Annotated in this window: 56 protein-coding genes, 1 pseudogene, 1 riboswitch and 1 other annotated feature (1 of these 59 running past the window's edge); of the genes and pseudogenes, 45 read left to right on the forward strand and 12 right to left on the reverse strand. The window is 31.1% G+C overall.

Annotated elements, in window-relative coordinates; genetic code table 11:
* Positions 1-44: 44 nt before the first annotated feature.
* The 3 genes from T473_RS0100005 (at position 45) to T473_RS0100015 (ending at position 4,503) form a co-directional block, all read left to right on the forward strand.
* Positions 45-875 (forward strand): MetQ/NlpA family ABC transporter substrate-binding protein, encoded by an 831-nt coding sequence (locus T473_RS0100005; RefSeq protein WP_024620043.1) that lies wholly within the window; start codon positions 45-47, stop codon positions 873-875.
* A 160-nt stretch (positions 876-1,035) separates the two neighbouring features.
* Entirely contained in the window at positions 1,036-3,774 is a 2,739-nt protein-coding gene (locus T473_RS0100010) for a sensor histidine kinase (RefSeq protein ID WP_024620044.1), read from the forward strand.
* Positions 3,775-3,921: 147 nt separating this feature from the next.
* Entirely contained in the window at positions 3,922-4,503 is a 582-nt protein-coding gene (locus T473_RS0100015; RefSeq protein WP_333782934.1) for a helix-turn-helix domain-containing protein, read from the forward strand.
* 127 nt (positions 4,504-4,630) lie between these two features.
* On the opposite strand, the gene T473_RS0100020 is transcribed toward T473_RS0100015, so the two are convergent.
* Entirely contained in the window at positions 4,631-5,755 is a 1,125-nt protein-coding gene (locus tag T473_RS0100020) for a DUF1002 domain-containing protein (protein WP_024620046.1), read from the reverse strand.
* A 296-nt stretch (positions 5,756-6,051) separates the two neighbouring features.
* Between T473_RS0100020 and T473_RS0100025 the strand changes: the two genes are divergently transcribed.
* From T473_RS0100025 to deoC, 4 genes are all read left to right on the forward strand, one after another.
* Positions 6,052-6,531 (forward strand): type I restriction enzyme HsdR N-terminal domain-containing protein, encoded by a 480-nt coding sequence (locus T473_RS0100025; RefSeq protein ID WP_024620047.1) that lies wholly within the window; start codon positions 6,052-6,054, stop codon positions 6,529-6,531.
* A gap of 341 nt (positions 6,532-6,872) precedes the next feature.
* The gene (locus T473_RS18945) at positions 6,873-7,118 is read left to right on the forward strand and encodes a sigma-70 factor domain-containing protein (protein ID WP_242825817.1); all 246 of its coding nucleotides are present in this window, start codon (positions 6,873-6,875) and stop codon (positions 7,116-7,118) included.
* Complete coding sequence (locus tag T473_RS15825; RefSeq protein ID WP_242825818.1) at positions 7,100-7,747, forward strand: sigma-70 family RNA polymerase sigma factor; 648 nt, start codon at positions 7,100-7,102, stop codon at positions 7,745-7,747. Before T473_RS18945 ends, T473_RS15825 begins: the two co-directional genes overlap by 19 nt.
* Before the next feature lie 12 nt (positions 7,748-7,759).
* A complete protein-coding gene (deoC, locus tag T473_RS0100035) occupies positions 7,760-8,392 on the forward strand; it encodes a deoxyribose-phosphate aldolase (protein WP_024620048.1) in 633 nt (210 codons plus the stop codon).
* 184 nt (positions 8,393-8,576) lie between these two features.
* On the opposite strand, the gene feoB is transcribed toward deoC, so the two are convergent.
* Together feoB and T473_RS0100045 are read right to left on the reverse strand one after the other, a co-directional pair.
* A complete protein-coding gene (gene feoB, locus T473_RS0100040) occupies positions 8,577-10,697 on the reverse strand; it encodes a ferrous iron transport protein B (protein ID WP_024620049.1) in 2,121 nt (706 codons plus the stop codon).
* A gap of 25 nt (positions 10,698-10,722) precedes the next feature.
* The gene (locus T473_RS0100045; protein ID WP_024620050.1) at positions 10,723-10,950 is read right to left on the reverse strand and encodes a FeoA family protein; all 228 of its coding nucleotides are present in this window, start codon (positions 10,948-10,950) and stop codon (positions 10,723-10,725) included.
* Between the two features lie 278 nt (positions 10,951-11,228).
* Positions 11,229-11,477, forward strand: a binding site (T-box leader).
* Positions 11,478-11,536: 59 nt separating this feature from the next.
* Here T473_RS0100045 and tyrS point away from each other — a divergent pair.
* From tyrS to T473_RS0100075, 6 genes are all read left to right on the forward strand, one after another.
* Entirely contained in the window at positions 11,537-12,742 is a 1,206-nt protein-coding gene (tyrS, locus tag T473_RS0100050) for a tyrosine--tRNA ligase (RefSeq protein ID WP_024620051.1), read from the forward strand.
* 305 nt (positions 12,743-13,047) lie between these two features.
* On the forward strand, positions 13,048-13,980 hold the full coding sequence (locus T473_RS0100055) for a DMT family transporter (protein ID WP_024620052.1): 933 nt from the start codon (positions 13,048-13,050) through the stop codon (positions 13,978-13,980).
* 151 nt (positions 13,981-14,131) lie between these two features.
* On the forward strand, positions 14,132-14,677 hold the full coding sequence (locus T473_RS0100060; protein WP_024620053.1) for an NADH peroxidase: 546 nt from the start codon (positions 14,132-14,134) through the stop codon (positions 14,675-14,677).
* A 408-nt stretch (positions 14,678-15,085) separates the two neighbouring features.
* Complete coding sequence (locus T473_RS0100065; RefSeq protein ID WP_024620054.1) at positions 15,086-15,574, forward strand: MarR family transcriptional regulator; 489 nt, start codon at positions 15,086-15,088, stop codon at positions 15,572-15,574.
* A 182-nt stretch (positions 15,575-15,756) separates the two neighbouring features.
* Positions 15,757-16,302, forward strand: a complete 546-nt coding sequence (locus T473_RS0100070; protein WP_024620055.1) for a flavin reductase — start codon at positions 15,757-15,759, stop codon at positions 16,300-16,302.
* Positions 16,303-16,673: 371 nt separating this feature from the next.
* Positions 16,674-17,939 carry a dihydroorotase gene (locus tag T473_RS0100075; RefSeq protein ID WP_024620056.1) on the forward strand — a complete coding sequence of 422 codons (1,266 nt, stop codon included), beginning with the start codon at positions 16,674-16,676 and terminating at the stop codon, positions 17,937-17,939.
* A 101-nt stretch (positions 17,940-18,040) separates the two neighbouring features.
* Here T473_RS0100075 and T473_RS0100080 read toward each other — a convergent pair whose 3' ends face one another.
* The 5 genes from T473_RS0100080 to T473_RS0100100 are packed head-to-tail and all read right to left on the reverse strand — an operon-like array spanning position 18,041 to position 22,858.
* Positions 18,041-19,273, reverse strand: a complete 1,233-nt coding sequence (locus tag T473_RS0100080) for an ABC transporter permease (protein WP_024620057.1) — start codon at positions 19,271-19,273, stop codon at positions 18,041-18,043.
* A gap of 2 nt (positions 19,274-19,275) precedes the next feature.
* Positions 19,276-19,956, reverse strand: a complete 681-nt coding sequence (locus T473_RS0100085) for an ABC transporter ATP-binding protein (protein ID WP_029791388.1) — start codon at positions 19,954-19,956, stop codon at positions 19,276-19,278.
* A gap of 3 nt (positions 19,957-19,959) precedes the next feature.
* The gene (locus tag T473_RS0100090) at positions 19,960-21,123 is read right to left on the reverse strand and encodes an efflux RND transporter periplasmic adaptor subunit (RefSeq protein WP_024620058.1); all 1,164 of its coding nucleotides are present in this window, start codon (positions 21,121-21,123) and stop codon (positions 19,960-19,962) included.
* Between the two features lie 38 nt (positions 21,124-21,161).
* Positions 21,162-22,166 carry an ATP-binding protein gene (locus T473_RS0100095; protein WP_024620059.1) on the reverse strand — a complete coding sequence of 335 codons (1,005 nt, stop codon included), beginning with the start codon at positions 22,164-22,166 and terminating at the stop codon, positions 21,162-21,164.
* Positions 22,167-22,183: 17 nt separating this feature from the next.
* The gene (locus T473_RS0100100) at positions 22,184-22,858 is read right to left on the reverse strand and encodes a response regulator transcription factor (RefSeq protein ID WP_024620060.1); all 675 of its coding nucleotides are present in this window, start codon (positions 22,856-22,858) and stop codon (positions 22,184-22,186) included.
* 123 nt (positions 22,859-22,981) lie between these two features.
* Here T473_RS0100100 and T473_RS0100105 point away from each other — a divergent pair, with 123 nt between their 5' ends.
* The 3 genes from T473_RS0100105 (at position 22,982) to T473_RS0100115 (ending at position 27,440) form a co-directional block, all read left to right on the forward strand.
* The gene (locus T473_RS0100105) at positions 22,982-23,749 is read left to right on the forward strand and encodes an ABC transporter ATP-binding protein (protein WP_024620061.1); all 768 of its coding nucleotides are present in this window, start codon (positions 22,982-22,984) and stop codon (positions 23,747-23,749) included.
* Complete coding sequence (locus T473_RS15830; protein ID WP_242825819.1) at positions 23,736-25,634, forward strand: ABC transporter permease; 1,899 nt, start codon at positions 23,736-23,738, stop codon at positions 25,632-25,634. Before T473_RS0100105 ends, T473_RS15830 begins: the two co-directional genes overlap by 14 nt.
* A 195-nt stretch (positions 25,635-25,829) precedes the next feature.
* Entirely contained in the window at positions 25,830-27,440 is a 1,611-nt protein-coding gene (locus T473_RS0100115) for a gamma-glutamyltransferase family protein (RefSeq protein ID WP_024620062.1), read from the forward strand.
* A 131-nt stretch (positions 27,441-27,571) separates the two neighbouring features.
* On the opposite strand, the gene T473_RS0100120 is transcribed toward T473_RS0100115, so the two are convergent.
* The gene (locus tag T473_RS0100120; protein ID WP_024620063.1) at positions 27,572-28,423 is read right to left on the reverse strand and encodes a sulfurtransferase; all 852 of its coding nucleotides are present in this window, start codon (positions 28,421-28,423) and stop codon (positions 27,572-27,574) included.
* Between the two features lie 326 nt (positions 28,424-28,749).
* Here T473_RS0100120 and T473_RS0100125 point away from each other — a divergent pair, with 326 nt between their 5' ends.
* The 5 genes from T473_RS0100125 to T473_RS0100145 all read left to right on the forward strand — a co-directional run bounded on the left by T473_RS0100125 (position 28,750) and on the right by T473_RS0100145 (position 34,596).
* The gene (locus T473_RS0100125) at positions 28,750-29,643 is read left to right on the forward strand and encodes a sulfide/dihydroorotate dehydrogenase-like FAD/NAD-binding protein (RefSeq protein WP_024620064.1); all 894 of its coding nucleotides are present in this window, start codon (positions 28,750-28,752) and stop codon (positions 29,641-29,643) included.
* Positions 29,643-31,037 (forward strand): NADPH-dependent glutamate synthase, encoded by a 1,395-nt coding sequence (gene gltA, locus T473_RS0100130; protein ID WP_024620065.1) that lies wholly within the window; start codon positions 29,643-29,645, stop codon positions 31,035-31,037. The genes T473_RS0100125 and gltA overlap by 1 nt, the downstream gene beginning before the upstream one ends.
* Positions 31,038-31,284: 247 nt before the next feature.
* Complete coding sequence (locus T473_RS0100135) at positions 31,285-32,652, forward strand: MATE family efflux transporter (RefSeq protein ID WP_024620066.1); 1,368 nt, start codon at positions 31,285-31,287, stop codon at positions 32,650-32,652.
* 117 nt (positions 32,653-32,769) lie between these two features.
* Positions 32,770-33,744: a Fic family protein gene (locus T473_RS0100140; protein ID WP_024620067.1), complete on the forward strand. Its 975-nt coding sequence runs from the start codon at positions 32,770-32,772 to the stop codon at positions 33,742-33,744.
* Between the two features lie 198 nt (positions 33,745-33,942).
* Complete coding sequence (locus tag T473_RS0100145; RefSeq protein ID WP_024620068.1) at positions 33,943-34,596, forward strand: FMN-dependent NADH-azoreductase; 654 nt, start codon at positions 33,943-33,945, stop codon at positions 34,594-34,596.
* A 111-nt stretch (positions 34,597-34,707) separates the two neighbouring features.
* Here the strand turns inward: T473_RS0100145 and T473_RS0100150 are convergent, their stop codons facing one another.
* Positions 34,708-35,583, reverse strand: a complete 876-nt coding sequence (locus T473_RS0100150) for a nitroreductase family protein (protein ID WP_024620069.1) — start codon at positions 35,581-35,583, stop codon at positions 34,708-34,710.
* 245 nt (positions 35,584-35,828) lie between these two features.
* The gene (locus T473_RS0100155; RefSeq protein ID WP_024620070.1) at positions 35,829-36,011 is read right to left on the reverse strand and encodes a hypothetical protein; all 183 of its coding nucleotides are present in this window, start codon (positions 36,009-36,011) and stop codon (positions 35,829-35,831) included.
* Positions 36,012-36,492: 481 nt separating this feature from the next.
* Here T473_RS0100155 and T473_RS0100160 point away from each other — a divergent pair, with 481 nt between their 5' ends.
* The 12 genes from T473_RS0100160 (at position 36,493) to T473_RS19345 (ending at position 44,213) form a co-directional block, all read left to right on the forward strand.
* Complete coding sequence (locus tag T473_RS0100160; RefSeq protein WP_200865865.1) at positions 36,493-37,809, forward strand: APC family permease; 1,317 nt, start codon at positions 36,493-36,495, stop codon at positions 37,807-37,809.
* A 221-nt stretch (positions 37,810-38,030) separates the two neighbouring features.
* On the forward strand, positions 38,031-38,879 hold the full coding sequence (locus T473_RS0100165) for a polysaccharide deacetylase family protein (RefSeq protein WP_024620071.1): 849 nt from the start codon (positions 38,031-38,033) through the stop codon (positions 38,877-38,879).
* Positions 38,880-38,931: 52 nt separating this feature from the next.
* Entirely contained in the window at positions 38,932-39,891 is a 960-nt protein-coding gene (locus T473_RS0100170) for a peptidylprolyl isomerase (RefSeq protein WP_024620072.1), read from the forward strand.
* Between the two features lie 57 nt (positions 39,892-39,948).
* Positions 39,949-40,434, forward strand: a complete 486-nt coding sequence (locus T473_RS0100175) for an RNA polymerase sigma factor (protein ID WP_024620073.1) — start codon at positions 39,949-39,951, stop codon at positions 40,432-40,434.
* A gap of 10 nt (positions 40,435-40,444) precedes the next feature.
* Entirely contained in the window at positions 40,445-40,615 is a 171-nt protein-coding gene (locus T473_RS18390; RefSeq protein ID WP_161627519.1) for a hypothetical protein, read from the forward strand.
* A gap of 216 nt (positions 40,616-40,831) precedes the next feature.
* The gene (locus T473_RS0100185) at positions 40,832-41,689 is read left to right on the forward strand and encodes a YihY/virulence factor BrkB family protein (protein WP_024620074.1); all 858 of its coding nucleotides are present in this window, start codon (positions 40,832-40,834) and stop codon (positions 41,687-41,689) included.
* Positions 41,690-41,920: 231 nt separating this feature from the next.
* A complete protein-coding gene (locus T473_RS0100190) occupies positions 41,921-42,268 on the forward strand; it encodes a hypothetical protein (RefSeq protein WP_024620075.1) in 348 nt (115 codons plus the stop codon).
* 80 nt (positions 42,269-42,348) lie between these two features.
* Positions 42,349-42,480 (forward strand): hypothetical protein, encoded by a 132-nt coding sequence (locus T473_RS19340; protein ID WP_278246334.1) that lies wholly within the window; start codon positions 42,349-42,351, stop codon positions 42,478-42,480.
* Positions 42,459-43,136 carry a sensor histidine kinase gene (locus T473_RS15835; protein ID WP_024620076.1) on the forward strand — a complete coding sequence of 226 codons (678 nt, stop codon included), beginning with the start codon at positions 42,459-42,461 and terminating at the stop codon, positions 43,134-43,136. The genes T473_RS19340 and T473_RS15835 overlap by 22 nt, the downstream gene beginning before the upstream one ends.
* Positions 43,137-43,344: 208 nt before the next feature.
* Positions 43,345-43,770 carry a hypothetical protein gene (locus T473_RS0100200; protein ID WP_024620077.1) on the forward strand — a complete coding sequence of 142 codons (426 nt, stop codon included), beginning with the start codon at positions 43,345-43,347 and terminating at the stop codon, positions 43,768-43,770.
* A gap of 50 nt (positions 43,771-43,820) precedes the next feature.
* A complete protein-coding gene (locus tag T473_RS0100205; RefSeq protein WP_024620078.1) occupies positions 43,821-44,009 on the forward strand; it encodes a hypothetical protein in 189 nt (62 codons plus the stop codon).
* An 81-nt stretch (positions 44,010-44,090) separates the two neighbouring features.
* A complete protein-coding gene (locus tag T473_RS19345) occupies positions 44,091-44,213 on the forward strand; it encodes a hypothetical protein (RefSeq protein ID WP_278246335.1) in 123 nt (40 codons plus the stop codon).
* 109 nt (positions 44,214-44,322) lie between these two features.
* Here the strand turns inward: T473_RS19345 and T473_RS0100210 are convergent, their stop codons facing one another.
* The gene (locus tag T473_RS0100210; RefSeq protein ID WP_024620079.1) at positions 44,323-44,940 is read right to left on the reverse strand and encodes a YitT family protein; all 618 of its coding nucleotides are present in this window, start codon (positions 44,938-44,940) and stop codon (positions 44,323-44,325) included.
* Between the two features lie 440 nt (positions 44,941-45,380).
* Here T473_RS0100210 and cysK point away from each other — a divergent pair, with 440 nt between their 5' ends.
* The 12 genes and pseudogenes from cysK to T473_RS0100265 all read left to right on the forward strand — a co-directional run.
* Positions 45,381-46,292 carry a cysteine synthase A gene (cysK, locus tag T473_RS0100215; RefSeq protein ID WP_024620080.1) on the forward strand — a complete coding sequence of 304 codons (912 nt, stop codon included), beginning with the start codon at positions 45,381-45,383 and terminating at the stop codon, positions 46,290-46,292.
* Positions 46,293-46,328: 36 nt separating this feature from the next.
* Positions 46,329-46,868, forward strand: coding sequence for a serine O-acetyltransferase EpsC (epsC, locus tag T473_RS0100220; RefSeq protein ID WP_024620081.1), 540 nt, complete (start codon positions 46,329-46,331; stop codon positions 46,866-46,868).
* Between the two features lie 279 nt (positions 46,869-47,147).
* Positions 47,148-48,517: pseudogene (locus T473_RS15840) on the forward strand (amino acid permease).
* A 110-nt stretch (positions 48,518-48,627) separates the two neighbouring features.
* Complete coding sequence (locus T473_RS0100230; RefSeq protein ID WP_024620082.1) at positions 48,628-48,933, forward strand: GIY-YIG nuclease family protein; 306 nt, start codon at positions 48,628-48,630, stop codon at positions 48,931-48,933.
* A 76-nt stretch (positions 48,934-49,009) separates the two neighbouring features.
* A riboswitch (TPP riboswitch) is annotated at positions 49,010-49,104 on the forward strand.
* Positions 49,105-49,197: 93 nt separating this feature from the next.
* A complete protein-coding gene (gene thiD / locus T473_RS0100235; protein WP_024620083.1) occupies positions 49,198-49,992 on the forward strand; it encodes a bifunctional hydroxymethylpyrimidine kinase/phosphomethylpyrimidine kinase in 795 nt (264 codons plus the stop codon).
* A 56-nt stretch (positions 49,993-50,048) separates the two neighbouring features.
* Complete coding sequence (gene thiM, locus T473_RS0100240) at positions 50,049-50,834, forward strand: hydroxyethylthiazole kinase (RefSeq protein WP_024620084.1); 786 nt, start codon at positions 50,049-50,051, stop codon at positions 50,832-50,834.
* A gap of 29 nt (positions 50,835-50,863) precedes the next feature.
* Positions 50,864-51,499, forward strand: a complete 636-nt coding sequence (gene thiE / locus T473_RS0100245) for a thiamine phosphate synthase (RefSeq protein WP_024620085.1) — start codon at positions 50,864-50,866, stop codon at positions 51,497-51,499.
* 133 nt (positions 51,500-51,632) lie between these two features.
* Positions 51,633-52,424 carry an ABC transporter ATP-binding protein gene (locus T473_RS0100250; RefSeq protein WP_024620086.1) on the forward strand — a complete coding sequence of 264 codons (792 nt, stop codon included), beginning with the start codon at positions 51,633-51,635 and terminating at the stop codon, positions 52,422-52,424.
* Positions 52,414-52,929, forward strand: a complete 516-nt coding sequence (locus T473_RS18190) for an ABC transporter permease (protein WP_077065748.1) — start codon at positions 52,414-52,416, stop codon at positions 52,927-52,929. Before T473_RS0100250 ends, T473_RS18190 begins: the two co-directional genes overlap by 11 nt.
* A complete protein-coding gene (locus T473_RS15845) occupies positions 52,926-54,491 on the forward strand; it encodes an ABC transporter permease subunit/CPBP intramembrane protease (RefSeq protein ID WP_242825822.1) in 1,566 nt (521 codons plus the stop codon). Before T473_RS18190 ends, T473_RS15845 begins: the two co-directional genes overlap by 4 nt.
* An 86-nt stretch (positions 54,492-54,577) precedes the next feature.
* Positions 54,578-55,177, forward strand: coding sequence for a PepSY domain-containing protein (locus tag T473_RS0100260; RefSeq protein WP_024620087.1), 600 nt, complete (start codon positions 54,578-54,580; stop codon positions 55,175-55,177).
* Positions 55,178-55,440: 263 nt separating this feature from the next.
* A protein-coding gene (locus T473_RS0100265; protein ID WP_024620088.1) for an FprA family A-type flavoprotein crosses the window boundary here: on the forward strand, positions 55,441-57,671 show its 5' portion. The gene runs 304 nt beyond the window's last position; 2,231 of the gene's 2,535 nt are visible here — the first part of the coding sequence; its start codon is at positions 55,441-55,443; the stop codon falls past the right edge of the window.

Here is a 57,671-nt window from a genome sequence, read left to right on the forward strand (position 1 = left end):
ATATTATATAAATAAAAAAAATTACAAAACAGGGGGTATTACTTATGAAAATTAAAAAGATTTTAACACTAACACTATCGATACTGGTTACTGCTTCAATGATAGGATGTTCACCAGCTAAAGGCGATGACAAAGAGGATACAAAGGCAGCATCAAAAGAGGATAAAGTAATAACTATAGGAGCAACTGCAAATCCACATGCTGAAATACTAGAGGAAGCTAAACCACTTCTTAAAGAAAAAGGATATGATTTAAATATAAAAGTATTTAATGATTATGTGCTTCCAAATACAGCATTAGATGAGGGATCTTTAGATGCTAACTTCTTCCAACATATTCCTTATTTAAAGGAAGCAGTTAAGGCGAAAGGATATAAGCTTACATATACATCTAAAGTTCATATAGAGCCAATGGGATTCTATTCAGAAAAGCTTAAAGATATAAAAGATATAGCTGATGGGTCCACTATTGCTGTACCAAATGATCCTACTAATGGAGCTAGAGCACTTAAATTACTTGCTGACAATGGAGTGATAAAAGTAAAAGACGCTGAGTTAATTACCAAAAATGATATAACTGAAAATTCTAAAAATATAAAGATAAAAGAGATGAATGCAGAGCAATTACCTACAGTGCTAAAAGATGTTGACGGTGCAGTAATAAATACTAACTACGCATTAAACGCTGATTTAAATCCTTTAAAAGATGCTCTTGCTATAGAATCTAAAGATTCTCCTTATGCAAATATTTTAGCTTGTAGAGAAGACAATAAGGATACAGAAAAAGTAAAAGCTTTATCAGAAGTATTAAATAGTAAAGAAATTAAAGAGTTTATAGAAAAGAAATACCAAGGAAGTATAATACCTGCATTTTAACAATAGTAAATTCAGACAATTTAAAATTCGATATTTTTAGAAAAAGTAAGTAAAAAATTTTACTTACTTTTTTTATTATTCAGAAACTGACAAAATTTTCTCTTAAATCATGATAGTATATTCATATATGAGACAAAAAATATATAAAGAGAGGCATGTTATGAGATTTAAAACAGCATTACAGGAAAATAAGATGTTTATTGTTTTCACTATTTTACTTATTGTTATGGCATTCTATAGTATAAATATGTATATGTTTTTCATAAATGTATTTAAAATAACTTTATTATGTATATTTGGATATTCTATAGTGTATTCTAGAGGGCTAAACCAAGATATGTTTATGAACAACCTCAAGATTAGTTGTACAGTTTTAATTATAGTAGGTATATTTGGCGTTAGTGTCGACATTGAGGAATATATAAGGTTTTTGCTGCTGACACTTACAGTAAATAATTTCTCTATATTTGCTTATAAAGTTTTCATTAAAAGACTTGAATTTGGAAGATACAAATTACTTTTTTCGTATTTATCAATTATTATTTTGGAGTTTATAGCAAGAAATTTATTTTACGATATAAATGTAAATAATTGGATTGTAATTATAAATCTAATATTATGTTTATTCAATTTGATGTCAGTCTTGTTTAAAAATACAAATAATAATATCGATTACGAAAATATATTGAAGAATTTATCTGTAGTAGCAGTACTTTCTACAACTGCATGTATATTTGCAATAAAAAGTGTGGCACCTATAGATAAAATAAAATTTTCGTCTTTATCTCAATTTTTAATTTGTATAAGTATATATATATCTTATATATTCAGTGTAAAACAAAAAGTTGTAGTTCCTTATTCAGAACTTCATTTAAGCAATGAAAAATTAAGTATAAATAAAAATCGACTAGATAAGCTTAATTCTGCTATAGAAAAAGATATACATATTCAACAGACTTTAAAAAATCACATAATTCACAGGAAGGAGTTATTGATACAAGCTCTTAATAATATGCCAGATGCTTGGGCTATAATGAACCATGACCTTAGTATAGTTTACAGCAACTTTAAATTTAACAAAGAGTTTATGAGACAAAAAATATATTTAAAGAAACTATTAGAGACAATTAAACAGGAAAAAGAGTTTTTTGACAGAAACAGTGAGACATTTAATTTTAATGATAGAAGGGTAGTTTTAATTGAGAGAATCTATCTACTTAGTATCAACTATAATATTGAAGAAAATGAGTATCTGGTGAGTTTAACAGATATAACTCAAGAATCTATAATGGATAAAAGAATTAGAGATATAAATGAAGATTATGAAAAGATAATCTTAAATATACCGTGTCCTATAATGGTTAGGACTACAGATGCGGCGAATGGCGATAACACAATCGTGAGTATAAATAAAAGCTTTGAAAATAGTTTTGGAGTTTCAGCAAAACAATTTAGACATATGACAATTGAGAATTATATTTCTAGCTTTAATATAGATTTATTTGACAACAGGAACTTTAAACGACTTGGTTTAAATATAGATGAGAGAGAAGATATAATAAACTATGGATCTGCAGCTAACTGCATCGTGAACTTCGCAATGAAAGATAATTTCGGTGATGAGCGAGTTGAGGAAGTCAGAGTTGGAGATTACTATTCAGACAATAGACTCTATAAATTGCTTACTTTTAGAAACATCACTAAAGAAATTAAAATACTAAAAGATACTAACGATCAAAAGATTGTGTACGAAAAATTACTCGATGCAATACCAGAAGCATTATTCTTAGAAAATATGTCAACTTCACGAGTAATTTATACAAATGTAGCATTTAATAAACTATTTGGTATTGAAGATGATGTTTTAGGGGTAAATACACAAAAGTATAGAAATATTTTGGTAAAAAAATATATAAATAATCTTAAAAACGGAGATAAGAGAAAGAGTATACATCTTGTAAACGAAAAAAACCAAATAAAAGAAGTTGAGATGATATCTAGGAAGCTTTACTTTGGACAAAAAGAGAGTAGAGTAAGAATAATAAGGGATTTGAGTGTACAAAGGGAATCAGAAAGACTTAAAAATGCACTGCTTAAGCAGAGAAAGTACGATCAAATGAAGATGGAGTTTTATGCTAATATTTCGCATGAACTGAAGACGCCTCTAAATAATATATACAGTTCTTCACAACTTATAGAAAAACTGTTTGACAAAGGAAAGATAAAAGAAACGCAAAATATTTTAGAAGAACACTTAAAAATAACTAAACAAAATATGTTTAGATTAATGAGACTTATAGATAATATTATAAATATTTCTCAAGTAAAATCTGAAATATATAAAGTAAGAGCTGTAAACTTTGATATTATAGAGATTACGGAAGGGATAGTCACATCAATTAGCAGTTATTCTAGATCTAAAGAGATCGATGTTGTATTTGATACTAATGAAGAAGAAATTATGGTTGGGCTAGATCCTGAATCAATAGAAAGGATAATCCTAAATTTAATATCAAATGCAATCAAATTTACTCATAGCGGCGGTGAAATCTTAGTTGGAATTTACAAGCGCGGAGAAGAAGTTCAAATAATTGTAAGAGACAGTGGTGTAGGTATAGAAGCTGAAAAGCTCAAAGATATATTCAAGAGGTTTAAACAAATTGAAAACAGTGGAATTTCTAATGAATTTGGTAGTGGTATTGGACTTTGTTTAACAAAATCCCTTGTTGAGATTCAAAATGGAAGTATAGATATTTCCAGTAAAGTAGGAGAAGGTACTGAAGTTACAGTTATGTTCCCAATAAAAGAAGTTGTAGAGGAAATATCTGACATAAGAGAATATGACAACAATATTGAGAAATTTGAAATAGAATTTTTTGATATTTACAAAGAAGGATAGAGATTTTTCGGTATAGTAATTTTATATATAAAATTGTAGTTAAATTATAGACAAATCCCAGTTAATAAATTATATTTAAATTAGCGATGTTGAGTAAATACAGTTACATATTAATTTACTATAAAAATATGGAAGATAATATTAGAGGTGGCAATTTTGAATAAAGATATAGGTGCTAAAATAAAACAACTTAGAACGCAGAAACAGATGACTCTAAAATATATGAGTGAGCAGACAAATTTATCTATAGGATTTCTATCTCAACTAGAAAGAGGATTAACTAGTGTAGCTACAGATTCCTTAGCTAAAATAGCAGATGTATTAGAAGTTGAGCTTACATACTTTTTTATGAGACCAAAAGAAAGAAAGAGAAGGGTACTTAGAAGTTACGAAAAAGAAGTTTTCGATATATCAAACTCAATGTTTATCCATTATCATTTATCTGCAAGTTTAAAAGATAAACAACTTCTTCCGAGACTTATAGAAATTCTTCCAAATAAGACTGATGAAGAGATTTGCAGTTATATTCACGAGGGAGAAGAATTTGTATACGTATTAGAAGGTGTTTTGACCGTATTTTTAGGTGATGAGCAGATAGATATGTATCCGGGAGATTCTATACACTATGATAGCGAGAAAAACAAGCACAATTGGGCAAATTACACTAATAAAATGGTTAAGATCTTAGTGGTAAGTATTCCGAACCCTTTTAGAGAAGATCAAATATAGAATATCAGTATAAAAAATTAAATAGGTAAGATATATTAAACGGGAAATTTAAAACCGCCTCACTTTTTGAGGCGGTTTTTTAGTGGTCTCGCTATATTTTTTATATCTTTCTATATTTTATTTAATTTTAGAATAAACCTTTTACCCAGTTTACAAGTTTAGTGAAAAACCCATCTTCTTGTTTTTCATTATTTTGATCATTTAAGTTATTTTTTAATTCGTTGTCTTGATCTCCTGCATTTTGATCAGCATCACCGTTACTTGTACTGTTGTTTGTATTATTTTCTGAAGAGTTGTTTGATGTATTTAAGACATCTTTATCTGTTGAATCTATTACCGCGTTAGATCCTAGAGCATCTTCGTTAGTATTGTTTAGGATACCTACATTGCCACTTCCTCCAGAGAATATCCCTGCAAACCAATCTTTTACTTTTGTGAAGAAACCTTCATTGTTTCCTTCGCCTATATTGTTTAACTCTTCGTTTACATTATCTTTTACATTTTCAAGAGTATTTTTCATATTACTGTAGTTGTAATCTTGTTTAGAAATTTTAGCCATTATATCTTCTACTTGTTTTTTCTGTTCAGGTGTAAGTGTAATATTGTAGTTGTTAGTTATGTTGTTTATTGTATCGGCTATTTGGATAACATCTGAAGTACCATTTTTTATTATCTCTGATTTTATATCATTCATAACTCCAGTAGCTTTTTCTTGTCCAACTTCATCTCCTAAGTTTCCAGTGACTACTAATTCTTCTGAAGCTATTTCCTTTTTAGTTTCGTCTAATTTTTCGCCTGAGGCATCTTCAAATGCTTTCATTATTCCAGTTAAAGCACCAGTTCCACTTACTTTGTATGGAGCAGCTGCTATTACGTTGGCATTGTCTAGCCCTGCAGTTGATAAAGTTGATGCTATCATAGAGCTTGTTACCCATGTTAAATTAGCAGTTTTAACATTTATTCCACCTTTTGAAGTAGGTTCAACATATGAACATGAGATAGTAGCTTTACCTAATTGAGCTTCACTTGCCACTCCTTGTAGGTACTTCCTCTCCTCAGCGTTTGTCACATCTAAAGTCAATACCTCATCTTTATTAACACCGAAATAATCTAACATTTGTTGTTTTTGAGAAGGTGTTAAGTTTACACCGAGAGTAACGACGTTAGATCCATCTGCGTAAGCTAGGTTGAAGCTTCCTAAAACTACCATTGCAGATATGATTATTGAACTCGCCATCTTTTTTAATTTCATAATAAACCTCCTAGTAAACTATATTTACATAGTAATTGTTTTTTTGCAAAAACTAATTTGGATTCGCATTTAAATGTATATCAAAGTTATACCTAATATAAACTAAAATTAAAACTAATGCGATTACAAGATTGTAATAAAAGATTGGAGATATGTCAAATATAATTTAAGTATTATGTAAATTTTAACAACTATGTATTTACACTATTTTACTCAACCAATTGAAAAATTAATACATTTATTATACTATAAGAGATGGAGTAAAATTTGTAACTTTTAGTTTGAAAGGAGAAAAAATGTCTAAAGAATTAGTGAAAGATAGAGTGATAAAATACTTCATTGAGGATTTATTAGTACCACAAGATATGATAGATACAAATGTAGAATTATCAGAGTTTGAAGAAGGTGCAGAAGGAGTAATTGATATTGTTGTAAATGCAGTTGATGAGGATGATTACTATGTACCTGTAATGATTTGTCAGTGTTTAGATGAAGATATACCACTAGAAGGTGATATACTCGAAAAGCAAATAGATTTCTTGGAGGAAATTGACAATATAACTACATCTGGTAGACTTGTTCTAACAAATGGAGATGAAATGATGTACGCAGATTGGAAAGGTGAAGAATACGACACTGAGTCTGCTCTTCCAAACTATGAGACTATGGTGAAGGAATTTAAAGAGTCAGAGAAGATGGCTCTAGCTTTAGAGAAAGAGCATGATCACGACCATGAAAATTGCGATTGCTGTGACCACGAACACGACCACAAATAAAAATCGATTGTAAGCTAGAAGTTTATCTTGCTTACAATTTTTAGCAATATGATTAAGCCAGAAGACTAATATGTTTTCTGGCTTAAATTATTGCTAGAATAGCTGAAATTAATCACATTTAGAAGTTAGATAAACCCTTAAATTTGACACATAATGAAACTTATTTATTCAAAATGTAGAAATTTATATAATATAGGGAGGAAAATGCAAATAAAAGAAGAATATATTTATATAGTTTTTTATCATTATAACATTTCAAAATACACATATCAGATTTGAAATATAAGTATAGTTTATAGTGAGTGAAATAAAATGTTAGTTTGATAAAGGGGTGGACTTATATGAATGTACTAGAAGGAAATTTAAAACGAAATAATTCCTATGACAGCGTTTCAAATGCGATGAGGATGTATCTTAATGATATCGAAGGGTATGAAATGCTTACGGCAAAAGAAGAAGTAGAACTTGCAAAACAGATAGTTAATTCTTCGGGTACTGCTAAGGAAGAGTTTATAAATTCTAACTACCGTCTCGTTGTGAGTATTGCAAAAAATACAAAAGAGATAGTATGGATATGCTCGATTTGATTCAAGCTGGCAATATTGGACTTATGAAAGCTGTAGACAAGTACGACTATAAAAAAGGATTTAAGTTTAGTACTTATGCTACTTGGTGGATAAGGCAAAGCATTACTAGATATATAGATGACTGTGAGTATATAATTAGATTACCTGTTCATCTGCAGCAAAAAATAAGTATGTTAAAAAGAAAAAAACAAGAATTTGTAAATATTTACCTAAGAGACCCTAGTGTAGAAGAACTGGCTGATTATTGTGACATGGACGTTGACAAGGTAACAGAAGTGCTGAATAACAATAAAAATATAATATCTTTAGATAGCCCTATTAAAGATGATGATGACGGAAGTCTAGTAGAATTTATTCCCTCTGATGATACTTTAAATGATATTGTTATAGATGAAGTTGAAAAACACAATTTACAAGAGAAAATAGACGAAGTTCTTTCGTTTTTAACAGATCAAGAAGAAGAAGTATTAAGAAGTAGGTTTGGGCTAGGAGAAAGTGAGCCAAAAACACTAGAAGAAATTGGAAAAATATTTGGAGTAACAAGGGAAAGAATAAGACAGATTGAAGCTAAAGCTTTAAGAAAGCTTAGACATCCAAGTAAGCTAAAGCAACTTGAGAATTTTTACTAAGGAGAACTATTAATGATAGATATAATGAGTAAGGTAGATTTGACATTTCTAAAAGCTACGGCTAAGTGGGAGGATATACAACATTTATGTGATGAAGCTAAGAGTACAAATGCTTTTTCAGTTTGTGTTCCACCGATCTATGTAAAGAGGGTATCGGAATATTTAAATGGAAATATAGCAGTTTGTACTGTTATTGGATTCCCACTTGGATATCAAACGACTGAACTTAAAATTTACGAGACAGAGATCGCGTTAAAAGACGGTGCAGATGAGATCGATATGGTAGTAAATTTAACAGATCTTAAAAATAGAGACTACAGTAAAATCGAAGACGAAATAAGAAGAATAAAACAAGTAGTAGGAGATAATATTTTAAAAGTTATAATAGAGACTTGTTATCTAGATGATGCTGAAAAGATAAAGATGTGTGAAATAATAAATTCCGCTAAAGCTGATTTTGTAAAAACTTCAACAGGATTTGGAACATCTGGGGCAACTTTGGAAGATATAAAGCTTTTATCAGACAATATATATGAGAGTATCAAAATTAAAGCATCTGGCGGGATAAGAACAAAAGAATTTGCAGAAGAACTGATTAAAGCTGGGGCTTCTAGAATAGGTTCTAGCTCTGTATTAAATGATTAAATATTAAATGCAAACACATTATGTGCTAGCTTATAAATAACTAAACACTGCCAAGTTGGAGTATTCGGATTTTTATGAGCTAGCACATTTATATATTGATATTATTAATAGGTATTGCCATAGATTATATTTATATATTACAATCAAATTACTTTTTTATAGAAATATTTTTATGATTTATTATTTATACAATTAAGTTGTAAATTTGTGTAGTTAAGAAACAAACTGTAAAGGCAATTGCTGTAGGAAGTAAAAAGCCTACTAGCGTCCATTTATTGCTTTTAGTTTCCTTTCTTATAGTAAGTAGAGTAGTAGCACATGGCCAGTGCAACAAACTAAACAACATTACATTTAAAGCTGTTAAGTAAGTCCAACCATTATCCAATAAAACCTTTCCTAGTGCATCAAAAGAATCTAATTCTATCATAGATCCAGTAGCTAAATAGCACATCATAAGTATAGGTATTACTATTTCATTTGCAGGAAAACCAAGTATAAAAGCAAGTAGAATAAAACCATCCAATCCGATAAGCTTAGCAATTGGATCTAAAAATGAACCGATATGAGATAGTACACTTATGTCACCTACATATAAATTAGCTAGAATCCAAGTTATTACACCAGCTGGAATTGCAACTATGACAGCTCTTCCAAGAACAAATATAGTTCTATCGATAATAGACGTATAAATAATTCTACCTACTTTGGGAACTCTGTAAGGAGGGAGCTCCAGCGTAAATGTAGAGGGTACACCTTTTAATAAGGTTTTTGATAAAGTATAAGAGACTAAAAGTGTCGTTATTACCCCTAATATCATAATACCAGTTACTGAAAGCGCTGTAATAACACTTGAAGTAAATGAGTTGGTTACGACCGAGCTGAAAAATATTGTTGAAATAGCTATCAAAGTTGGGAACCTTCCATTACAAGGTACAAAGTTATTTGTAAGGATTGCAATAAGCCTTTCCCTCGGGGAGTCAATAATTCTACATCCAATAACCCCTGCTGCATTACATCCAAAACCCATGCACATAGTTAGGCACTGTTTTCCGTGTGCGCAAGCTTTTTTAAATAAATGGTCTAAATTGAATGCAACTCTAGGTAGGTATCCCAAATCCTCTAGCAATGTAAATATAGGGAAGAATATAGCCATTGGAGGAAGCATTACAGATACAACCCATGCTAAAGTTCTATAAAGCCCTTGTACAAGCATATTATTTAACCACTCTGGTGCATTTAAACTAGACAGTACAACAGATAGATTAGGTTCCACACTAAACAGTACATTTGCAAGAAACTTAGACGGATAGTTTGATCCTTGTATAGTAACCCAAAGTATAGCTCCGAGAAGCAATAACATTATTGGAAGCCCGAACATTTTTGATGTAAGAATTCTGTCGACTTTTTCTTCTTTATCAAAAAGATCACCTTTACTGTTTGAACTTACTTGCTGACTTAGTTTTTGTGCATAATCATAGTTGATTCTAGTAAATTCATCCCTGATAAATTGCTTGTCTAAATCATCTGGGATCATTTCTTTTATCTTATTGATACTATCGATAGTATCTTTAGTCAGATAATTATTCATAGATTCAAATATACTTTCATCTTGGTCGATTAATCTAAGACTTAGCCATCTAGAATTAATATCTGGAATAATTTGCTTTATCTCTGGTTCAATTAAATTTACTATTTCTTCTATTTTTTCATTATAATATATAGTTTTAACACTCTTAGAAGAGGTACTTGAGGATATTGTATCTATACTCATAAGCAATTCGTTCATACATTCTCCATTTCTAGCTGCAGTTAAAACAACTGGAATTCCTAGTTCTTCTCCTAATAAATCCTTGTCTATAACAATCCCTTTTTTTCTGGCCTCATCTACAAGATTTATACATAAAATCACTTTATCTGTCAGTTCCATTACTTGAAACAGTAAATTTAAATTTCTTTCGAGACATGTTGCATCGCAGACGACTACGACAGCATCTGGGTTACCAAAACATATAAAATCTCTTGCAACAATTTCCTCTTGAGAAAGTGCAAAAAGCGAGTAAGTTCCTGGCAAATCAACTAAAATAAAGTCATTGTCATTATATTTGAAACTTCCTCTAGCCGTTGCAACAGTTTTTCCAGGCCAGTTGCCGGTATGCTGTTTTAGCCCAGTTAAGTAATTGAACACAGTACTTTTTCCAGTATTGGGATTACCCGCCAAAGCAACCATAGTCTCACTATCTTTTTTTTCGATATTAAACATATCTTTTAAAGAATTGATCTTTGTTGAGCTATGTGTCAAACCCATTTAATTAATCCTCCTGTTGATGTATTTATTTATTAGAGACCAAAATAAGATTACTTTCTTCTTTTCTTAGAGCAATTTTTGTTCCTCTTACTTTATAAACAGTTAAATTGTTCTTTGGTCCTTTTCTAATAACATCTATAGAAGCTCCCCTAGTTAATCCTAAAGCGAGCATTCTTTCTCTTAAATTACCGCTTGATAGAAGGGTCTCAACTTTTACTGTGTTGCTTTCCTTAATATCGCTGAGTTTTTGCACAGTGACACCTCCTTAAAATATTTAAATTTAGATTGAGTTGATCGTTCTATTTTAAACTATGTATATCTGTGTCAATTCGTTACGGCTTTTGATAAAAGAATATAATAAATACTTTGTAAATCTAACTAGATTATTTTTTGTATTTAAGTAGATTAAAATATAAAAAATAAAGTGAAAATGCATGAAAGGTGAGAATATAATCTGAATATTTGTTTATAATATAGAAAAAGGTTGACAATTTAAAGAAATCCTAATATATTATAATTAATATATAAAAGCATAAAGCTATGATAGGAAGAAGTAGAATTAAAATTGGTTTTTCAGAGAGTCCCAATTTGCTGAAATGGGATAGATTGATTTAATTTGAATACATCCTAGAGCAGTATCTCTGAAATAACAGTAGGAGTATATCGTTTAGTACGCGTTACAGTACTTGAGTATGTCTTTTTGAATACTTATTGAGGCTAGTGCTGAAAGGCATTGGTGAAATTAGGTGGTAACACGTGAGTAATACTCTCGTCCTTTTATAGGATGAGAGTTTTTTATATTTAAAACGAAAATTATACAAGATTAAAGGAGGATTTATATGAATAATTTAGATGACAAAATGAAAATAATCATGAAGGGTGTAGACGATTTAATAGATGAAAAAGACCTTAAGGAAAAGCTAATTAAATCCGAAAAGGAAGGGAAACCCCTTGTAGTAAAGTTGGGTCTAGATCCAAGTGCCCCAGATATACACTTAGGTCACACGGTGGTTTTAAGAAAGATGAGACAACTTCAGGATTTAGGGCACCAGATAGTAATAATAATAGGTGATTTCACAGGTAAAATTGGCGACCCTACTGGAAAATCTAAAGCGAGAAAAGCTTTAACGACAGAACAAGTACTTGCGAATGCAAAGACTTACGAAGAACAAATATTTAAAGTTTTAGATAAAGAAAGAACGATAGTTAGATTTAATAGTGAATGGCTGGCTAAATTAAACTTTGAAGATGTAATAAATCTTGCAGCTACAATAACAGTTGCTAGAATGTTAGAAAGAGAAGACTTCAAAAAGAGATACGAAGGACAAATGCCTATTTCAGTTCACGAATTTTTCTACCCTCTAATGCAGGCATACGATTCAATAGCTATAAAAGCTGATATAGAGTTAGGTGGAACAGACCAAAGATTCAACCTACTTATGGGAAGATCATTACAAAAAGAGTTTGATATGGAGTCTCAAATCGTTATAATGATGCCTCTACTAGAAGGTTTAGACGGTGTAGAGAAGATGAGCAAGAGTTTAGGAAACTACATTGGAATAGATGAAGAAGCTGGTTTAATGTACCAAAAATCAATGGAAATACCTGATGAACTTATAATAAAATACTACAATTTAGTTACTGACGTTCATCCTGATGAAGTAGAAAAGATTAAGTCACATTTGGATAACGATGAAGTAAACCCAAGGGATATAAAGATGAGACTTGCGAAAGAAATAGTTACTTTATACCATGGAGAAGAAGCCGCTAATCAAGCTGAAGATAGATTTAAGAGCGTATTCCAGAAAGGACAAATACCTTCAGATATATTAACTGTAGAAGTTGCAAAAGAAGGGCTTGATATCGCTGCTGTTGTAGTTGAAAATGGTTTGGTTCAAAGTAAGAGTGAAGTTAGAAGGCTTGTAAACCAAGGCGGAGTTAAGATAAATGGAGAAAAAGCGACTGATCTTAACAATATACCTGATGAAGCTGAACTTGTTATACAAATAGGTAAGAAAAAATTTATAAAATTAGTTCTTAATTAATAGCTGCTATGCATTATCGATTGTCGGTATTACTACATTGTGAAAATCAGATAAGATTTTGAGTGTTGTGGGACCGACAATCGGCAAACGGCGCTGGTAGCCCAATTCTTTTACTTTTTTTAAAAAATATTTTCTAAAGGTGTTTACAAAAATCAATTAATATATTAATGTATTATTATAGACAAATATTCATAAAAAATTCGCCACAACACATTTTTGTTGTGCAACGATGCTTATAGAAAAACTCTCTGCATTTTTTAGGGGGTTTTAATTTTTGCAAAAAAACGATAAAGGAGGTAGTCTATATGAAAAAATATTATGGTGAATTAGGATTAATAATAGTATCTATTGTATGGGGAGGCGGGTATGTAGCCACTCAGTTTGCGCTAGATGGTGGACTCACACCACTTCAAATTATAACTATGAGATTCTTCCTAGCAGCGGTATTTATAAATGTAATATTCTTTAAACACATTAAAGCTAACATAGATAAGAAGGCTTTAAAATCTGGAATCATGTTAGGTACATTTTTATTTGTGGCATTTATACTACAAACGATAGGTCTTATGCACACGACACCATCTAAAAATGCGTTTATTACATCGGCAAATGTTGTAATAGTACCATTTATCGGACTTTTAATTTACAGAAGAAAACTTGATAAGTTTGGTGTAATAAGCAGTTTTATTGCATTAGTAGGAATAGGAATACTTTCATTAGATTCAGACTTTAGTATTAACTACGGAGATATGCTTACTTTATTATGTGCATTTGGGTTTGCTTTTCACATCTTCTTTACTAGTGAATTTGTAAAAAACAGCAGCCCTATAGTTCTAACTGCTATTCAATTTACAGTGGCATTTGTGCTTTCTGCAATTGTTCAGGTAGGTTCAGGACAGTGGGGATTTGTTGCAGAGCCAAAAGGATACTTGGGAATATTTTTCCTAGCAGTATTTAGTACTAGTATTTGTTTCTTTTTACAGACAGTTTGCCAGAAGGTAGTGGATGGAACAAAAGCAGCTATTATATTATCAACTGAAGCAGTATTTGGTACTATTTTTTCGGTTATAGTACTACACGAGCTACTTACGGCTAAATTAATAGCAGGAAGTATACTAATATTTGTAGCTATAATTACAGCTGAGACTAAGTTAGGATTCCTAAAAAGAAAAGATAGAAAAGATAGAAAAGATATTGAAGAAATGGAAGAAGAAGGACCAATCGAAGTTGCCAAATAATCCATTTTATACTAAAATTAATCTAGGGTAATAATTAAAAAATTTAAATTTTTATGTTTAATATAATTCATCTAGGGTATTAATAATGATGTAGCAATATTTATTAAAATAAAAATTTAAATGAAAAATTAATCTTAGGAGGAAATTAAACATGAAAAAATGGGTTTGTACAGTATGTGGATATATACACGAAGGGGAAACTGCTCCAGAGCAATGTCCAGTATGTAAAGTAGGAGCTGATAAGTTCGAAGAAATGAAAGGTGAAATGGTTTGGGCTGACGAGCACAGAATAGGTGTAGCTCAAGGTGTTGACGAAGAAATAGTAGAAGGATTAAGAGCTAACTTTACAGGAGAATGTACAGAAGTTGGTATGTACTTAGCTATGAGTAGACAAGCTGATAGAGAAGGACATCCAGAAGTAGCTGAAGCTTACAAGAGAATAGCTTTCGAAGAAGCTGAGCATGCTGCAAAATTTGCTGAGTTATTAGGAGAAGTTGTTGTAGCTGACACTAAAGAAAACTTAAGAGTTAGAGTTGACGCTGAGTACGGTGCAACTGATGGAAAATTAAAATTAGCTAAGAGAGCTAAAGAATTAGGACTAGATGCTATACATGATACAGTTCATGAAATGTGTAAAGATGAAGCTAGACATGGTAAAGCATTTTTAGGATTATTAAACAGATACTTCAAAAACTAAGAATAAATAAGCATTATCAATGTTTTAAATAAAAAATATAACGAAAAAATAGCCACCGATTTGCCACCAAAAGGTATAAGTCGGTGGCTATTTTATTTTATATACATTTCATACACATCAATTGCATTTCTTTGCGAATCTTCAGAGGAGTGCGCATATGTGTCTAGAGTAATTTTAATATTAGCATGCCCAAATCTTTTATGTATCTCTTTTGGATTTATAGCACTATTTATTTTGTTATTAAACTCAATATCTTCTCATGTTCATGCACAAATTTAAAATTCAGTACTTAAGTAGAATTAGAAATTAAACCAGTACAAAATATAAAAAATGAAATTGTTGACAAGGACACAATATTTCGATATAATATTGTTAATTTAATGAACCAACGAAGTAGGAGGACAGATCATGAACAAAGAAGAACAGGTCATGATGGGTTTTTGGAACGCATTTAATAAAATTATTTGGCTTAATAGTATCAAGTTGAAAGTAAGTCTTAATGGTTATAATCCTTCTGAAATACATTGCATTGAATACATTGGGAGAAATATAGATTATAACGTGATAAAACTTGCAGATTCTTTATATATGACAAGAAGTGCCATAAGTAAATTAACCAAGAAGCTCATGAAAAAAGGGCTTATTGAAAGCTACCAGAAGCCGGATAACAGAAAAGAAATCTATTTTAGGCTTACTGAAAAAGGGGTAGCAATTAATAAAATCCATGAGGAACTTCACAAAGAGTACCAAGAACGGGATAAACCTGTATTTGAGCAGGTAACTAAGGAACAGTTTGAAGTTATGATTAGCTTCGCGGAAAAGTATAATAGGCATTTGGATACAGAAATAGAAAAACTGGGGGTAGATCTTAAGTCTGGATATTTTGATAAATTATAAATATACCAAGGCTCCATAAATAGTATAAATTTTTATAATAAAATTAAACTTCGGGCAGCCCATTCTAAATAGAATTGGGCTGCATTTTAATGTCGTAATTTTGTTGACACGGACTCAATAATATGTTACGGTATTATTGAGTCCGAGGACGCAATAATATAACCGTGAGAGGAGCAGCTAAAATGAATTTTGAACAACTATTCAAGCAAATTTCTCCGGCAGAGATATGTGACAATGTATTTACAACGGTAGGCACATTCACCGGAAAAGAATTTTACGTTATTACCGCAGGAAAGGAAGCACATTATAATTCCATGATAGGAAGTGGCGGCGGTTTGGGGATTTTTTTCAAAAAGCCCGCGACTTGGAGCATTCTTCGATCAGACCGTTATACGCTCGAAATGATTGAAAAAGAGCAAACATATACGCTTTCTTACTTCCCGAATGAGTATAAAGAGCGTGTACTTTTTTTGGGAGACAAATCAGGAAGAGATAGTGAAAAAATGAAAGAAGTTAAATTGACAGGCGTTCAAACTCCTACCGGCAATATGTCTTTCAAAGAAGCACGGCTGATTATTGAATGTAAATTACAGGTACTCACTACTGTCAGCCCCAATGATATTTGCGCGCAAGAAGCGAAAGACTTCGTAAGCGAAGAATACAAAGAAGAAAGTCAGTATCGCAAAATAGCATTTGGGGAAATCACCCACGTCTGGGTAAAGAAATGAGAATGGGCTTGGCACAACATAAAAGAACAAACAACTTAAAGGAAACGAAAACGCTATATGGATAGAACATACCTTAGTTGCTACAGTTGAGTATATACCTAATGATAGAGGGGCATTAAGACAAGCAGTTTTAAAGGGTATTAGAGAAGATAAATCACCTACAAAGTGTATATTATAAAAAAGTAGACCTGGAATTAGTCCAGGTCTACTTTTTTATTATACATGAGATGTATATTTGACACCGATTTATTAAGTCGGTGGTATTTTTATATTAGAGAAGATGTTAAATACAGACATTTAAGAATAATTTATCGCATCGTTCTAAAAATGGTATAATTGAATTAAACAAACTTATGATAAGGAGGATGAGTATGATTTTAATAAAGAATGGAAGACTTATAGATCCTAAGACGAGGGTAGATGCCAATTTAGATATACTTATTAAAGATGGCAAAATATATAGAATAGGGTCTTTTGATGAAGGCGATTGTAGTGAAGTTATAGATGCAAAAGGATGTGTAGTTGCCCCTGGGCTTATAGATGTACATGTTCACTTTAGAGATCCTGGATATACATATAAAGAAGATCTAGAAACAGGAGCAAATTCTGCTGCTAGAGGAGGGTTCACTACTGTAGTTTGCATGGCAAATACTAAGCCAATAGTAGATAATGAAGAAACTCTTAAATATATACTAGACAAATCTAAAGAACTGCCAATAAACGTTTTGCAATCAGCTTCAATTACGAAGTCCTTTTCTGGGAGACATATTGTGGACATGGAAAAATTAAAAGCGTTGGGAGCAGTAGGTTTTACAGATGATGGACTTCCACTTATGGATAGTAAAGTGGTAATGGATGCTATGTTTAAGGCTAAAGATTTAAAAGTACCACTTAGCTTTCACGAAGAGGATCCATCGCTTATAGAAAATACAGGAATCAACAGAGGTAAAGCAGGAGAGAAGCTAGGAATAATTGGAGCACCAAGAGTAGCGGAAGATGTAATGGTAGCTAGAGATTGTATGTTAGCGCTTTATACAGGCGCTAAGGTAAATATACAGCATATAAGTTCAGGAGTAGCTGTAGAATCGGTTAGAATGGCAAAGAAATTGGGCGCAGATGTAGTTGCTGAGGCTACACCACATCACTTTACTTTAACAGAGGATAGCGTTCTAAAATATGGTACATATGCAAAGATGAATCCGCCACTTAGGACCGAAGAAGATAGATTAGGTATAATAGAAGGTTTAAAGGATGGAACAATAGAAGTAATTGCGACTGATCATGCACCTCATACTAAAGAAGAAAAAAGCGGGGATTTTATAGATTCACCTAGTGGAATAATAGGGCTTGAGACATCACTTGGGTTGGGTATAACGAGTTTAGTGGATGAAGGGCATCTCACACTTATGGAATTACTAGAAAAGATGACCATAAATCCAGCAAAAATTTACGGACTTAATGTTGGATCAATAGAGGAAGGAAAAAATGCAGATATAGTGATATTTGATATAGATAAAGAATGGAAAGTAGAAGACTTTGCATCAAAGGCATGTAATACGCCATTTCTTGGTTGGACTTTAAAAGGAAGAGTAGAGTACACAATTTGCAATGGTGAGGTAGTGTACAAACACAATTAAAAAAAATATCTAAAAATTAGAAAAGAGTAGAGCACAATAGCAATTATAAAAGGCAGTACTATAGTATATAAAGTATACTAGCACTGCCTTTTTATTAGTTTCTACTTGTATATCGCCTTGATAGGGTCGAGTTTTGATGCTTTATATGCAGGAATCATACCAAATACTATACCGGTAATGATAGTCGCAAGTGTTGCGTAAAGAACACTGTTAAAGCTTGGAATAACCTCGAAACCAATTCGAGGTGATACATAGTTTGTAGCCGCAAGCCCGACAAATATTCCGAGTATCCCTCCTACAACTGTAATAAATATAGCCTCAGTTAAAAATTGAAGTAAGATAGATATAGGCTTAGCACCTATAGCTCTTCTGATACCAATTTCACGTTGTCTTTCCATTACAGAGACATACATTATATTCATTACACCTATACCTCCGACAGACATTGCGGCAACTGTTATAAATGAAACTACTTTATTAGTACTAGATGTTATAGTTTCTAGTGCCTGCATTTGTTCTGTAGGGTCTGGAGTTGTGTAAGAACCATTTATATCTGGATGTAACTCATACAATTTTCCGATAATAGTATTCGCTACTTCAAATACATCATAACCATCTGAAACTTTTAGATCTATCATTTGAATATCAGTATTATAGCTGTTCTGATCATTCATCAAATCGTTAAAAGCTTTTTTAGGAGTAATAGCAGTTGGATATTGTCCTCCCATTGGTCCCATAGCAATTTGATTGTTTTGCTCATTTGGATCAGAGCTATCATCTACGACTCCGATAACTTCAAAGATTGAACCACTTATAGTAATTCCAGAACCGATTGCCTTCTCTGGGTCTCCAAATAAGTCATTTGCATTTTGAAGAGTTATAAGAACGACTTTTCTTTTTTCATCATCTAGAGTAATTTCTCTACCAGCAACTAAATCTATTTTGGTATCTTTTTTCATAGGGCTGACTTCAATAGAAGTAGATTTTTTATCAAAAGTTGCTTCATTGTAGTATTCCCCAGTATCGAATACTCCTTTACTAGGAGAAAGTTTTTCAACACCTTCAACAAAAGAGAGCTCTTCTAAATCTTGAGCAGTAATAGGCTTTAAAAAAGCAGTTAAATCATCCATACTTTGATCATTAGGTTCAAAGTAAATTACAGTTTGTTTTGAATTTGCAAGACTTACAGATTCGGTTATTTGTTTTTCAAAACCATTACCAACAGAGCTTACTACAATTACAGATGTAACACCTATTACGATAAATAAAAGGGCTACAGCTACACGTAGTTTATGGCCTTTTAAGTTTGCCAGTGAGTTTTTTATTAAATTCATGACTACACCTCCGATTCCGAAACGAATACACCATCTTTAAGTCGTATAACTTTTGTAGCATATCTAACCATATCTTGATCGTGTGTAACCATTATTATAGTTTTACCTTTTCTATTCAGATCTTTTAGTAATTCCATAATATCAGAACTTGTTTCACTATCTAGAGCACCAGTAGGTTCATCTGCAAATATAATTTGAGGATCATTTACTAGAGAACGCGCTATGGCGATACGTTGTTGTTGTCCACCTGATAATTGCTGGGGTTTCATTTTGATTTTATCTAAAAGCCCAACAGCTCTAAGTTTATCTTCTACTAACGATTCTCGTTCATCTTTCTTGAGCGAAGAGTTGTATGTAAGTGGTAATTCAACATTTTGATAGATATTTAGTGTTTCTATTAAGTTAAACTGTTGGAATATAAATCCAACATTGCTATTTCTAAAATCTGAACGTTGATTTTCACTTAAATTTGTTACGTCTTTACCATCAAAAAAATATTGTCCTTCGTTAAATCTATCTAAAAACCCTAAAATATTTAGAAGGGTAGTTTTTCCACTACCCGATTTTCCCATTATTACTACAAATTCACCTGAATTAATCTGCAGATTTAATGATTTTAACACATGAAATTCTTCTTTCCCTACTTTGTAATACTTCTGTATATTCTCTAATGAAATCAGCATATACTAACCTACAGTTGGAAAATCTTCTTCAGGTTCAGGGTCTGGTTGGTTTTCAAATGGGTTGTCTATACCGCCATCCTTATTAGTATTTCCAGGAGTTCCCGTTGATCCTGGAACAGGATCGCCTTCTTTCATATCTTCTGTAGGGAATTTAATTATTACATCATTTTCTTCAAGCCCACTTCTTACTACTGCCGAATTTTCAGTATGAGTTGATACATCGACTAATTGTTTTTTTATTACTCCGTCCATATCTTTAAAGACATAAGTATTTCCTTTTTTATCCTCTTGGATAGCTGAAGCTGGTATTTTAAAGCTAGAGTTTTCAACTTTTACTGATGCTTGTATATGGAATCCGTTTACTAAATTTTCTTGACTGTCAAATTGTACGCTTATATCATAATAAGACATTGTAGACCCCTGCTGTCCATTCATATTTGCAACAGAATTAGAAGGTCTATCAGATATAGCACTTATACGACCAGCTAATGTTTCATCAGTTGAGAATACAAGAATTTCAACTGTTTGATCGATAGCTAACTTAGGGAAATCTTGTTCGCTAGCTTGTCCCTTCATGTACAATTCAGTACTTTCTAAAGATATAAGCGAAGATGACACAGGTTGTTCTAAGTTTTGTGCTTTAGACTCTGAGTCATTTACATATACCTTACCATCAAACGGAGCAGTAGTTTTTGTATACGCCTTGTTGTTAAGAGTAGATATTTCTTTATTCAATCTACTTATATCACTTTCTAAAGTTTTTATAGTGATGCTATTTTCAGGAGTATTAGGTAGAGCTTTTTTTTGTTTTTTAAACTGTTCTACCTGTGTTTTTAAGCTGTCTATTTGAGAGACTATAGCTTCATTTTTGCTTGTAAAAAGTAGCGCTCCTTTGCTAACCTCTTGCCCATCTTGAACACTTACGCTGCTTAGCTCTGAACCTGCAGGAACATCGAAATCTTTTGATTGTTTTGGCACCACAGAACCATTTATAAAGATTTTTTCACTTTCAGGGATAGTGTATGTTTCAGTTAAGTTATTTTGCACATCTTCAACATTTTTTTTCTTATCAATAAAAGATAGTATCCCTAGACAAATACATATAATAATTGCAATTCCTATGTAAATTTGTAATCTTCTATTTTTAAACCTTTTTAAAAACGACATTTTTTCCTCCTTAATATTTACAGCCACACTTTAAGATATTACATGTTGACGTTAAATTCGATAGTAAATAGAGTATATTTTCCGTATTCAGATTCAACTTTAATATCGTGTTTTAATTTATCAGAAAGTTCTTTAACCAAATATAATCCAAGACCAGTAGACTTAGCATTGTACCTACCATTGTTTCCAGTGAAACCTTTATCAAAGATTCTACTTAGATCCTCTTTTTTTATACCACAGCCATGATCTTCCACCTTTAATTGTAAATAATTTTTTGTTTTTTTGCAAGTAATAGATATATCATTGTTTGAAGAAATATACTTTAGTGAATTTCCTACAATTTGTTCCAAGATAAATGTCAGCCATTTCTTATCTGAAAGCACCGTATAGTCAAGGTTTTCAAGTTTTAAAGAAACTTTTTTATTTATAAAATATGTTGAATATTTTTTTACAACATCTTTTACAATTCGCTCTAAATTTACATCTTGTATAAAGAAATCTTTATGAAAGCTGTCAAGTCTAGAGAAATATAAGACTCTTTCGAGCGCATTTTCAATTCTGAAGACTTCAGTGTTTATACCTTCAAGTACTTTTTCAAGTTCTTCATCTTCATTTTCTTCGATAATTAATTTTATTATGGAAATAGGAATTTTTACATCGTGAACCCATAAGTTTATCATATCTTTATTCTCTTCAAGTTCTTTTTTGTTATCGTTTAATATCTTATTTGAGCTATCTTGATATTCTCTCAACAAATTTAAGTAAAATTTTTCTTCTTCATTTGATTTGAATATAGTAAGCTCGTTAAAATTATTATTATCTATACCATCTTTTAATTTATTTATAAATACTTTTTTATTTAGATATTTTAGACACAAATAGGTAGTTGTAAGTACTACATCTATTAATGAGATGTACATAATAGTATCTGAAAAGACATACTCAATTGGAGAGAAAACTAGAGTGAGTGTTATCAAAAGCATAAATGTTAGATTATATATAAAAAAACTGTAGTTATCTTTTAAAAATTTTTTTATAGTCATTTATTCACCATATCTAACTACATTATTATGTAGCCAAGACCTCTCTTGGTTTCTATAAAATTTTCTAACCCAATGTCTTTTAGCTTAGACCTAATTCTATTTACATTTACAGTAAGGGTATTATCATCTACAAACCAATCGCTGTCCCACAACTTTTTCATAAGCTTGTCTCTACTAACAATCTTACCGTTTGACTTCATAAGTTCATGTAAAATTTTAACCTCATTTTTTGTAAGTTCAATAGAGTTATTACTGAATTCTATTGAAGCAGTCGATAAATCTAATACAACTCCATTGTGTACTATTTTATTAGAGTTTGACTCTGCAAAATTGTAAGTTCTTCTAAGCAGAGCATTTACTTTTGCAATTAGTATATCTATTGAAAATGGCTTTTGTATATAATCATCCGCACCTAAATTAACACCCATAATTACGTCCATATTTGAATCTCTTGAAGATATAAATATTATTGGAGTCTTTGAAAATTTTCTTATTTCATTACACCAATGAAAACCATCGTAAAACGGAAGATTTATGTCAAGCAATACAAGGTGAGGATCGCATAATTTAAATTCTTCTATAACATTTTCTAGGTCGTTGATAGGATACACTTCGTAACCCCACTTAGTTAGAGACTCAGCTACCTTTTTTTTGAGTGTAGAGTCGTCTTCTATTATCATTATTTTAAACATTGTTTACCTCCGAATATATTAAGCTATCTTACATAATTGTAACATTACTTTAATGAAGATGAATGGTTTATTTTTATGTAGGTAGATATAATATTATTATAATTAACTTAGGAGGTAAAATTTATGAGAGATATTTTAGTTGTAGAGGATATAAAAAAAGGATTTGGAAAAAGAGGAGCTAAGTATGAGGCTTTAAAAGGAGTAAGTTTTAATGTGAAAGAGGGAGAGTTTATAGGTATAATGGGTGCGTCTGGAGCAGGAAAGTCTACTCTTTTAAATATAATATCAACTATAGATGTACCAACTTCAGGAAATGTATTTATAGATGGAGTTGATATAAATTCGATGAATGATAATGGAATAGCAGATTTTAGGAGGGACCATTTAGGATTTGTTTTTCAAGATTCTAATTTACTAGAGACACTTACAATAAAAGAGAATATTATGTTACCTTTAGCACTTCAAAATGAAAAAGTAGATGTAATAGAAACAAGAGTAAATGAAGTCGCAAAAGCTTTAAGTATAGAGAGTACTTTAAACAAATATCCAAATGAAGTATCAGGAGGGCAGAAGCAAAGAGGTGCAGTGTGTAGAGCTATTGTAGGAAAGCCATCGCTAGTACTTGCAGATGAGCCTACAGGAGCTTTGGACTCAAAGTCTGCCAAAGAGTTGCTTCAATCTTTTTCTAATTTAAACAAAGAGAACAAAACTACTATATTAATGGTAACTCATGATGCTGTAAGTGCCAGTTACTGTGACCGAATACTTTTTATAAAAGACGGTATTATATTTACAGAATTAGTTAAAGGCGACAGTACAAATGAATTTTACCACAAAATTATGGATACATCAGCAATGCTTGTGGGGGTAGATAAAAATGAAACTTTATAATATATCTATAAAGAACTTAAAAAATAGCGTTTCAAATTACACAATGTACTTTGCATCGATAGTGTTTTGTGTATTTATATTTTTTAGTTTTAAATCTATCCAGTATAATGAGGCATTAAACTCTGCAGGAGTTAAAGTTTCTGCAGCTGTAAATGTAGGATCTATAATAATAGCAGGATTTGTTTTTTTATTTATATACTATTCAAATTCATTTTTTATAAACAGAAGAACACAAGAAGTAGGTACCTATAGTCTGCTTGGTATGAGAAAGAATAAAATAGGACAAATATTTTTACTAGAAACAATAATTATGGGATTTGTGGCAACTGTAATAGGAGTTGTCTTTGGATTTTTATTTTCAAAGCTTATAACAATGATGCTTATGAAATTAATGAACCAAATGGTAGTAGTAAAAATGTCGTTTAGCTTTAGAGCGTTGATTCAAACTGTCTTGGTATTTTTGACAATTTTTATAGTTATTGGAGCTAGAAACTTTTTAATTATAAGAAACAAAAAACTTATAGATCTATTTAAAAAAGCTCCAGAAAAAGTGTCAAGTGGTAAATCGACTACAATTAAAGGTATACTGGGTACAGTTTTAATCTTGATAGCTTATTATATGGCTACAGGCAAGTTTATAGAAAATCATATAGAATCTGTATTTTTAATATTAATACCTGTAATACCTGGAACATTTTTATTCTTTTCATCAGCGGTAAGTTTGATAATAAATATAATTAACAAAAATAAAAAATATTATTACAAGGGAAGAAACCTAGTAGCATTTTCAGAACTTAGATATAAGATACAAAAAAACAGCAGGATACTTGCTACTATTGCTATACTTATTGCAGTTAGCGCAACAGTATTTGGGCTTACAACATCATTTTACTACAATATAAGCAGTATATTAAAAGAAGATTATAAGTACAGTTTTGTTATGAATGTATCTAATGACAGTGTAAATACACAAGTTGATAAAATATTAAAAAAATATGATGATAAAAATAAAGTAATATTTGATAAAAAAATAAAACTATTATCTTATAACGATAAGTATAACTCTATGAGAAAGGGTACTGGAAAACTTATCTCATCAGGGAGCGATACAGATATAATTAGAGAGAGTGACTTTAAGGATATGATGGACTACCAAAAAGAGAGCTTTACAGGAATAGGGTCAGCCGATGAAGCTATAATTATATCGAATAGTATGGTTGCTAAAAATTATGAAAAAGCAAATGGAAATGAATTAGAATTAATTCCTTTTGAAAATAAAAGCGATAAAGTTTACAAAATCAAAATACTTGATGAAATTCAAGACACAAAGATTAATACTAATACTACATATTCACTAACTGTAGTTAAAGATAGTGTATTCAATAAACTTTTAAAAGATGGTGAAGAAAGAGAAATAAGACTTGTAGATGTAAATAATAAAACCAACTCAAAAGAATTATCTAAAGATCTAAGAAAACTTATGGATAGTAGTTATACTTCGGAATATCCTTTTAATTTTTCATCATATGTGGAAAGCTACAATGATATGTATAATTCAATTGGATTAGTATTGTTTATAGGAATGTTTTTAGCTGTAGTATTTATGCTTTGTACAGGAAGTATAATATTCTTAAAACAATTATCAGATATATACGACGATAAAGAGAGATATATAATGCTTAAAAAAATTGGAGCAAGCAACAAAGATATAGAAAAAATTCTATCTAAACAGCTTAGACTAGTATTTTTACTTCCACTGTTTGTAGGAACTATTCACAATATCTTTGCTATGACTATAACACAAAGACTTATATCAAATTCAATAGTAGTACCTATAACAATAACGCTTTTAGTTATTATGTTGGTTACTTTATGTATTATATAGCAACTTTAAAATATGCAAAAAAACTTATTATAGAATAATAGATAAACTAATAAATAAATTATCAATTAAAATAGTAAAGAACTTTAAAAGGAGGGTTGTTTCCGTAGTATGTAACTGACGGAGACAGCCCTCGTTTTTTAGTATATAATAAGTCTATAAGTACTATAGAATATAATTTAATTGGGAGGCAGTTGGATGAAGTTTGACGTTGAAAATCATGTATACAATTCAAAGAGGAATGTTGTCTTTGGAAAAAGTGGAGCTGTGGCTACTTCAGTACCATTATCATCACAAGTAGGATTAGAAATACTGAAAATGGGAGGAAATGCAGTTGATGCCGCTGTAGCAACTGCCGCGGCTTCTGCAGTTGTCGAACCAGTAAACAACGGCATAGGAGGAGACGCATATGCGCTCGTTTGGATAGAAGAAGAAAAAAAGCTCTACGGACTTAACTCAAGTGGCTTTGCTCCAGAAAAGATGACACTTGAGAGTTTTAATGGTTTAGATGAAATGCCAAAGTACGGTTTAAAACCTGTAACAGTACCTGGAATCCCTGCAGCTTGGTCTGAGCTAAACAAGAAATTTGGAAATCTTACACTGATGGACTGTTTAAAGCCAGCAATTAATTATGCAAGAGAAGGATTTGTAGTGTCACCAACCGTTGCAAAAATATGGGAAAAAGACTACAAGTTTTACAAAAAAGTGTTTAAAGGTGAGGAATTTGCGCCTTGGTTTGATACATTCTCTAAAAATGGTAGAGCACCTTTAGCTGGTGAAATTTTCAAATGTGAAGATCAGGCTAGGACTCTTGAAGAAATTGCTAAAACTAATGCAGAGAGTTTTTATAGAGGAAGTATAGCTGAGAAAATAGATGCTTTTTCTAAAAAGTACGATGGATTTATACGAAAGTCGGACTTAGAGAAATTTTATCCAGAGTGGGTTGAACCGATTACAACAGATTACAGGGGATACACAGTCTCAGAGATACCGCCAAACGGACATGGATTAACAGTGCTTATGGCACTTAATATATTAAAAGGTTTCGATTTAAATGGATCTAGAGAAGATAGCGATAATTTACATAAAACAATTGAAAGTTTAAAACTAGCATTTGCAGACACAAAGACTTATATAACAGATATAAAACACATGAAAGTAAAACTAGAGGCTTTACTAAATCAAAGCTACGCAGATAAAAGAAGAGAATTAATAAAAGATAAAGCCATTCAACCAGAATCCGGTGATCCATACTGTGGCGGAACAGTGTATTTATGTAGTGCAGATAAAGACGGAAATATGGTCTCTTATATACAAAGCAACTACATGGATTTTGGATCTGGAATAGTAATCCCAGAAACAGGAATAGCTCTACACAATAGAGGAAATAACTTTAGCTTAGACCCAGAGCATCACAATGTAGTAGCACCATTGAAAAAACCTTACCACACTATAATTCCAGGATTTCTAAGTAAGGATTCAGAAGCTGTAGGAGCATTTGGAGTTATGGGGAAATTTATGCAACCACAAGGTCACATTCAAGTTTTAAGCAATATGATAGACTTTGGATTAAATCCACAAGATGCTCTAGATGCACCAAGATGGCAGTGGATTAAGGATAAAGAAATAGAAGTGGAGCACGAAATGCCGAAACATACAGTTTATGACTTAGCAAAAAAAGGTCATGATGTGAAAGTGATTTATAACAACTTAGACATGGGAAGAGGACAGATAATAATAAAAAACGAGCATGGTAGCTATGCTTGTGGAACAGAATCACGTTGTGACGGATGTGTGGCGGTTTATTAGAATTTCGAATTCTATCGCAGGGCTTGACCTAACAAAAATATCGATTTGTTGAATTTCGCGACAATCAATTTCGTACCGATAAATTTGGTCTGGAGCAAAATTCAACAATCGATAAGATTTGTGGCATGCATTTACTCTTCGCCTACCATTATTGAGTTGCCCTCGTAACTTATCCAGTCGCTGAAGCTCCCAATATATATTTTATGTGGTATATCTAATTCCCTAAGTGCAAGACTGTCTACACATGCAGAAATTCCAGAACCGCATGATAGTATTATCTCGTTGTATTTATTTAACTCCTCAAAATGTTTTTTTAAGAATTCAATATCTTTAAGCGATCCATCGTCAAAGTTATCATTTAAAAGATCCTTGCAGAAATAATTTTTAGCACTAGGAATATGCCCGGCTTTTTCGTATGCTGGTTCTGTGATACCTTGGTATCTTTCGTTTGAACGGCAATCTACAATCACTGTTTCATCACAGTAAAGTTTAGATTTCACATATTCCATAGGTACTACCAAATTGTCATCTACATTCACTTCTAGAGTTTTTCCATTCACTTGTGGTTCATTAATCTTTGTTTCAATTTTGCCACCGTTTTTAATATACGATGTAAGTCCGCCATCTAGTACATATATATTTTTTAATCCCATATGTTTTAACTGAAAGAACAGTCTTGAGGCACCATTTAAATCTCCATCATCATAAGCAATTACAGTAGTGTCGTTATCGATACCTAATTTTTCTAGCTTTCCTTTCAAAACATACGGATCCTGAATTGGATTTTTGCCACCGTGCTTTTCGGCTGATTTAGACAAATCTTTATCAAGGTCTAGTATAAAACTACCTGGGATATGGCCTTTTTTATAAGAGTCTATTCCGTAAGTTCTATTTATTAAATCAAATCTACAGTCTATAATAACTAAATTGTCTTCTTTATCTAAAATGTCAATTAGCCTTTTTGCTGATATTATGTTCTTCAAAATTACCGCCTCCATTTGATAGTAGAATTTTTAAAACCCTTCTTATTCATTATGTTAGTATAAAAATTGTCTCAAGTAAATATGTATTTTTATATTACAAAAACAAAAAAATATAGTATAATCATAATTGAGTATATAGTTAAATTTCTAATTAAACAAGATCATGACATAAAACTAGAATTAACTTATTTTATCATTTTAGTACAGACACATTAGTTAATTTAAATTAGTCTTTGCAGCTTTATGTCTGAATTTATATTTTTTGTTTAAGTTATTTATTATGATGTGAGTTAAAAAATATATTTTTTAGAATGGAGAGTTGAGAGATGAGTTACAAGATAGTTAGCAAAAGAGAACTAACAGATAACATTTACTTAATGGATATTGAAGCTCCTAGAGTTGCGAAATCTGCTAAGCCAGGTCAATTTATCATAATCAAGACTGATGAGAAAGGTGAAAGAGTGCCTCTTACTATAGCTGATTACGATAGTGAAAAAGGAACAGTAACTATAGTTTTCCAAAGCGTTGGATCATCAACTAAAAAATTAGCACAATATGAAGAAAATGAATATGTTATGGACTTTGTAGGTCCATTAGGGCAGCCAAGTGAGTATATTCATGAAGATATAGATGAGTTAAAGAAACAAAATATTCTGTTTGTGGCAGGTGGTGTTGGTTCTGCTCCAGTATATCCACAAGTTAAGTGGTTTAAAGAAAATGGACTAGATGTAGATGTTATAATAGGCTCTAGAACTAAAGATTTAGTAATTTTAGAAGATCAAATGAAAACAGTTGCCAAAAATGTTTATGTTGCAACTGATGATGGAACATATGGATTTAATGGTAGAATTCCTGATTTAATTAGAGATTTAGTCGAAAATCAAGGTAAAAAATACGATCATATAATAGCGATTGGGCCTATGATCATGATGAAGTTTGTATGTTTATTGACTAAAGAGTTAAATATACCTACAACAGTTAGTTTAAATACAATAATGGTAGACGGTACTGGTATGTGTGGAGCATGTAGAGTTAGAATTGGTGACGAAATTAAATTTGCATGTGTAGACGGACCAGAGTTTGATGGACATTTAGTTGACTTTGATGAAGCGATGAGAAGACAAGGAATGTACAAGACTCAAGAAGGAAAAGCAGCTTTAGAGGCCGAAGATGGTGGTAACAGCCACCATGCTAATTGTGAGTGTGGGGGTGACAAGTAATGAGTGCAAAAGTTAGAGTACCAGTTAGAGAGCAGGATCCTAAGGTTAGAGCTACAAACTTTGATGAGGTTTGTTTAGGATATAATATAGAAGAAGCGGTTGAAGAAGCACAAAGATGTCTTGGATGTAAAAAACCTAGATGTGTTGAAGGCTGTCCAGTTAGCGTTGATATACCAGAATTTATACAAAAGGTTAAAGAAAAAGATATAGAGGGTGCTGCTAAAGTCATTGCAAAAAATAGTTCATTACCTGCAGTCTGTGGTAGAGTTTGCCCACAGGAAACACAATGCGAAGGTGTTTGTATAGTTGGAATAAAAAATGAACCAGTATCAATAGGTAAACTAGAAAGATTTGTTGCAGATTGGTCTAGAGAAAACAATGTAAACCTTTCTGAAACAGAGCCTAAAAAGGATGCTAAAGTTGCAGTTATTGGAAGTGGACCAGCTGGGCTTGCATGTGCAGGCGACTTAGCTAAAAAAGGATATACTGTAAAGATATTTGAAGCAATGCACGAACCAGGAGGAGTTTTAACTTACGGGATACCTGAGTTTAGACTTCCTAAGAGCGGAGTTGTACAACCTGAAATAGAAAACATTAAAAAACTTGGCGTTGAATTGGAGACAAATGTAATCGTTGGTAGGACTATTACCATTGAGCAGTTACAAGATGAAGGATACAATGCTATATTTATAGGATCAGGAGCAGGATTACCTTCGTTTATGGGTATTCCAGGTGAAAATGCTAACGGAGTATTTTCAGCAAATGAATACTTAACAAGAGTAAACTTAATGAAGGCTTACAAAGCAGATTATGATACACCGATAAGATCGGGTAAAAGAGTAGTGACAGTAGGTGGAGGAAATGTTGCAATGGATGCAGCAAGAACAGCACTTAGACTTGGATCTGAATCTTATATAGTTTATAGAAGAAGTGAAAAAGAGCTCCCAGCGAGAATTGAAGAAGTTCATCATGCAAAAGACGAGGGAGTAGTTTTCCATACTCTTACTAACCCTAAAGAAATTCTAGTAGATGAAACTGGAAATGTTAGAGGAATGGTATTAGTTAAGATGGAGTTAGGAGAGCCAGATGATTCAGGAAGAAGAAGACCTATGGAGATAAAAGGGTCTGAATTTGAAATAGAGGCAGATACAGTAATAATGTCTCTTGGTACTAGCCCAAATCCACTTATATCATCAACTACTAAAGGACTTGAAGTAAATAAGAGAAAGTGTATTATTGCAGACGAGTCTGGTCATACAACAATAGATGGAGTTTACGCAGGCGGGGATATAGTAACAGGAGCTGCTACAGTTATATCAGCAATGGGAGCTGGTAGAAAAGCTGCTGCATCTATAGATGAATATTTAAGAGAAAATGTCTTAAATAAAAATTAATTAAAATATAAAAAAGTATAAATAATAAATAAAATTTTTACCCTAGCACAGCCCTTAGTAAGAGGCAGTGCTAGGGTTTTGCTTTGCAATTGAAAATGAAAATCTAGTAGGATTAACCATTGGTTTTTTAAATTAGATAGTATATAATAATTAATAGAGAAATATATAATTACGTTTTTCAAATAAAAGGGGAGCATTTTGCTTCCCTTGAATCATGTTCAAAAATTTAATACAAGGAGGACAATGGATGGTTAGTCAACAAATACTCGGTACAGAGCGCATAAGCAAACTTCTGATTAAATATTCTATACCGGCGATAATAGGTATGTTGGTAAATAGTTTATACAATGTTGTAGATAGAATATTCATAGGAAATATAGAAGGTGTAGGCTCTTTGGCTATAACAGGTCTTGGAGTAACTATGCCTATAATGACTATAATTTTAGCTTTTGGTATGTTAATAGGAATAGGAACAACAACTACGATTTCCCTAAAACTAGGTGAAGGAAAGGTAGAAGATGCACGTAAATTAATTGGAAATGCTATGACACTTTCAGTGGTATTAGGAATTATTTTAACTATAATAGGACTTGTTTTTCAAGATCAAATATTAATTTTATTTGGAGCAAGTGAAAATACAATTTTCTATGCAAAGGAATATATAAATATTATTTTAATGGGTACTGTAGTAAACTTACTTGCATTTTCTTTAAATCACTCTATAAGGGGAGATGGGGCACCTGCAATTTCTGCTGGTATAATGATAGTTGGATGTTTAACAAATATAATTTTAGACTATGTTTTGATATTTATTGTAGGCATGGGAATTAAAGGAGCAGCTATAGCAACAGTTACGTCACAAGCTTTAACGGCAGTTTTAACAATAGCTTACTATGTAAGCGGTAAATCTAACTTAAAGTTTGAGAAGAAAAGCTTAAAATTAGAATCACATCTTGTAAAAGCAGTTTTTGCAATAGGAATGTCTTCATTTGCTATGCAACTTGCAGCCAGTTTGGTACAAGTTGTTTCAAACCACGCTCTTAAAAGTTATGGAGGAGATTTAGCTATAGGGGCTATGGCTACAGTTTCATCAATAGCTATGTTCTTTTTAATGCCTGTTTTTGGAATAAACCAGGGAGCGCAGCCGATAGTTGGATTTAACTATGGTGCAAAACAATACGATAGAGTTAGGAAAGCCTATATGGGATCACTTGCAGCTGCAACTATTTTGCTTACATTAGGATTTTTAGCAGTACAGTTGTTCCCACATGCAATCGTAGGTATATTTAACAAAGACCCTGAGCTTATGGCTATATCTGTAAATGGACTTAGATTATACCTATTCATGTTGCCTATAATAGGGATATCAATTATCGGTGGAGTATTTATTCAGTCAATAGGTAAAGCGAAGATGTCAATGATACTCAGCTTACTTAGACAGGTTATACTATTAATACCATTTATAATTATACTTCCGAGATTTATGGGGTTAAAAGGAGTTTGGATGGCTCAACCGTTATCAGATTTAATAGCGGTACTTCTTACTGGATATGTAGTTCATAAGGAATTAAAACGTCAAAAGCAGTTGACGTTAGATCAAAATAAAGCGCTTTAAGAATAAATAGCTTTTGTTTAAATAAATTTATTTTTTCTAAAAATTGTAAATATTAAGTATTTATGCTAAAATTAAATCACTTTATGTTAAAGAAATTAGATGTTATGGAGTGATTAAATGGATTTTTTAGATAAAGATATATTGTTAAGTGCAAGGGTTAGTATGAAAGTAGTAAAGACTCTTTCTAAAATAAATGAATTCAAAGGTAGGCAGATCGTATATAAAAAACAAAATAAGGAACTTTTAGATAATTTGAGTGAAACTTCTTTAGTTGATTGCGCTTTATCTACTCATATAGGTCAAAATTCAAGAAAAAGAAAAATGGATATAGAAGAACTTGTGAATGGTGAAAAGGTACCATCTACAGAGGATGAGTGGAGTGTAGTTGAATATAGAGATCTAGTTAAGACCATTAATAGTGCGTACTATACTATGAGTTTAGATTCACAGTTAATTGCGGAATTACACGGTTACTTGTACAAGTACTCAAATCAAAGGGGCGGATTTTTTAGAGATGATCTAAGCTCTGAAGTTAAAAACCTTTGCAGTTCATATCACAAACTTTTGGAAGAAGATGAGGTAGATGTACTTATATTAATTGCTACAATTGTACTAGAGTTTATACTGCTTCATCCTTTTAATAAAGGAAATGTAAAAATGGCTAGGGTACTAATGCTTCTTACTTTAAATCAAAATGGTTACGAGGTCGGGAGATATATTAGCTTAGGTAAAGTATTTGATGAAAGTTCTTTAGAATACTTTGAGAGAATAAAAACCTTGAGATCACATCTTGGTAGAGGTGAGTACGATATAAACACTTGGTTGGAGTATTTTTTAGAAAGTATACTTATAGCTTATCAAAAGCTAAATGATAGCTTGAACATAACAGATAAAGATAAAGTAACAAAAACTCTTAGAATAGAAACTTATATTAATTCGACTCTTGGATACTTCACCAAGCAAGATATAAAGGATATGTGCCCAGATATACCTGATCCTACTATAAATAGAGTATTTAATAATCTTAGAAGAGAAGATAAGATTGAAGTTATTGCTCGAGGTAGAAACGCTAAGTGGAGAAAAAAATATTAGTACAAGCAATAAAATTGTATAAATCAATGTAATCTTAATATATAAAACCATTAAGGCACACTTAAAGTTAATTTAATACACTTTTCGTGTGCCTTTTTGATTTTAATAACTTAACTTTAATGACTATTTGTTTGTCTAACTTGTATAAAAGAATTTTCAATAGAGATACTAATAGAAAGAAATAAGGAGGTAACTATTTTGAAAAAAAAACTACTTTATATAAGTGTGAATTCAAAACCCGAAGATTTATCTTCAAGTAAAACTGTTGCAAGAAAATTTATAAATAGATTTTTAGAGAGAAATCCAGATTTTATTTTAGAAGAAATTGATCTGTATAAAAATCATATCCCAAAATTAGAATATCAATATTATGAAAAAAGAAATACACTCATAAAAGAAGATAAACTTACAAATTTAGGGGAACAAGACAAAAGAGAAATAAATATAATAAACGAACTTTGTGATCAGTTTGTGGAAGCAAGAGTATATGTGATATCCTCCCCGATGTGGAGTTTATCATTCCCATCACAATTAAAAGCTTACATTGACTGTATAGTTCAAGATGGAAAAACTATTACTTTTGATGACGATGAAAAACCAGATGGATTGTTAAATGATTTTGACAGAAGTGTAGTGTATGTACAATCATCTGGAGCTAAAATACCGTGGATTATGAAACCGATATTAAATAAAGGCTTGAATTATATTGAAAGTATAATGAAGTTTATTGGCATAAAAAAATTTGAGGAATTATTAGTTGATGGAACAGGAACTACAGAAGAAGAAAGGCAAAGTTCTTTGACAAATGCCTATGACAAGATAGATGAGGTTATAGATAGTTTGAAGTTTTAGCATTTTGTTTAAACTAATAGGAAAATTAAAGCGTTTGAAATTTAAAAAACCTGCTTCGTATGGAGAATTATCCATATAGAAGCAGGTTTTCTGTTATTTTGGCATTTAAATCTATATATTACAGTATCCAATATACTTATAATCGTTAGGGATATTGTATGTTTTTTCAGTCTTTTCTAATGTCCAACTTGTATCAAATAATGTAGTTCTTACAATTGATTCAAAAAATAGCATTACTATACCAGCATCTATTTTTGATTCATAAGTGTTCGTATGCTCATCATTTCTTACAGCTAGTATAACTTTTCCTCCATCTACTATAAATCTCCATGGTTGTCTATTTAAAGTCGAAGGGGCCATTCTTGCATAGTTGAAGGCATCTAGTAAAGCTCTTTCAGCTAATGTTTCAGCGTCAATATTTTTACCCCATTCATCTATATAAACTATTTCTTCTACACCAAGTCTTGTAGATGTATCGTTGTCAACTATCTCCATATTTGATAGTGAGTAGCTTTCACCAGTTTTAGTTGGGTTAACTATTTTTTTCTTATAAGAAGTAGCTTCGTATCCTAATGCTATTATTGCCGAAATACTTTTGTTAGAACTGATTTCAAGTTTGTCTAATATTTTATCGCTGTCTTCAAAAGTTATCCAACAAGAGTCAATTTCAAGTTCTGTTGCTTTTAAAACTATGCTTTCTCCAATATAACCAGCATTTTCAATGTGGTTATCAGCAACTTCTGATAGAATAAATATGTAGTTTGGAGCTTCTATCATATTTCCTTTATAACCAGCTATTTTTTGTAGCTTTTCGGATACTTTATCCCTAGAGTTGTCAAATAGTTTCATTTCTATTTCGATGTTTGGAACAAGCTTTTTACAAGAATCTGAAAACTTTTCTAATTCAACAAGTTGCTCTTGTTTTATCTGAGTGTCTTTAAATTCTCTTATTGATTTACGATTTGATATGAGTGCTTTGTAATCCATTATATTAAACCTCCTAATACTATATTTAGCATAAATATATTATTAAATATTTTAGTCCTTATATAGATAATATCATTATAAATTCTATATAGTCAACAAATAAAGAACAAGGTGTAACTAAACTTAATTAAATTATTTATTACAGTAAATATACATTGAAATTTATCTACACAATAAAAACCTATATTGATTAAATTAGTTTCAATATAGGTAAAGTATATAAATAAAAATCCACGAAATAAATACTATCTACATGCACAAGATCCTGCTATATGTTTTTCTTGTATAGCGTATAACTTTAATTCATATACTACCATTATATCTTCTAAATTATCTGAAATACTTACAATTCTTAAACATTTGTTTCTTATTTCAGATGGTAATTCAGGATCATCTGTTAAATTTACATAGTCATCATATCTATACATAAAATCATCCCTTTACATTTAATTAAATATATTATACTATATTTAAGGAAATTTTATTTAACTTTAATTAAAGCTTTTACAATTAATTAGTTTTTTATACAAACTTTTCTTTATATATTGTAAAAAAATCTATTTATTGATGTGAAAACGATTTAATTTTACTAAATTTATAGAAATATGAAATTAAAAATATATTTAATTTTAACTGAAGTTTATTAAAAAAATGGTTAAAATCTTATTAAGAAATGTTTTTTTAAAAAAATGCTTCTTAATATTATTTACTATAAATAATTTTTAGTTTAGAAAGAAAGTTTATTGGTTAAAATGACCGATTTTAAAGAATAGTTTTAAATGTATGTAAAATTTTTAAATAATATTTGAATTTTTAGAAATTTATATTATACTTATTAAAGTATATAAAATATTTGTATTATAAGTTTGTATTAAAAAATTATAAGATTGAAAAATAGGAGGAATTATTATGAGTAATGAACTTAAAAAGACGCTTGGACTGTCAGCAGCAATGTCGACAGTTATCGGTTCAGTAATTGGTTCTGGAGTGTTTTTTAAGCCTCAAGCAGTTTACGCACTGACTGGTGGCGAGCCTGGACTTGGAATGTTAGCATGGCTATTTGCAGGACTTATGACAATTGCAGCTGGTTTAACAGCGGCAGAAGTTGCAGCAATGATACCTAAAACTGGTGGAATGATGGTATATATAAAAGAAATTTATGGAGACAAATTAGGATTTTTAGCAGGGTGGATGCAAATAGTATTGTTTTTCCCTGGTATGGCTGCTGCACTTGCTGTTATATTTGCGCAGCAACTTACTGAAATGATTGGAGCTACACAATTTCAATTACCAGTAGCAATTGGTTTAATAATTATAGTTGCTTTCTTAAATACGATGGGATCTAAAACTGCAGGTGGGATACAAACAGTATCAACTGTATGTAAGTTAATTCCGCTATTAGTTATAATGGTATTTGGATTCGTAAAAGGTAGTGGAGAAGCTGACGTATTTAGACCACTTGTAGGTTCAGGTGTTAGTTTAGGAAGTGTAATTGGACAAGTTCTTATAGCTATACTATTCGCTTATGAAGGTTGGATGAATGTTGGGGCTATAGCTGGAGAGATGAAGAATCCAGGTAAAGATTTACCAAGAGCAATAATAGGCGGTCTTACAATAACAACTGCAGTATACTTTGTTATCAACTTAGCTTACTTATGGGTTTTACCTGCTAGTCAGTTAGCATTAGAGACATCACCAGCTTCAGCTGTTGCTACAAAAATATTTGGTGATGTAGGTGGTACTATAATATCTGTTGGTATACTAATATCTGTATTTGGAACATTAAATGGATACCTATTAACAGGACCAAGAGTTGTATATACATTAGCTGAGGATAAAACTCTACCATTCTCTGATAAATTATCAAAGTTAAACAGTGCTAAAGTTCCGGCAAACGCTATTATATTTATGGCTACAATAGCTGGTATATACGCTTTAACTAACCAATTTAACTTACTTACAGACTTAGCAGTATTTGCAAGTTGGTTATTCTATGTACTTACATTTATAGGAGTTATCAAACTTAGAAAAACACAACCAGATACTCCTAGAAGTTATAAAGTTCCGCTATATCCAGTTATACCGTTAATTGCTATAATAAGTGGATCTTTTGTATTAATAAACCTATTATTATTCTCTGGATGGGGACCTAGATTGGTAGCTTTCGGAAGTTTAGGTATTACTGCATTAGGTTTACCAATATACTTAATGAATAAGAAAAATTAGATTAAAAAAATTTATTTAAGAATTAAAATATTTTATATATAAAAGTCCTAGTTTAACTAGGGCTTTTATTTTGCTATAATATAATTATACAAATTAATATTAAATTTGATAATTACTTTAAAAAATTTAAAACTTTTTGTAGAAACTAAACGTCTATATATTAGGTCGTTTTTTATATGCGGGGTATATAAGCGTAAATAGCAAAATTTGGAGGAATTGCAATGAGGAAAAAGGATATATACAGTAGAAACAGTAGAAACAAGAAAAAAAGAATTAATAGAAAGAAAGTATCGATAGTATTGGGAGGAATTGTTGTAGTTGCAGCTGCCGCGTTCGGTATAGTAACTTTTAAAAACAATGCTAATGTAGAAGAAAAGGCTGTAAGAGACTCTGCGCTTGCGAATAGTACTGTAATGAGTATTGTTAGCGATGCATCTGGAGAAATCAATAAAGGGCCAAGCAAGAGCGCAGGAAAGGTAGCATATATAACTATAGATGATGGACCGTCACATTTTACCGATCAATTGATTAAAGTTCTAGATAAGCATAATGCAAAGGCTACATTCTTTATGATTGATGGTAACATGAAAGCACATCCAGAGCAGGTAAAAAATATAGTTAACAGTGGAAATACGCCTGGATTTCACAGTGTAACTCACGATATAAAAAAGCTATATAAAACTCCGACTTCTGCTAAAGAAGAATTTGATCAAAATGAAAGAACACTACATGAAATAACTGGAACAAATTCAAAAGTAATCAGAATACCTTATGGGAGTAAGCCTTATACACCACAAGCTTCTTATGATGCTATGATTGCAGCTGGGTATAAAATTTGGGACTGGGATTTAGACACTATGGACTGGAAAGCTAACTCTACTCAGATAGTGGACAGTGTAAAAAACCACGATCCTTCTGCAGACAGAGTCATTGTCCTTATACACGAAAAGCAACAGAGTTTGGACGCGTTGGATCCAATGCTTACGTATCTAGCTTCTCAAGGTTATGAATTTTTACCAATAGAGCAAAACCAAACTCCACATAATTATTGGCTTAATAACTTAGAATAGAAGTAATAATTATATTTTGAATTATAAATAAGAATTGACGAGGTGCATTATATTGAAAAAAATATTCTACTTAGGAATTATTGGATTGATTTCTATTTCGCTTACAGCATGTAGTGGGAAGAGCATAGCAACTGTAAATGATGTTGAGATAACAAAAGAAGGTTTTGAGAAGACTAAATCAATACTGTCTTTGACAAATGAATACTTAAACGGGGAATCTTTTGATGATATGAACAAGTCATTAGATAAAAAAGGAAAAAAAGATTTGGAAAATAAGTTAATATCATTTATGATAGATAATGAACTTTTATATCAAGAGGCTAAGGATAAAGGATTTTCTCCAAGCAAGGCAGATATTAATTCTAAATACGAAGAATTAAGCAAAGATATAGAATCAAACACAAGCTATAAGCAAGAGTTGGATAAAACAGGTGTTGATAAAGAGTACTTACTAAAAGAGATATCTAGAGATTTGACAATTGAAAAATACAGAAAAGATTTTGTTGATAAGCTGAATATCAGTGAAGAAGAAATCCAAAGTTACTATAGTAACAATAAAGATGAATTTAAAGTACCTGAAGTCGACGCATCACATATATTGATTTCGACTTTAGATAAAGAGAAAAAAACAGTTAATGATACTGAAAAACAGAAACTTAAAGAAAAAGCAGATAAAGTTTTTACTGAGCTTGAAAATGGCGCAAATTTTGAAGCATTGGCTAAAAAGTATTCAGATGATAAATCTACTGGAAAAAACGGTGGTGGGCTTGGATATTTTAATAAAGACAGTAAAAATGCTGAGTTTACAAAACATGTTTTTAGTTTAGAAAAAGGTAAAACTTCAAATGTATTTGAAACTAGTTATGGATACCATATTGTAAAGATTAATGACAAGAAAAATAAAAATTTAAGTTTTGAAGATAGCAGAAGTATGATTAGAGAAAAAATTATTAATGAGAAGTTTTTAAAACATTTAGATTCATTGGAAAAAAATGCTGATATAAAAAAATAGTATAAGTTTAAATCTTAGAAAATCGTCCTAGCCTGTAATCGAGAGGAGATTTACAGGATGTTTAAGAGTGGTAACAGAATAAAAGCTGAGGAGTATATTATTGAAAATAAAAACTCGTTTTATAGAGTCGCATATAGTTATACTAAAAATGAAGACGATGCACTTGATGTAGTACAGGAGTCGATATATAAAGCTCTTTACTCCGTTGATAATCTTCAGGATATAAATTATATAAATACATGGTTTTATAAAATACTTATCAGAACAAGCATTGACAATATTAGAAAAAATGCTAGATATAAAAATTTAGTATCTACTGAACTACCTTTAGATCAAGATGGTGTATACGATAAATATACAGATATTGACTTAAGAAAAGCTTTAGAAGAGCTTCCAGTCGAGTATAAATCTATATTGTTACTGAGATTTTTTGAAGATTTAAAAATTGAAGAAGTTGCAGAGATACTGGATGAGAATGTAAATACAGTAAAAACTAGACTTTATACAGCACTTAAAAAATTAAAATATAAAATTAAAGAGTAGGCGTTGCTAAATGGATAAATTCGTGGCCTTAGAAAAATTAAAAACGGACTATAAAAATATGATTATACCGAGTAAGTTAGATTATTTGATCAATGAAAATACTATTGATAGCATATCAAATATTATTTTGGTTAAAATAAAGAGAGAAAAATTCGGTAATATAGACAGTGATTTATATTGAGATTTAAATAAATAAAGTTAGTGATGTATATAACTTAACTAAAAATACAGAGGAACTCACCTCTGTATTTTTTATCGTAAGTTTAATTATTAATAGGATATAATATATACAAAGAAGTAAAATAAAAAGTAATGTTATATGTTAAAAATAATAAAAATACCATATAATCTAATATAAGTGTAATTTTTTATAAAGAAATTTTAAAGGGAGAGATTTATGTTATCTATATATAATAAATTAAGGGAAATTGTAAATAGATTAAACTACAGTGAACTCAGTTCAAGAACTGCAGAGCTATCGTTTTTTATTTTACTTTCTATATTTCCATTTTTACTTTGTTTTATAAGTGGAGTTGCTTATATTCCTGAATTTCATATAAATAAATACTCAGGGTTGTTTGCAAGTATTATGCCTACCAGTGTATTTGATGTGTTATCATCGATAATAGTTTCCGCAATTGACAATAGGAATTTAAAATTTCTTTGTATGAGTTTTATTTTGACAATGTGGGCTACTTCAAGAGCAGTAAAAGCATTGATTAAAGGGATGAACAAGTCATATCGTGTAAAGGAAACAAGGTCGTTCTTTAAAATAATGTTCATATCTTTTTTCTTTACATTTATTTTACTTTTGTTAATTTTTATGTCTATAATATTTTTAATTTATGGAGAGAAAATAGGCCTTTTCTTATTTACATTTGTGGGACTTGATCACGTATTTTTAACCTTGTGGAATGTTCTTAGATACAGTATAACAATAATAATGATAATAGTTGTGTTCATAATACTTTACAAGTATACTCCTAATAAAAAAATAAATTTTAGAGATGTAGTTCCTGGATCAGTATTCGCGACATTTTCGTGGTTTTTAGTATCATACCTATATTCTTATTATACAAATCACTGGGCAAATTACGAAGCTATATATGGAAGCATAGCCGAAATTATAGTTCTTATTACATGGATTTATTTTAGTAGTTGGGTAATTACTATTGGCTATGAATTAAATATAAGACTTTACTACAGAAGAAATTCTATATTAACAAAGAAAATTAGAGAAGATTATCAAAACTGAAGACTATATTAATAAACAATACTAATACAGATAGTATTGTATTGGACAATTTATCTAATGATGTATACTATATACAAAAATATGATTATATAAGATGCAAAATAGCTATAAAAGATGATAAAGAGTTAAAAAAATGTAAAATATGTTAAATATATGTTATAATTAAATAAAATATGTCGTAAAATACATAATTTTTGCACTTTATTCTGTAATAAGGAGAATCGATTTAAAATGGAAACTTATGTAGGATTCTTAGAATATTTAAAAAACATGCCTATACCAGCCATATTTTGTAATAAGTATGTAATTGATAATAAAGAAGTATTTGAAGTAAAATACGTAAATGAGAGTATGCTAAATATAATAGATAGTAAAATTGGCAGAGGAAGTATTGATTTTACTGAATTATTTAATTTAACTGAACAAAATAATATAAATAAAGACATCCTATGTAAATGCGACAGAGCCTATAAATACATACCTAAGTTAAAAACATGGTTTTGTGTAGAGTCACAGATACTGAGCGATAGTGAAGTAGTATTTTATTTTAAAGAGATTATTTTAAATACAATAATCTAAACAATGGTTTTATAGATAGAGAAGATTATTATAATTTTATTTCAGACGATATAGCTAACTTTTTACAATGTATTAGGAATATGGAAAAGGGCTCAGTTAGGTACAATGAAACGATGGATCTATTTTTAACTTTTATAGATGAAAATGAGATTTTAAGAGAAGATATAGAAGAAGACGTTTATTTAAATAAATGGGTGATTTCACAAATATAGTGCATGAGCTTATAACTCCTATAAACTTGATATATTCATCGTTACAAGTTATTGAGAAAAATGGATCCGATTTACTTGAAAGCGATCAAGCGATAAGAAGAAACATTAATATCATGAAGTTGAATACTACTAGAGTGCTAAAGCTTGTAGAGAATATAATTGATTTTACCAAGCTTGAAACAGGGTACAACGACTTCAATCCGGAGACTGCTAATATAGTAAGCTTTATTGAAACGACATGTCTTTCTATAGTGGAATTCGCATCCGAAAAACAGATTGAGCTTATTTTCGAGTCGGAGACGGCTGAGTTGTTTTTAAGTTTCGACAAGGACAAGATAGAGAGAATACTACTTAATTTATTGAGCAATTCAATTAAATACAATAAGGAAAATGGTATAATTAAGATAAATTTATCTACTAAGGAAGATTATTTTAATATCAAACTAATTGATAATGGAATAGGAATACCTAAAGACAAAATAGAAAAGGTTTTTGATAGATACGAAAAAGTTAACAGAGTAGGAATAGGTAGACCTAGGGGGAGCGGGATAGGACTTGCATTAGTAAAATCAATGGTAAATATGCATAATGGGAAAATAAGCCTTAAAAGCGAGGTAGATGTCGGTACCGAATTTATAATATCGCTTCCTATATAGTTAATATATAAATTAATATATGATTTAAAAAGCCTTTCTTTGATAAATATCAGAGAAGGGCTTTTATATTAGAACTTAATACATTTATTCGACTAAATTTGATAAAAACACAAAAATTACAACAAATTTTGTAACTGAAAATAATTGTTTTCATATTATATACTGTGAGAGGATTGTCTCACATATTAAATTTAAAGGAGAGATATATATGGGAACTAACTCTTGGTCAAATTCCTGTAATCAATCAAATAGAGAAAGGTGTCATCACTCAGATAGAGAAAAGTGTCATCACTCAAATTGGGAAAAGTGTCATCATTCAGATAGAGAAAATTGTGATGAATTTATAAGAAGAGCAGAAGCGTGTAGATTATCTGCTGAAAAGGCTTTTAAAGCAGCGAATATAAGAGAAAATGAAGCAAATGAATTAGAAAGAGAAGCTAGAGCTCTAGAATGTCAAGCTAAAATGATGTGGAATCAAGCTAATGAAGCTTGGGACAGCCATGCAGAGTCTACTAGAATAGGGATTCAATCTTTAGAGAAGGAAAGATGTCTCCGCGAGAAATTTGAAAGATGTCAACGAGAAGATCAAAATAATTGTAGACCTTCATGTAAATGCTGTAAATGCTGTAGATAATAAAAGTCCATTATAGAAGGAGGGCATGTATTGTATGAGTTGTAATTCGTGTGGAAATAGAAGAAATAACTCTTGTGAAGACAGAAGAAATAATTGTTGCGAAGATAGAAAAAATAATTGCAATTGCTGTAAAGATAGGAGAAACAACTCTTGTGAAGGCAGAAGAAATGTTTCTTGTAATTGCAATTCCTGTTCATGGAATAATTGGAGCAGTTGGAATAAATGGTGTGGTTGGGTAAATAATAACAACTCTAACTGCAACAATTGGGGAAGCTGTCATTGCAATCACAATTCAAATTTTAGTCATAATAATTCAAGTTGTGACAGTTCTAACAACCATAATTCAAACTCAAATAGTTGCTCAAACACAAGCAATTGTTCGAATAAATGCAAAAGACGCAGAAAAAGATGTAGATGTAGTTGCAGAAGATAGATTTAGATAGACATCTAGATATAAAGTTTTGACTTACAACTTAAACATCTATTTTATTTTAAAACGTTAAGCCAGGATATGTAAGTATTCTGGCTTAACGTCTTATTTATTTAAATTTACTAACTCGTTTTTAATTCTATTTCTAAATTTTTTCCGTGATAGTAGATAAAATCTATAATCTTACTGCTTATAGTAACTGCAATTATTGAGTAGAATACATTAAATGCAGATAAGTATAAAAGCGATAATAACAGTATCGAAACATCTGCAATAAGATAAATCTTTCCGAGTCCTAAAGATGTAGTCTTAGAAATCACTAATGCAATTGCATCATCTCCTCCAGCTGCACAACCTGCTTTAACTATAAGCCCGACCCCGATACCTACTGTGGTACCAGCAAAGATTGTAGATAATAACATACTATCAAATCTGGGTACTATTGGACCGATAATTTCAAACCAGTAGTAAAGAACTGAAAAACTTACCGATGCGAGAATTGAGTAAATAAAGAATTTTTTACCAAAGAATTTATATCCGACCAATAACAGTGCAATATCTATAACCACATTGGCAACTGATGGCTCTATATTAAATAAATTTTTCAGCAGTAGTAAAAGTCCTAACACTCCACCTTCTGTAATATTGTTTAAATAATAAAAATTGTAAACTCCAAATGCAAGTATGGATGAACCTATAAAAATTAATAGTATTCTCTCCATGTTCGTCCGGCTAATCATAAAAAACCTTCCCTTCATTAATTTATATCTATTATATGCGATAAAAATAGGTTTGTATATGCAGATTTCGAAAACCGAATATTATACAGTTTTTTATGTAAAAAATCAATAGTTTTTATGTAAAAAATAATAAAAATTTAGATTTGAATTATAAGTTAGTAACTGCAATGCTTTTAAGAATTAATAGACGCCCAAAGTTTTTAATAGTTGATTCTAGGTTTAGTATAATTAATCGTTAAGTTTATATTAATTTTTTATTTGTTTACATATACTAAGTATTTAGCAATAGCGTTTAATATCGATATTACTTAAAGAAATGTGACTGATTTGTCAAAAAAATTAAATATTTTAAAAAAGGGTTGTATTATCAAATTGATAATACTATAATGTATTTATTATTATCAATTTGATAGTAAGATTAATTTTTAGGAGGAAGTATTATGATATATGAAAATATTTTAGATTTAATTGGAAATACACCATTGTTTAAAATTAACAATATGGGGATAAAAGATAAAGACACTGAAATATATGTAAAATTAGAAAAATCAAACCCAGCTGGGAGTGTTAAAGATAGAGCAGTATTTGGAATGATAGAAGGTCTTGAGAAAAGGGGAGAACTTAAAAAAGGGGATGTACTTGTAGAAGCTACTAGCGGAAATACAGGAATAGCTCTTTCTATGGTCGGCAGAGTAAAAGGATATGAAGTTATAATAGTTATGCCTGAGACTATGAGTATAGAAAGAAGAAATCTTATGAAGGCGTACGGAGCAAAGCTCATACTTACAGATGGTAAAGAGGGAATGTCAGGGGCTTTAAATAAAGCTCAAGAGCTTTTAGATAGTGATTCGAATTACAAGTCATTGAAGCAATTTGAAAACGAAGACAATCCAAATATACACTATAGAACAACAGCGGTAGAAATATACAATGATATAGAGGATATAGATATATTTATTTGTGGAGTTGGGACATCGGGAACTCTAACTGGAGTAGCAAAATACTTAAAAGAGAAAAAACCTGATGTTAAGGTTATAGCGATAGAACCAACTAAATCACCTGCAATATCAGAGGGAAAATCAGGTCCTCACAAGATACAGGGTATAGGAGCAAATTTTGTACCTAAAAACTACGATGAAACTTTAGTAGATGAGGTAATAACTGTTCATGACGATGATGCTTTTGAGACCGTAAGAGTATTAGCTGAAAAAGAAGGTCTATTAGCTGGAGTTTCATCTGGAGCAAATGTATTTGGTGCTATTGAGATTTCTAAAAAATATCCGGGTAAAAAGATTGTCACTATAGCTCCGGATGGTGTAGATAAGTATATGTCCATGGGTATATTTGATTAATATATGTAATTTATATTAAAAAGGGAGTTGGGTTATTTGTTTAGGAGAATAAACAAAGATTTGGAATATATTATGGAAAATGATCCCGCGTCTAAGTCAAAAATTGAAGTGTTTTTACTTTATCCTTCTGTTCACGCCATGATTATGCATAGGGGAGCTCATTTTTTATATAAGAAAAAGAGATTTTTTTTAGCGAGGCTTATGTCTCAATTATCTAGATTTTTTACTGGGATTGAGATACATCCTGGAGCTGTAATTGGAGAGGCTATATTTATAGATCATGGAATGGGAGTTGTAATAGGTGAAACAGCGATAGTAGGCAATAGAGTTACAATATTCCATGGAAGCACATTAGGAGGCACAGGGAAAGACAAAGGAAAGAGACATCCAACTGTTGGAGATAATGTGCTTATAGGAGCAGGAGCGAAGGTATTAGGACCTATAAATATAGGATCTAATGCTAAGGTAGGTGCTAATGCAGTTGTACTTAGAGATGTTCCAGATGGAGCTACAGTTGTAGGTATACCTGCCAATGTAGTGAATAGGCAAAATATTGGAAAAAATAAAATAATGTAAAATTTACTTTAAATAAATATTTGAGCTATTGTGAAAATTGAGACTAGTCTTCGCAATAGCTCTTATTATATGTTAAATTTGCTTAACATTTATTAACATATACTTTACTTGACCATGATCTCAAAGAAGATTATTATATTAGAAAATAAAGAAAACGTTACTATAGTATCAAAAAGCTTTGCAATTATAAAAAAATAAAAACGTTTCCATGGCTTTTTCTTAACTATAAAAAACTTTATTTTGGACTTGAAATGATTTAAATTGGGAGGGGAATTTACTATGGAGTCTGAACAGCAACTGGAAAGAGGTTTAAAGAACCGTCACGTGCAGTTAATTGCAATTGGAGGTGCTATAGGAACAGGTCTATTCTTAGGATCAGGTAAGTCGATACACTTGGCAGGGCCATCGATACTTTTGGCATATCTGATAACTGGTGCAATTTGTTTCTTAATAATGAGAGCTTTAGGAGAGCTATTACTTTCAAACTTAAATTACCACTCGTTTGTGGATTTCGTTGGTGATTATCTAGGAGACGCTTTTGCTTTTGTTACTGGATGGACGTATTGGTTCTGTTGGGTATGTATAGCAATGGCAGATTTAACTGCTGTAGGTATGTATATTCAGTTTTGGTTTCCAACCGTACCACAGTGGGTGCCAGGTTTAATTTGTTTAGTAATACTTGTAGCAATGAACTTAGCCACAGTTAAACTCTTTGGAGAGATGGAGTTTTGGTTTGCTCTAATTAAGATTATTGCTATATTAGCATTAATAATTGTCGGAATAGTCTTGATATTTAAAGGTGTAGAGGCAGGTGGAACCAAGGCAAGTTTCTCGAACTTGTGGAATCACGGTTTCTTTGCAAATGGCATAAATGGATTTGTACTATCGTTCCAAATGGTAGTGTTTGCTTTCGTTGGGATAGAGCTTGTTGGTCTTACAGCTGGTGAAACAGCAGATCCAGAAAACGTAATACCAAGCGCAATAAACAATATTCCAATACGTATACTTATATTCTATATAGGGGCTCTAGCTGTAATCATGAGTATCTATCCATGGAATCAAGTTGATCCAACTGCCAGCCCATTTGTTAAGGTATTCGCAGTTATAGGTATAACAGGAGCAGCGAGTGTTGTAACTTCGTTGTATTAACTTCAGCAGCTTCAGCTTGTAATAGTGGGGTATTCAGTACTAGCCGTATGATATTCTCATTAGCAAAAGAAGGAGATGCACCAAAATCTTTTAATAAATTAACAAAAAACAAAGTTCCAGCAAATGCGTTATATTTTTCAGCAGGAGTAGTTACGGTCTCAGTTATACTTAACTATGCAATACCAAATGCAGCAACAGTATTTACACTTATAACAAGTGTTTCAACAGTTTGTTTCATATATATTTGGGGAATAACTGTAATTTGTCACCTTAAATATAGAAAAACTAGACCTGAGTTAGCAGCAAAAAATAAATTTAAAATGCCTCTTTACCCAGTGTCTAACTATATAATACTAGCATTCTTAGCGTTCGTATTAGTAGTGTTAGGTCTGGCTGATGATACAAGATTTGCTTTATTTGTAACTCCAGTATGGTTTATTGGATTGATTATTTGTTACAAATTAAAAAAACCAAAAACTAATAGTCAGGAAGTAAAATAATACTGAATTTTAGATAGTATACCTAATAATTTAAATCCATATCGTATAGAAAAATTTAGGATAATGATATAAAATGATATTTAAAGAAGTCGTTATTAGGTGGTGATCATTTGTTTTATACTTATATCGTTAGTTGTAGAGATGGAAGCCTCTATACAGGTTACACGACTGATATAAAAAGAAGAGTAGAGGAACATAAGAAAGGTATAAATTCCAAATACACTAGAGCGAGAGGGTTTTCCGAGTTAAAGGCTTTATTTCTAAGTTCTAGTAAAAGCAAAGCAATGAAGCTTGAATATTCAATAAAGCAATTGGATAGAAAGAAGAAGCTAATGCTAATTGAAGATCCTGAGTTACTAGAAAAATATTTAGAAGGAGCCTCAGAATATACAATTTGTGATATAAGTAATATATAAACGCAACATATAATTGTATCTCATAACTTGACATAAAAAAACAGTGTACTATAATTATATGTAGATATAATTAAATAGAAAAAGCTAGGGGTGCAATTTGCTGAGAGGATGTTCCGACCCTTTAGACCTGATCTGGGTAATTCCAGCGTAGGCAAGCTACACTTAGATTTTGATATATATATATTTATAATTTAAAAGCTATGCCATATCAGGCATAGCTTTTTTTAATGCACAAAATTAGTCTAAAATTTAGGAGGAATAGATATGCAAAAGTACAGAGTACCAACACTAACAATAGCTACTTCAGATTCATCAGGAGGAGCTGGAATACAAGCGGATTTAAAAGCATTTAGTGCATTAGGAACTTACGGAATGAGTGTAATAGTAGCTATAACAGCGCAAAATACAGAAGGAGTTTACGGTATTGAGGCACTTAGTACAAATATAATAGAAAAGCAAATGGATGCTGTATTTACAGATATATTTCCAAAGTCAGTGAAGGTAGGAATGGTGTATAGCTCTGAAATAATTTTACAAGTTACTGAAGGGTTGAAGAAATATAAACCAGAGTATGTTGTGTTGGACCCAGTTATGATTTCTAAAAGCAACTGCGCTCTTTTAAAGCAAGATGCAATGGAAAATTTAATAAAGAATCTAATACCTCTTTCTTATATACTGACTCCAAATATACCTGAAGCTGAAGAGATAACTGGAATAAAAATAAAAAATATCGAAGATATGAAAAAAGCTGGTGAAAATATACTTGAAATGGGAGCAAAAAATGTTCTTATAAAAGGTGGACATTTAGAAGGTGATGCTACGGATGTACTTATGGGAAAAGACTTGCTGGAAGTTTATGAAGGAAAGAGGTACAACAGAAAAAATACTCATGGAACAGGGTGCACTCTGTCATCAGCAATAGCTTCATACTTAGCTTTAGGACACGATATCAAAGAAGCCGTAAGACTGAGCAAAATTTACATATCTGAAGCTATTGAGCATAGTTTCGATATTGGTAATGGTGTAGGGCCTGTACATCATTTCTATAAGTTTGAATAGATTTTAAATATATATAAAAGTTTAGAGCAAAATTTAAATAGAACGGAGGAGTTTGTATGAAAGATTTATTTAGTTTAGCGGATAGGGTTCGACAATCTAAGCCTCTTGTAGTTCAGTACACAAATAGGGTGACTATTAATGACTGTGCAAATGTGACCTTGGCTATAGGAGCGAGCCCTATTATGAGTGCATCGATCGATGAAGTAGATGATATGGTGAGCTCAGCAAGTTCACTAGTAATTAACATAGGGGATATGGAGTCTGGAGAGTTATATATTAAAGCTGGTAAAGCTGCCAATAAATTCAATATTCCAGTAGTTTTAGATCCAGTTGCAGCATTTGCATCACAAAAAAGAAGGGAGCTAATCGAAGTTCTGTTAAAGGAAGTTGACTTCACTGTAATAAAAGGAAATATTTCAGAAATGAAGTTTTTAGCTGGATATGAGTTCAACGGTAGAGGTGTAGATTGTTTTGATGAAGATGATCCTACAGAAGTAGCAATGCTCTTAGCTAAGAGATACAAGTGTATTGCAGCGGCAACAGGTAAAATAGACGCAATAAGTGATGGCAAAAATACATATAAAATTTTTAATGGAGACGAAAATTTACAGAGAGTTACAGGTACAGGGTGTATGTGTACAAGTTTAGTGGGATCATTTTTAGGTGCGACTGAAAATACATTAAATGCTGCAGCTATGGGGATTTTGTCAATGTCACTTAGCGGAGAGTTAGCTGGAATTAACAATCCTTGTATTGGTACTTTTAGGGTTAATTTAATGGATAATTTGAGTAGTTTAAGTATAGAAAAATTTGAGGCATTTGCAAAAATTGAAAAAATATAAATCGAGAGTTTTTATGGAGGTGGAATTTAGTGGTAGATAGAGAAAAATTAAAAAAAGAACTTAAGCTTTATCTAATAACAGATTACGAGATGGTAAAAGAAAGGGATTTCTACAGATGTGTTGAAGAAGCACTTAAAGGTGGTGTCACTATTTTACAACACAGGGAAAAAAATGTATCAGGAAGAGAGTTTCTAGATAGAGCGTTAAAACTTAGAGAACTCACTAGAAAATATGGTGTAAAGCTGATTATAAATGATAGAGTAGATATTGCACTTTTATGTGATGCAGATGGAGTTCATGTTGGACAGAGCGATATAGATGCAATAAATGTGAGAAAGTTAATTGGTGATGACAAAATTTTAGGAGTATCAGCTAAAACTGTAAATGAAGCTGAGAAAGCTTTAGCCGATGGAGCGGACTATATAGGTATAGGAGCTATGTTTACAACTAATACAAAAGATGATGCAGAATATTCTTCATTTGAGACTGTCCAAGAGATAAGGACAAATGTAGTTATTCCTTTTGTTTTAATAGGAGGAATAAGTTTAGAAAATGTAGATCAACTAATACCGTTAAATGCCGATGGGTATTCAGTAATATCTTCAATACTTAAGGCAGATGATATTTACAGTCAAACAAAAAAATGGATAGCAAAAATTAATTAAATTTAAAAAGTGACTTATGTCACTTTTTTTAGTTACTTTATTAATTGGAAAATTAATGGAATAATTGATATTATAGTTAATATAAGAATACTTAATATAGTAGTCAATATAGAGAAAGAGGGAAGTGTTAAATATGATTGAGGTAAATTCTCTTAGTAAGATTTTTACAAAAGAAGTAAAAGATAAGAAGAATAAAAAGAAGAGATTTAAAACCAAGAAAGAAGACTTTTTAGCTGTAAATAATGTTAGCTTTAAAGCCAATAGGGGTGAAATATTAGGAATACTAGGCCCAAATGGTGCTGGCAAGACGACACTTTTAAGAATGCTTGGAGGAATACTTACACCTACTTCCGGAGAGATAATAGTAGGTGGACACGATTATTCAATCGATAAAAACTCGGCCAAAAAAGAAATAGGATATCTATCAGGGAATACAAAACTATATGGTAGACTTTCTCCAAGAGAGCTTATGAATATATTCGGAAATCTATATGAGATGGATAAAAGAGATATAGACAATAAAATAGAATCTATAATAAAAGTTATGGATTTGGAAGGATTTATTGATAATAGAATAGAAAATTTGTCCACTGGTCAAACACAGCGAACATCTATAGCTCGTTGTATTATTCATTCGCCTAAAGTGTATATATTTGATGAACCTACTCTTGGTTTAGATGTACTTAGTAGTTCGTCGATTATAGAATTTATGAAGTATGAAAAAGCAAATGGAAAAACGGTTTTATACTCGACACATTATATGGAAGAGGCAGAGACACTTTGTGATAAAATCATAATGATTCACCAAGGAAGAGTAATAGCTCAAGGTACATCTGAAGAGTTAAAGCAAAAGACAGATAAGAGTAATTTAAGAGATGTATTTATAGAGCTTGTCAAGGAAAGAGGTGAATTCGGTGAGGTTTAATATAGTAAAACAAGTTTTTAAAAAAGAAATGATAGATATATTAAGAGATAAAAAGACGTTATTTATGATGATAGTACTTCCTATAATTTTATATCCTCTTATGATGGTTGGAACATCGCAAATAATGATGATGTCTATGAATGATCTAAATGAACAAGAGATAAATATAGCCTTTAGTTCAGAGCCAGACAAAGAATTGGTAAATACTATAAAAGATCCAAGGTCTGAACAGAGAAATATCAAGGATGAAAAGCCCTCAAAAGTTAATGTAATTAAAGTAAAAGATTTTAAAAAGGCAATATCTGATGGAAAGATAGATGCGTATGTAGATATCCAAATAAGTGAAGATAAAATGGACTACAGTGTATACATAGATTCATCTGCAAATAAAGCTTCAGTTGTCTCTAGTAGGATTGAAGATGCTTTTAATGAGTATAAAGGTGAATTAGTAGATAAAAATATAAAAGAAAGTGGTATGAGCCTGATAAAGTACTTAATCCAATAACTTATAAAGAAGTAGATGTAGCGAAGAGCGAAGAAGTAGCTGGTAATCTTTTAGGTAGAATTCTTCCATTTATACTGGTTATAGGGATACTTATGGGAGCAATATATCCAGCAATTGATGTAATGGCAGGAGAAAAAGAGAGAGGTACTCTTGAGACGTTATTTACTTTGCCTATATCTAATTTAGAGTTAATTATAGGTAAATATCTATCGGTGTCTTTAATAGCTATACTTTCGGCTGTATTCAATATACTATCGATGGTCATGTCCATAGCTTTAATAATTAACAGCTCTGGTGATTTAGCAGAAACGGGATTCTCTGTCTCTAATTTTAGCAGTTTAACGTTACCTATAATAATTACATTAGTTTGTATATGTATATTTGCAATGGTAATATCTGCAGTTAGTATGTGTGTGTGCTCTCTAGCTAAAAGCTTCAAAGAAGCACAAAATTATATTACTCCTTTAATGCTTGTAGTAATGTTGCCTTCGTATGTATCTATGGTGCCGAATATGGAGTTAAATGGATTAAATGCGATGATACCAGTTGTAAATATATCATTGCTTATAAAGAGTGTACTTTCATTTAACAGCAGCTTCGCTCTTATAGGTGTAGTACTTCTATCAAATATAATCTTTGTTATAATGGCTTTGTTAGTACTATCAAAACTATTTAATTCAGAGGAAATTCTATTTGGTAATGGAAGAGGGTTTTCTTTCTTAGAGAAGAGATCAAATATCAAAAAAGGTACCTTACCTAAACCTAGTGATGGATTTGCCGCATATATACTTGCTCTTGTTTTACTTATATTTGTAGGAAGTTATGTACAAATGAAATACGGAATGTATGGTATTGTAATGACGCAGGCTATATTTATAATCATTGTATTTTCATTTATTTTCTATATAAAGTCAAATCCTATAGAAGTTTTAAGCTTGAGAGCGCCTAAAATATTACATGTAGTCGGTTCTTTAATTATTTATATAATAGGCTATATTTTAATAATAATGATTACAAATATGCTTCTTAAATTGCTTCCAGAAAATATGAAGGTTGTTGAAGCTTTAAATGATGCACTTTATATAAAGGGAAATCTGCCTCTAAATATATTGATTATTGCAGGAACTCCAGCGATTTGTGAAGAGCTGTTATTTAGAGGGTTTATATTCTCTTCTCTAAAAAATATTCAAACTAATAAAAAAGATAGCAAGAAAGCAATTATTTTTGCTATATTAGTAAGTTCATTGCTGTTTGGTATAATGCATATGAACTTTATAAGAATAATACCTACTACAATACTGGGAATAATTTTTGCATATACACTGCATAAATCTGGTTCTATATTTGTGCCAATGTTTTTACATTTTATCAATAACTCTATATCTGTAATAGGAATACATTTTCTAAAAGCCAATCCACATTTAGGATTTATAACTATGAAAAATGATTTGTTAGATTTTGATTTATACAGGTACTTGGCGATATTTGCAGTGTACTTTATTTTATTCCAGAGCATTAAGTTTATTAAATCAAAGAAAAAAGTAAAATTCAGTGTTGAATAATAGGGTAATAATATTCTGCTTATTAGTAAATAATAGAATTAAAATAAGGAGGTTATTATTATGAAAAAATAAGTACATTATTAATAATGCTGTTATTAGTATCTTCTTTAACAGCTTGTGGTATGAATACAAATAAAGAAAGGGCAAAATCTGATAAACAAAGTATAACGAGTGATGTTAAAGATGAAGTATATGAAAATAATCAAGAGGCAGATAAAGTGTCGAAAGAAGATAATTTAAAAGATAAAAAACTAGAATTATCTTATACGGAGGCTATAGAAAAGTTCAGAGAAAAACACAAAAATACTGACATTGTAGAACTAGAGCTTGACAAAAATCACAATAACTATCTTTACGATATAGAAGCCGTTGATGATGAAAACAAGTATGAGTTCAGTATAGACGCACAGACTTCTAAAATCGTAAAAGATGAAACTGAGATGCTTGATGAACATGAGAAAAATGGAGTTGCAAGAGATCGAAAAATAAATTTTGACGAAGCAATAATACCAAGCAAGGCTATGGATATCGCTACTAAAAAACAAAATGGGATAGTAAAAGAGTGGTCTTTGAAAAATAAAAATAGTATAACATACTATGAAGTAAAAATAATAGAAAACAAAACAGAACAGAAGGTAAAAGTTGACGCTAAAAGCTCTGAAGTATTAGAAGTAGAAAAAGATTAATAATAGATTAAAATTTTAAAGGCTGTATTCATAAGTAAATTATTGTACTTTTGATATAGCCTTTTTTAACTGTATTTTACTATTTATAAAAATTTCCATAAAGTATCTATAATTGAGTATTCAATATACATCTATTTGAGTTTATTATTTCACATAACAAATTTTTCGAATGCTTCGAATATTTTTGAACTTATTTTAAATTTCTTGTTTAAGAATTAATTTACTTGGTATAAATATAACAATATAACTGGGAGGGGATAATTATGTCACTAAAATCGTTAGAAATTAAAAAGAACTTACATTGGGTTGGAGCACTAGATCCAGATCTTAGAGTGTTTGATATTATAATGTATACTCCATACGGAACTACATATAATTCTTATGTTCTAAAAGGTAGTAAAAAGACAGTATTATTTGAAACTGTTAAAGACAAGACATTTGACCAATACATTGAAAGACTAAAAGATTTAGAAATTGACTTGAACACAGTTGACTACATAGTAGTAAGTCACACAGAACCTGACCATGCCGGTAGCGTTGAAAGAATGCTAGACTTAGCGCCAAATGCTAAGATAGTTGCATCTGAAAGAGCTGTTACTTTCCTTAAGGAAATCGTTAACAGAGATTTTGAATACATAACTGTTGAAGATGGAGATACACTTTCTTTGGGAGATAAAACTCTTGAGTTCTATTCAGTACCGATGTTACACTGGCCAGACACTATTTATACATATATCAAAGAAGACAAGACATTAGTTACTTGTGATTCATTTGGTAGCCATTACAGCAATGAAAAAATAGTAAATACATTAAATGAAGAAGAAGAAAATAACTACCTTGACGCTTTAAGATACTACTACGACAATATAATGGGTCCATTTAAACCATTTGTTGTAACTGCAGTCGATAAAATAAGAGATTTGGATATCGATGTTATCTGTCCAGGTCACGGACCAGTTCTTACTGAAAACCCAAGAAGAATAGTAGATTTATACTACAAGTGGAGTTCTGAAGAGCAATTAGTTTTAGAAAAAGAAGTCACAATATGCTATGTTTCAGCTTATGGATACACGAAAACTGTAGCAGATACTGTGAAAGATTATATAGAAAAAAATACAGATTATAAAGTAAACACTTTTGATTTAGTAGATAGCAAGTTAGAGGAAGTTATGCCTAAGGTCATAAATTCTCAAGGAATTATACTTGGTACACCTACAATATTAGGAGATGCGTTACCACCTATATGGAACATATTAATGTCTCTTAACCCAGTAATTCACGGTGGAAAAGTTGCATCTGTATTTGGATCATATGGTTGGAGTGGTGAAGGTACTGAAAACCTTATGGAGAGATTAAAACAGTTGCGAATGGTTACTATAGAGCCACTAGCTGTTAACTTCAAGCCATCACACGAAGAGATTGGGTATATAAATCAATACGCTGACAAATTTGTAGAAAAATTAAAGCATACATTCTCTAAGAAAAAAGGTAAGAAGAGATTTAAATGTGTTATATGTAATGAAATATTTGACGGTGATGAGCCACCGCAAGTTTGCCCAGCGTGTGGAGCTAAAGAAGATCAATTTATAGAAGTTTACGAAGAGGAAATCCTTTACCATAAAGATACTAATGAACACTATGTAGTTGTTGGAAATGGTGGAGCTGGATTCTATGCAGCAGATGCAATAAGAAAGAGAAACAACACTTGTGATATAACTATGATAAGTGATGAGAGCGAATTAACATACTACAGACCAGCACTTTCTGATGGTTTAAACGAAGTACTAGGAAAAGATTTCTACATAGCAGATAAAAAATGGTATGAAGACAACAATATAATAGTTAGATTAGAAACAAGAGTAGACAAGGTAAACGATAAAGATTCTACTTTATCTATAGGAAATGAAACATTAAAATACGATAAACTTATAATAGCCACAGGAAGTAGCAACTTTATACCTCCAATAGCTGGTCATGACTTTGACAATGTATATACACTTAGAAATAAAAAACACCTAGAAACTATAAAAGTTGCAACAGACAAAGCTAAAAAAGTTGTAGTAATAGGTGGAGGACTTCTTGGACTAGAAGCAGCTTGGGAGTTCAGACTAAAAGGATTAGAAGTAGTAGTAGCTGAAGCTATGGACAATATTCTGTGCAGACAACTTGACACTGAAGGAAGTGCAATACTTAGCAGATGCATAGAAGATGATGCTAAAGTAACAGTTATGACTGGAGTTGCAGTCGAATCAATAGAAAAAGCTAACGGAAAAACAAATGTAGTATTCAAAGATGGAAACAAAATTGACTGTGATATAGTTGTGTTCTCAATAGGAGTAAGATCAAACATAGGAATAGCGAAAAACACATCATTAGAAGTAGAAAGAGGAATAGTAGTAAACAAAAACATGAAGACTTCTGTAGATAATATATTCGCATGTGGAGACGTAGCGCAAATAGAAAACTCAGTATTAGCAATCTGGCCAACAGCAAT

The sequence above is a fragment of the Clostridioides mangenotii TR genome (assembly GCF_000498755.1).
Classification (GTDB): Bacteria; Bacillota; Clostridia; order Peptostreptococcales; family Peptostreptococcaceae; genus Metaclostridioides; species Metaclostridioides mangenotii_A.

What these genes read in the sequence shown, in the direction of transcription:
- T473_RS0100010 (WP_024620044.1), top strand. Translation starts at nt 1,036, where the DNA reads ATGAGATTTAAAACAGCATTACAGGAAAATAAGATGTTTATTGTTTTC.
- T473_RS0100115 (WP_024620062.1), top strand. Translation starts at nt 25,830, where the DNA reads ATGAAGTTTGACGTTGAAAATCATGTATACAATTCAAAGAGGAATGTT.
- T473_RS0100070 (WP_024620055.1), top strand. Translation starts at nt 15,757, where the DNA reads ATGAATTTTGAACAACTATTCAAGCAAATTTCTCCGGCAGAGATATGT.
- T473_RS0100155 (WP_024620070.1), bottom strand. Translation starts at nt 36,011, where the DNA reads ATGTATAGATATGATGACTATGTAAATTTAACAGATGATCCTGAATTA.
- tyrS (WP_024620051.1), top strand. Translation starts at nt 11,537, where the DNA reads ATGAATAATTTAGATGACAAAATGAAAATAATCATGAAGGGTGTAGAC.
- T473_RS0100140 (WP_024620067.1), top strand. Translation starts at nt 32,770, where the DNA reads ATGGATTTTTTAGATAAAGATATATTGTTAAGTGCAAGGGTTAGTATG.
- T473_RS0100020 (WP_024620046.1), bottom strand. Translation starts at nt 5,755, where the DNA reads ATGAAATTAAAAAAGATGGCGAGTTCAATAATCATATCTGCAATGGTA.
- T473_RS0100065 (WP_024620054.1), top strand. Translation starts at nt 15,086, where the DNA reads ATGAACAAAGAAGAACAGGTCATGATGGGTTTTTGGAACGCATTTAAT.
- T473_RS0100100 (WP_024620060.1), bottom strand. Translation starts at nt 22,858, where the DNA reads ATGTTTAAAATAATGATAATAGAAGACGACTCTACACTCAAAAAAAAG.
- cysK (WP_024620080.1), top strand. Translation starts at nt 45,381, where the DNA reads ATGATATATGAAAATATTTTAGATTTAATTGGAAATACACCATTGTTT.
- T473_RS0100105 (WP_024620061.1), top strand. Translation starts at nt 22,982, where the DNA reads ATGAGAGATATTTTAGTTGTAGAGGATATAAAAAAAGGATTTGGAAAA.
- T473_RS18390 (WP_161627519.1), top strand. Translation starts at nt 40,445, where the DNA reads ATGGATAAATTCGTGGCCTTAGAAAAATTAAAAACGGACTATAAAAAT.
- T473_RS19340 (WP_278246334.1), top strand. Translation starts at nt 42,349, where the DNA reads ATGGAAAAGGGCTCAGTTAGGTACAATGAAACGATGGATCTATTTTTA.
- T473_RS0100080 (WP_024620057.1), bottom strand. Translation starts at nt 19,273, where the DNA reads ATGAATTTAATAAAAAACTCACTGGCAAACTTAAAAGGCCATAAACTA.
- T473_RS15835 (WP_024620076.1), top strand. Translation starts at nt 42,459, where the DNA reads ATGGGTGATTTCACAAATATAGTGCATGAGCTTATAACTCCTATAAAC.
- T473_RS0100090 (WP_024620058.1), bottom strand. Translation starts at nt 21,123, where the DNA reads ATGTCGTTTTTAAAAAGGTTTAAAAATAGAAGATTACAAATTTACATA.
- T473_RS0100025 (WP_024620047.1), top strand. Translation starts at nt 6,052, where the DNA reads ATGTCTAAAGAATTAGTGAAAGATAGAGTGATAAAATACTTCATTGAG.
- T473_RS0100210 (WP_024620079.1), bottom strand. Translation starts at nt 44,940, where the DNA reads ATGATTAGCCGGACGAACATGGAGAGAATACTATTAATTTTTATAGGT.
- T473_RS0100160 (WP_200865865.1), top strand. Translation starts at nt 36,493, where the DNA reads ATGAGTAATGAACTTAAAAAGACGCTTGGACTGTCAGCAGCAATGTCG.
- thiM (WP_024620084.1), top strand. Translation starts at nt 50,049, where the DNA reads ATGAAAGATTTATTTAGTTTAGCGGATAGGGTTCGACAATCTAAGCCT.
- thiD (WP_024620083.1), top strand. Translation starts at nt 49,198, where the DNA reads ATGCAAAAGTACAGAGTACCAACACTAACAATAGCTACTTCAGATTCA.
- T473_RS0100185 (WP_024620074.1), top strand. Translation starts at nt 40,832, where the DNA reads ATGTTATCTATATATAATAAATTAAGGGAAATTGTAAATAGATTAAAC.
- T473_RS15830 (WP_242825819.1), top strand. Translation starts at nt 23,736, where the DNA reads ATGAAACTTTATAATATATCTATAAAGAACTTAAAAAATAGCGTTTCA.
- T473_RS0100150 (WP_024620069.1), bottom strand. Translation starts at nt 35,583, where the DNA reads ATGGATTACAAAGCACTCATATCAAATCGTAAATCAATAAGAGAATTT.
- T473_RS0100200 (WP_024620077.1), top strand. Translation starts at nt 43,345, where the DNA reads ATGGGAACTAACTCTTGGTCAAATTCCTGTAATCAATCAAATAGAGAA.
- T473_RS0100055 (WP_024620052.1), top strand. Translation starts at nt 13,048, where the DNA reads ATGAAAAAATATTATGGTGAATTAGGATTAATAATAGTATCTATTGTA.
- feoB (WP_024620049.1), bottom strand. Translation starts at nt 10,697, where the DNA reads ATGGGTTTGACACATAGCTCAACAAAGATCAATTCTTTAAAAGATATG.
- gltA (WP_024620065.1), top strand. Translation starts at nt 29,643, where the DNA reads ATGAGTGCAAAAGTTAGAGTACCAGTTAGAGAGCAGGATCCTAAGGTT.
- T473_RS0100125 (WP_024620064.1), top strand. Translation starts at nt 28,750, where the DNA reads ATGAGTTACAAGATAGTTAGCAAAAGAGAACTAACAGATAACATTTAC.
- T473_RS0100175 (WP_024620073.1), top strand. Translation starts at nt 39,949, where the DNA reads ATGTTTAAGAGTGGTAACAGAATAAAAGCTGAGGAGTATATTATTGAA.
- T473_RS0100005 (WP_024620043.1), top strand. Translation starts at nt 45, where the DNA reads ATGAAAATTAAAAAGATTTTAACACTAACACTATCGATACTGGTTACT.
- T473_RS0100260 (WP_024620087.1), top strand. Translation starts at nt 54,578, where the DNA reads ATGCTGTTATTAGTATCTTCTTTAACAGCTTGTGGTATGAATACAAAT.
- T473_RS0100085 (WP_029791388.1), bottom strand. Translation starts at nt 19,956, where the DNA reads ATGCTGATTTCATTAGAGAATATACAGAAGTATTACAAAGTAGGGAAA.
- T473_RS0100075 (WP_024620056.1), top strand. Translation starts at nt 16,674, where the DNA reads ATGATTTTAATAAAGAATGGAAGACTTATAGATCCTAAGACGAGGGTA.
- T473_RS0100190 (WP_024620075.1), top strand. Translation starts at nt 41,921, where the DNA reads ATGGAAACTTATGTAGGATTCTTAGAATATTTAAAAAACATGCCTATA.
- T473_RS0100135 (WP_024620066.1), top strand. Translation starts at nt 31,285, where the DNA reads ATGGTTAGTCAACAAATACTCGGTACAGAGCGCATAAGCAAACTTCTG.
- deoC (WP_024620048.1), top strand. Translation starts at nt 7,760, where the DNA reads ATGATAGATATAATGAGTAAGGTAGATTTGACATTTCTAAAAGCTACG.
- T473_RS15825 (WP_242825818.1), top strand. Translation starts at nt 7,100, where the DNA reads ATGGATATGCTCGATTTGATTCAAGCTGGCAATATTGGACTTATGAAA.
- T473_RS0100165 (WP_024620071.1), top strand. Translation starts at nt 38,031, where the DNA reads ATGAGGAAAAAGGATATATACAGTAGAAACAGTAGAAACAAGAAAAAA.
- T473_RS0100060 (WP_024620053.1), top strand. Translation starts at nt 14,132, where the DNA reads ATGAAAAAATGGGTTTGTACAGTATGTGGATATATACACGAAGGGGAA.
- T473_RS18945 (WP_242825817.1), top strand. Translation starts at nt 6,873, where the DNA reads ATGAATGTACTAGAAGGAAATTTAAAACGAAATAATTCCTATGACAGC.
- T473_RS0100250 (WP_024620086.1), top strand. Translation starts at nt 51,633, where the DNA reads ATGATTGAGGTAAATTCTCTTAGTAAGATTTTTACAAAAGAAGTAAAA.
- T473_RS0100095 (WP_024620059.1), bottom strand. Translation starts at nt 22,166, where the DNA reads ATGACTATAAAAAAATTTTTAAAAGATAACTACAGTTTTTTTATATAT.